51 protein-coding genes and 1 riboswitch (1 of these 52 cut by a window edge) are annotated in these 56,474 nt (G+C 71.5%); of the genes, 24 read left to right on the plus strand and 27 right to left on the minus strand.

The window, feature by feature from the left end; all coding sequences use genetic code 11:
• The 3 genes from O9K63_RS14330 to O9K63_RS14340 form a co-directional block, all read right to left on the minus strand.
• A protein-coding gene (locus tag O9K63_RS14330) for a TOBE domain-containing protein (protein WP_277238908.1) crosses the window boundary here: on the minus strand, positions 1–101 show its 5' portion. It extends 301 nt beyond the left edge of the window; 101 of the gene's 402 nt are visible here — the first part of the coding sequence; its start codon is at positions 99–101; its stop codon lies beyond the left edge, outside the window.
• 96 nt (positions 102–197) lie between these two features.
• Entirely contained in the window at positions 198–1,010 is an 813-nt protein-coding gene (locus O9K63_RS14335) for an SGNH/GDSL hydrolase family protein (RefSeq protein ID WP_277238910.1), read from the minus strand.
• Positions 1,007–1,684 carry a uracil-DNA glycosylase gene (locus tag O9K63_RS14340; RefSeq protein ID WP_277238911.1) on the minus strand — a complete coding sequence of 226 codons (678 nt, stop codon included), beginning with the start codon at positions 1,682–1,684 and terminating at the stop codon, positions 1,007–1,009. The genes O9K63_RS14335 and O9K63_RS14340 overlap by 4 nt, the downstream gene beginning before the upstream one ends.
• Before the next feature lie 40 nt (positions 1,685–1,724).
• Here O9K63_RS14340 and O9K63_RS14345 point away from each other — a divergent pair, with 40 nt between their 5' ends.
• Positions 1,725–3,083 (plus strand): pyridoxal phosphate-dependent decarboxylase family protein, encoded by a 1,359-nt coding sequence (locus tag O9K63_RS14345; RefSeq protein WP_277238913.1) that lies wholly within the window; start codon positions 1,725–1,727, stop codon positions 3,081–3,083.
• A 122-nt stretch (positions 3,084–3,205) separates the two neighbouring features.
• Here O9K63_RS14345 and O9K63_RS14350 read toward each other — a convergent pair whose 3' ends face one another.
• Entirely contained in the window at positions 3,206–3,517 is a 312-nt protein-coding gene (locus tag O9K63_RS14350; protein WP_277238915.1) for a hypothetical protein, read from the minus strand.
• A 237-nt stretch (positions 3,518–3,754) separates the two neighbouring features.
• Here O9K63_RS14350 and O9K63_RS14355 point away from each other — a divergent pair, with 237 nt between their 5' ends.
• The 6 genes from O9K63_RS14355 to O9K63_RS14380 all read left to right on the plus strand — a co-directional run bounded on the left by O9K63_RS14355 (position 3,755) and on the right by O9K63_RS14380 (position 11,572).
• Positions 3,755–4,054, plus strand: coding sequence for a DUF3263 domain-containing protein (locus O9K63_RS14355; protein ID WP_277238916.1), 300 nt, complete (start codon positions 3,755–3,757; stop codon positions 4,052–4,054).
• Between the two features lie 27 nt (positions 4,055–4,081).
• Complete coding sequence (locus tag O9K63_RS14360) at positions 4,082–4,549, plus strand: GNAT family N-acetyltransferase (RefSeq protein ID WP_277238918.1); 468 nt, start codon at positions 4,082–4,084, stop codon at positions 4,547–4,549.
• A gap of 213 nt (positions 4,550–4,762) precedes the next feature.
• Positions 4,763–6,394, plus strand: a complete 1,632-nt coding sequence (groL, locus tag O9K63_RS14365) for a chaperonin GroEL (RefSeq protein ID WP_277238920.1) — start codon at positions 4,763–4,765, stop codon at positions 6,392–6,394.
• A 105-nt stretch (positions 6,395–6,499) separates the two neighbouring features.
• Positions 6,500–8,227, plus strand: a complete 1,728-nt coding sequence (locus O9K63_RS14370) for an alkaline phosphatase D family protein (RefSeq protein ID WP_277238922.1) — start codon at positions 6,500–6,502, stop codon at positions 8,225–8,227.
• Between the two features lie 73 nt (positions 8,228–8,300).
• Entirely contained in the window at positions 8,301–9,041 is a 741-nt protein-coding gene (locus O9K63_RS14375) for an ABC transporter ATP-binding protein (RefSeq protein ID WP_277238924.1), read from the plus strand.
• A 14-nt stretch (positions 9,042–9,055) separates the two neighbouring features.
• Entirely contained in the window at positions 9,056–11,572 is a 2,517-nt protein-coding gene (locus O9K63_RS14380) for an ABC transporter permease (protein WP_277238925.1), read from the plus strand.
• 157 nt (positions 11,573–11,729) lie between these two features.
• Here O9K63_RS14380 and O9K63_RS14385 read toward each other — a convergent pair whose 3' ends face one another.
• The 5 genes from O9K63_RS14385 to O9K63_RS14405 all read right to left on the minus strand — a co-directional run bounded on the left by O9K63_RS14385 (position 11,730) and on the right by O9K63_RS14405 (position 17,708).
• The gene (locus O9K63_RS14385) at positions 11,730–12,020 is read right to left on the minus strand and encodes a WXG100 family type VII secretion target (RefSeq protein WP_159298290.1); all 291 of its coding nucleotides are present in this window, start codon (positions 12,018–12,020) and stop codon (positions 11,730–11,732) included.
• Positions 12,021–12,063: 43 nt separating this feature from the next.
• Positions 12,064–13,974 (minus strand): DUF2339 domain-containing protein, encoded by a 1,911-nt coding sequence (locus O9K63_RS14390; protein WP_277238928.1) that lies wholly within the window; start codon positions 13,972–13,974, stop codon positions 12,064–12,066.
• A 243-nt stretch (positions 13,975–14,217) separates the two neighbouring features.
• Entirely contained in the window at positions 14,218–15,429 is a 1,212-nt protein-coding gene (locus O9K63_RS14395; protein ID WP_277238929.1) for a S1C family serine protease, read from the minus strand.
• A 97-nt stretch (positions 15,430–15,526) separates the two neighbouring features.
• Positions 15,527–16,984, minus strand: coding sequence for a sensor histidine kinase (locus O9K63_RS14400; RefSeq protein ID WP_277238931.1), 1,458 nt, complete (start codon positions 16,982–16,984; stop codon positions 15,527–15,529).
• A gap of 7 nt (positions 16,985–16,991) precedes the next feature.
• Positions 16,992–17,708: a response regulator transcription factor gene (locus O9K63_RS14405; RefSeq protein ID WP_277238933.1), complete on the minus strand. Its 717-nt coding sequence runs from the start codon at positions 17,706–17,708 to the stop codon at positions 16,992–16,994.
• Between the two features lie 296 nt (positions 17,709–18,004).
• Here O9K63_RS14405 and ehuB point away from each other — a divergent pair, with 296 nt between their 5' ends.
• The 4 genes from ehuB to ehuA are packed head-to-tail and all read left to right on the plus strand — an operon-like array spanning position 18,005 to position 21,368.
• Positions 18,005–18,940, plus strand: coding sequence for an ectoine/hydroxyectoine ABC transporter substrate-binding protein EhuB (gene ehuB / locus O9K63_RS14410; protein ID WP_277238935.1), 936 nt, complete (start codon positions 18,005–18,007; stop codon positions 18,938–18,940).
• A gap of 4 nt (positions 18,941–18,944) precedes the next feature.
• Entirely contained in the window at positions 18,945–19,649 is a 705-nt protein-coding gene (gene ehuC / locus O9K63_RS14415) for an ectoine/hydroxyectoine ABC transporter permease subunit EhuC (RefSeq protein ID WP_277238937.1), read from the plus strand.
• Positions 19,646–20,566 carry an amino acid ABC transporter permease gene (locus tag O9K63_RS14420; RefSeq protein WP_346771030.1) on the plus strand — a complete coding sequence of 307 codons (921 nt, stop codon included), beginning with the start codon at positions 19,646–19,648 and terminating at the stop codon, positions 20,564–20,566. Before ehuC ends, O9K63_RS14420 begins: the two co-directional genes overlap by 4 nt.
• Positions 20,556–21,368 carry an ectoine/hydroxyectoine ABC transporter ATP-binding protein EhuA gene (ehuA, locus tag O9K63_RS14425; protein WP_431190329.1) on the plus strand — a complete coding sequence of 271 codons (813 nt, stop codon included), beginning with the start codon at positions 20,556–20,558 and terminating at the stop codon, positions 21,366–21,368. The genes O9K63_RS14420 and ehuA overlap by 11 nt, the downstream gene beginning before the upstream one ends.
• A 127-nt stretch (positions 21,369–21,495) precedes the next feature.
• On the opposite strand, the gene O9K63_RS14430 is transcribed toward ehuA, so the two are convergent.
• Both O9K63_RS14430 and O9K63_RS14435 read right to left on the minus strand, forming a co-directional pair.
• Positions 21,496–23,136, minus strand: a complete 1,641-nt coding sequence (locus O9K63_RS14430; RefSeq protein WP_277238939.1) for a DNA repair helicase XPB — start codon at positions 23,134–23,136, stop codon at positions 21,496–21,498.
• A complete protein-coding gene (locus O9K63_RS14435; protein WP_277238941.1) occupies positions 23,136–23,492 on the minus strand; it encodes a hypothetical protein in 357 nt (118 codons plus the stop codon). The genes O9K63_RS14430 and O9K63_RS14435 overlap by 1 nt, the downstream gene beginning before the upstream one ends.
• Positions 23,493–23,527: 35 nt before the next feature.
• On the opposite strand from O9K63_RS14435, the gene O9K63_RS14440 reads away from it, so the two are divergent.
• On the plus strand, positions 23,528–24,469 hold the full coding sequence (locus O9K63_RS14440; protein ID WP_277238943.1) for a hydroxymethylglutaryl-CoA lyase: 942 nt from the start codon (positions 23,528–23,530) through the stop codon (positions 24,467–24,469).
• Positions 24,470–24,484: 15 nt separating this feature from the next.
• Here the strand turns inward: O9K63_RS14440 and O9K63_RS14445 are convergent, their stop codons facing one another.
• Both O9K63_RS14445 and O9K63_RS14450 read right to left on the minus strand, forming a co-directional pair.
• Positions 24,485–26,701, minus strand: a complete 2,217-nt coding sequence (locus tag O9K63_RS14445) for a helicase-associated domain-containing protein (RefSeq protein ID WP_277238945.1) — start codon at positions 26,699–26,701, stop codon at positions 24,485–24,487.
• A 31-nt stretch (positions 26,702–26,732) separates the two neighbouring features.
• Positions 26,733–28,061, minus strand: coding sequence for an MFS transporter (locus O9K63_RS14450; protein ID WP_277238947.1), 1,329 nt, complete (start codon positions 28,059–28,061; stop codon positions 26,733–26,735).
• 85 nt (positions 28,062–28,146) lie between these two features.
• On the opposite strand from O9K63_RS14450, the gene O9K63_RS14455 reads away from it, so the two are divergent.
• The 4 genes from O9K63_RS14455 (at position 28,147) to O9K63_RS14470 (ending at position 31,837) form a co-directional block, all read left to right on the plus strand.
• Positions 28,147–29,061 (plus strand): aldose 1-epimerase family protein, encoded by a 915-nt coding sequence (locus tag O9K63_RS14455; RefSeq protein WP_277238948.1) that lies wholly within the window; start codon positions 28,147–28,149, stop codon positions 29,059–29,061.
• A gap of 120 nt (positions 29,062–29,181) precedes the next feature.
• Entirely contained in the window at positions 29,182–29,577 is a 396-nt protein-coding gene (locus O9K63_RS14460) for a cold-shock protein (protein WP_277238949.1), read from the plus strand.
• Between the two features lies 1 nt (position 29,578).
• The gene (locus O9K63_RS14465; RefSeq protein WP_277238951.1) at positions 29,579–30,319 is read left to right on the plus strand and encodes a DUF3027 domain-containing protein; all 741 of its coding nucleotides are present in this window, start codon (positions 29,579–29,581) and stop codon (positions 30,317–30,319) included.
• A gap of 36 nt (positions 30,320–30,355) precedes the next feature.
• A complete protein-coding gene (locus O9K63_RS14470; RefSeq protein ID WP_277238953.1) occupies positions 30,356–31,837 on the plus strand; it encodes an NCS2 family permease in 1,482 nt (493 codons plus the stop codon).
• Between the two features lie 213 nt (positions 31,838–32,050).
• On the opposite strand, the gene O9K63_RS14475 is transcribed toward O9K63_RS14470, so the two are convergent.
• On the minus strand, positions 32,051–32,965 hold the full coding sequence (locus O9K63_RS14475; RefSeq protein ID WP_277238955.1) for a type IV toxin-antitoxin system AbiEi family antitoxin domain-containing protein: 915 nt from the start codon (positions 32,963–32,965) through the stop codon (positions 32,051–32,053).
• Positions 32,966–33,271: 306 nt separating this feature from the next.
• On the opposite strand from O9K63_RS14475, the gene O9K63_RS14480 reads away from it, so the two are divergent.
• Together O9K63_RS14480 and O9K63_RS14485 are read left to right on the plus strand one after the other, a co-directional pair.
• Positions 33,272–33,715, plus strand: a complete 444-nt coding sequence (locus tag O9K63_RS14480; protein ID WP_277238957.1) for a MarR family winged helix-turn-helix transcriptional regulator — start codon at positions 33,272–33,274, stop codon at positions 33,713–33,715.
• A complete protein-coding gene (locus O9K63_RS14485) occupies positions 33,712–34,998 on the plus strand; it encodes an MFS transporter (protein ID WP_277238959.1) in 1,287 nt (428 codons plus the stop codon). The genes O9K63_RS14480 and O9K63_RS14485 overlap by 4 nt, the downstream gene beginning before the upstream one ends.
• Before the next feature lie 186 nt (positions 34,999–35,184).
• Here the strand turns inward: O9K63_RS14485 and serC are convergent, their stop codons facing one another.
• The 3 genes from serC to O9K63_RS14500 are packed head-to-tail and all read right to left on the minus strand — an operon-like array spanning position 35,185 to position 38,305.
• Positions 35,185–36,306 (minus strand): phosphoserine transaminase, encoded by a 1,122-nt coding sequence (gene serC, locus O9K63_RS14490; protein WP_277238960.1) that lies wholly within the window; start codon positions 36,304–36,306, stop codon positions 35,185–35,187.
• Positions 36,307–36,355: 49 nt separating this feature from the next.
• A complete protein-coding gene (locus O9K63_RS14495) occupies positions 36,356–37,180 on the minus strand; it encodes an LppX_LprAFG lipoprotein (RefSeq protein WP_277238962.1) in 825 nt (274 codons plus the stop codon).
• A gap of 15 nt (positions 37,181–37,195) precedes the next feature.
• Positions 37,196–38,305 (minus strand): citrate synthase 2, encoded by a 1,110-nt coding sequence (locus tag O9K63_RS14500; protein ID WP_277238964.1) that lies wholly within the window; start codon positions 38,303–38,305, stop codon positions 37,196–37,198.
• Positions 38,306–38,476: 171 nt separating this feature from the next.
• Here O9K63_RS14500 and O9K63_RS14505 point away from each other — a divergent pair, with 171 nt between their 5' ends.
• The 3 genes from O9K63_RS14505 (at position 38,477) to pdxH (ending at position 43,330) form a co-directional block, all read left to right on the plus strand.
• Positions 38,477–40,459 (plus strand): acyltransferase family protein, encoded by a 1,983-nt coding sequence (locus O9K63_RS14505; RefSeq protein ID WP_277238965.1) that lies wholly within the window; start codon positions 38,477–38,479, stop codon positions 40,457–40,459.
• Positions 40,456–42,489 carry an acyltransferase family protein gene (locus tag O9K63_RS14510; protein ID WP_277238967.1) on the plus strand — a complete coding sequence of 678 codons (2,034 nt, stop codon included), beginning with the start codon at positions 40,456–40,458 and terminating at the stop codon, positions 42,487–42,489. Before O9K63_RS14505 ends, O9K63_RS14510 begins: the two co-directional genes overlap by 4 nt.
• Before the next feature lie 136 nt (positions 42,490–42,625).
• A complete protein-coding gene (gene pdxH, locus O9K63_RS14515; protein ID WP_277238969.1) occupies positions 42,626–43,330 on the plus strand; it encodes a pyridoxamine 5'-phosphate oxidase in 705 nt (234 codons plus the stop codon).
• A gap of 285 nt (positions 43,331–43,615) precedes the next feature.
• Here pdxH and O9K63_RS14520 read toward each other — a convergent pair whose 3' ends face one another.
• Genes O9K63_RS14520 through O9K63_RS14530 form a run of 3 tightly spaced genes read right to left on the minus strand, consistent with a single transcriptional unit; the run spans position 43,616 to position 46,438 of the window.
• Entirely contained in the window at positions 43,616–44,917 is a 1,302-nt protein-coding gene (locus tag O9K63_RS14520) for a hydroxyacid-oxoacid transhydrogenase (RefSeq protein ID WP_277238971.1), read from the minus strand.
• Positions 44,917–45,657: an SDR family NAD(P)-dependent oxidoreductase gene (locus O9K63_RS14525; protein WP_277238973.1), complete on the minus strand. Its 741-nt coding sequence runs from the start codon at positions 45,655–45,657 to the stop codon at positions 44,917–44,919. The genes O9K63_RS14520 and O9K63_RS14525 overlap by 1 nt, the downstream gene beginning before the upstream one ends.
• 25 nt (positions 45,658–45,682) lie before the next feature.
• Positions 45,683–46,438, minus strand: coding sequence for a hypothetical protein (locus O9K63_RS14530; protein ID WP_277238975.1), 756 nt, complete (start codon positions 46,436–46,438; stop codon positions 45,683–45,685).
• Between the two features lie 43 nt (positions 46,439–46,481).
• Here O9K63_RS14530 and O9K63_RS14535 point away from each other — a divergent pair, with 43 nt between their 5' ends.
• The 3 genes from O9K63_RS14535 (at position 46,482) to O9K63_RS14545 (ending at position 49,616) form a co-directional block, all read left to right on the plus strand.
• Positions 46,482–47,708 carry an MFS transporter gene (locus tag O9K63_RS14535; RefSeq protein WP_277238977.1) on the plus strand — a complete coding sequence of 409 codons (1,227 nt, stop codon included), beginning with the start codon at positions 46,482–46,484 and terminating at the stop codon, positions 47,706–47,708.
• Positions 47,705–48,430, plus strand: coding sequence for a metal-dependent transcriptional regulator (locus tag O9K63_RS14540; protein WP_431190330.1), 726 nt, complete (start codon positions 47,705–47,707; stop codon positions 48,428–48,430). The genes O9K63_RS14535 and O9K63_RS14540 overlap by 4 nt, the downstream gene beginning before the upstream one ends.
• A gap of 132 nt (positions 48,431–48,562) precedes the next feature.
• Positions 48,563–48,736: riboswitch (cyclic di-AMP (ydaO/yuaA leader) on the plus strand.
• 1 nt (position 48,737) lies between these two features.
• Positions 48,738–49,616 (plus strand): C40 family peptidase, encoded by an 879-nt coding sequence (locus O9K63_RS14545; RefSeq protein WP_277238979.1) that lies wholly within the window; start codon positions 48,738–48,740, stop codon positions 49,614–49,616.
• Positions 49,617–49,896: 280 nt separating this feature from the next.
• Here O9K63_RS14545 and mnhG read toward each other — a convergent pair whose 3' ends face one another.
• The 7 genes from mnhG to O9K63_RS14580 form a co-directional block, all read right to left on the minus strand.
• A complete protein-coding gene (gene mnhG / locus O9K63_RS14550) occupies positions 49,897–50,250 on the minus strand; it encodes a monovalent cation/H(+) antiporter subunit G (RefSeq protein WP_277238981.1) in 354 nt (117 codons plus the stop codon).
• The gene (locus tag O9K63_RS14555) at positions 50,247–50,513 is read right to left on the minus strand and encodes a monovalent cation/H+ antiporter complex subunit F (protein ID WP_277238983.1); all 267 of its coding nucleotides are present in this window, start codon (positions 50,511–50,513) and stop codon (positions 50,247–50,249) included. The genes mnhG and O9K63_RS14555 overlap by 4 nt, the downstream gene beginning before the upstream one ends.
• Positions 50,510–51,091 carry a Na+/H+ antiporter subunit E gene (locus O9K63_RS14560; protein ID WP_277238985.1) on the minus strand — a complete coding sequence of 194 codons (582 nt, stop codon included), beginning with the start codon at positions 51,089–51,091 and terminating at the stop codon, positions 50,510–50,512. Before O9K63_RS14560 ends, O9K63_RS14555 begins: the two co-directional genes overlap by 4 nt.
• The gene (locus tag O9K63_RS14565; protein WP_277238987.1) at positions 51,088–52,722 is read right to left on the minus strand and encodes a Na+/H+ antiporter subunit D; all 1,635 of its coding nucleotides are present in this window, start codon (positions 52,720–52,722) and stop codon (positions 51,088–51,090) included. Before O9K63_RS14565 ends, O9K63_RS14560 begins: the two co-directional genes overlap by 4 nt.
• Positions 52,719–53,162, minus strand: coding sequence for a Na(+)/H(+) antiporter subunit C (locus O9K63_RS14570; RefSeq protein ID WP_277238989.1), 444 nt, complete (start codon positions 53,160–53,162; stop codon positions 52,719–52,721). Before O9K63_RS14570 ends, O9K63_RS14565 begins: the two co-directional genes overlap by 4 nt.
• Positions 53,159–55,981: a Na+/H+ antiporter subunit A gene (locus O9K63_RS14575; protein ID WP_277238991.1), complete on the minus strand. Its 2,823-nt coding sequence runs from the start codon at positions 55,979–55,981 to the stop codon at positions 53,159–53,161. The genes O9K63_RS14570 and O9K63_RS14575 overlap by 4 nt, the downstream gene beginning before the upstream one ends.
• Positions 55,982–56,078: 97 nt before the next feature.
• Positions 56,079–56,417, minus strand: a complete 339-nt coding sequence (locus O9K63_RS14580; RefSeq protein ID WP_277242334.1) for a DUF1801 domain-containing protein — start codon at positions 56,415–56,417, stop codon at positions 56,079–56,081.
• Positions 56,418–56,474: the final 57 nt, after the last annotated feature.

Here is a 56,474-nt window from a genome sequence, read left to right on the forward strand (position 1 = left end):
CCCTTCGTCGCGGTGAGGCGACCGCCCTCGATCCACCGCCGGACCGTGTCCGGGGAGACCGCGAGGAGCTCAGCCGCCTCGGATACCCGCATCTGCGTCATGATCGGACGATATCAGCGGCATCTGCGTGACTACATTCGCAACTGCCTAAGCAGTTGCGAATGGGGGGGCGCAGGAGCCTAAGCAGTTGTGAGCGTTCAGGCGTCGGGCAGGTCCGTCGGGCCGAAGGGGGTCAGCTGCCCGATCTTCGCCGGTCGCCCGTCCCCGGAGGAGCGGCCGGTGAGGCGACGGCGCACCCAGGGGGCGGCGTGCGTGCGGGTCCACTGCGCGGTGCCCGCGAGCTGCTCCCGGCGCGGGACCGCGGGCGCCGGGGGGAGCGGCTGGTTCCAGTGCGCGTCGCTGACCGGCTGGCGCAGGGCGACCAGCGCCGCTTGCGCGACCCGGCGGTGCCCCTCGGTGCTCAGGTGGATGCGGTCGGTGGCCCACATCCGCCAGTCGCGCAGCGAGCGGATGCCCCACAGGTTGATCACGTGCGCACCCTGGCGCTGGGCGATGGTGAAGATGTTGGCGGTGTGCACCCCGTGGCGGGCCCGCAGTGTCGACAGCAGCCCGGCGTCGGCCGGGTCGGCGGGCGTGGCCATGAGGACGTCGGCGCCGGTCGCGCGGATGCGGGCCACCGCCTGCTCGAGGCGGTCGGCGACCTCGTCGAGGTCGACGCGCGGACGCAGGATGTCGTTGCCGCCGCCGACCATCGAGACCAGGTCCGGCCCCATCGCCAGCGCCTCCTCCAGCTGCGGGCCGACGACATCGTCGAGCTTGCGGCCCCGCACGGCCAGGTTGGCGTAGCGGAAGTCGCCGTCCCCGGTACGGGTGGACAGCTCCGCGGCGAGGCGGTCCGCCCAGCCGACGAACCTCCCCTCGTCGCGGGGGTCGAGGTCCGACATCCCCTCGCTGAAGGAGTCGCCGATCGCGACGTAACGGCGCCAGGGGTGTGCGGGGTGCTCGGTCACGGGAGTCTCCAATCGATCGGTGCGGCGCCCTGCCGGACGAGCAGGTCGTTGGTACGGCTGAAGGGGCGCGAGCCGAAGAACCCCTTGTACGCCGACAGGGGAGAGGGGTGCACGCTCTCGATGCACCGCTCCCGGCCCAGTGCGGGGGCCAGCCTGCGGGCATCGGCACCCCAGAGGATCGCCACGAGCGGACCGTCGCGGCCGGCGAGCACCTCGATGGCGCGGTCGGTCACGGCCTCCCAGCCCTTGCCGCGGTGGCTGCTCGGGCTGCCGGGGGTGACGGTGAGGGAGCGGTTGAGCAGCATGACGCCCTGCTCGGCCCACGGGGTGAGGTCGCCGTTGCTCGGCGGCGGGACGCCGAGGTCGTCGACGAGCTCCCGGTGGATGTTGACCAGCGACTTCGGCAGCGGGTGCACGTGCGGGGCCACGGCGAAGGACAGTCCGATCGCGTGGCCCGGCGTGGGGTAGGGGTCCTGCCCGACGACGAGGACGCGCACCTCGTCGACCGGGATGGTGAAGGCGCGCAGGATGTTCTCCCCGTCCGGCAGGTAGCCGCGGCCCTCACGGACCTCGGCGCGCAGGAAGTCGCCCATCGCGGTGATCATCCCCGCGACCGGCTCGAGGGCACTGGCCCACGACGGGTGGATCAGGTCGGACAGGTCGCGCGTGCTCACCGGGTCAACCTACCCACGCCCTGCCCATAGAGTGCTGCGCGTGCATGGATTCTCCGACGACGACACCTCACTGGACGAGCTCGAGCGCCTCATCCTCGACTACTCGGCGGAGCGGCTGCGCTACGACCCGCCACCGCTCGATCGCACGCTGACGCCGGAGCAGCTCCGGGAGGCCGCCGGCTCCACGATCACGAAGGAGGGGCTCGGCGGCCGGGCCGCGATGGGCCTCTTCGCCGACGTCCTCGCACCCGCCTGCCTGTCCGTGGACCACCCGCGCTACCTGTCCTTCATCCCGTGCGCGCCCACCGAGGCCGCGGCGATGTTCGACCTCGTCGTCGGCGCGAGCTCGATCTACGGCGGCTCCTGGCTCGAGGGGTCCGGCGCCGTCTACGCCGAGAACCAGGCCCTGCGGTGGATCTGCGACCTCGTCGGCCTGCCCGAGGGTGCCGGCGGCGCCTTCGTCCCCGGCGGTACGATCGGCAACCTCTCCGCGCTCGTCGCCGCGCGCGGCCGGGCCCGTCACGAGGCGGCGACGGGGGAGCGTCCCTTCCGCGTCGCGACGACCAGCGGGGCGCACAGCTCGATCGCGTCCGCGTGCGAGGTCATGGACGCCGAGCTGACGCCCGTCGAGCCGGACGAGCGCGGGCGCCTGACCGGGCCCCGGCTGCGCGAGGTGCTGCTCGAGCACGGCCCGGAGAGCTACTTCGCCGTCGTCGCCACGGCGGGCACGACGAACTTCGGCATCGTCGACGACCTCGCCTCGGTGGCCGAGGTCTGCCGCGAGTTCGGCATCTGGTTCCACGTCGACGGCGCCTACGGCGGTGCCGGCCTGGCCGTTCCCTCGGTGCGCCACCTCTACGAGGGGATCGAGCACTGCGACTCCTTCATCGTCGACCCGCACAAGTGGCTGTTCGCCCCCTTCGACTGCTGTGCGCTGGTCTACCGCGAGCCCGGCTACGCCCGCGCCGCCCACACGCAGAAGGCCGGCTACCTCGACGTGCTCACCGGCACCTCGGACTGGAACCCGACCGACTACTCCGTCGGCCTGACCCGGCGCGCGCGGGGGCTGCCCTTCTGGTTCTCCCTGGCGACGCACGGCACGCAGGCCTACACGAGTGCGGTGGAGCGGACCCTGGACGTCGCGGCCTTCGCCGAGGAGGAGATCGCCCGGCGGGAGGACCTCGAGCTCGTCGGCGAGCGCAGCCTGTCCGTCGTCGTCTTCCGCCGGCTGGGCTGGTCGGCCGCCGACTACCAGGCCTGGTCGGACCGGATCCTCGACGAGGAGTTCGCCTTCGTCGTCCCGACGACGCACGCCGGTGAGACGCTGGCGCGCTTCGCGATCGTCAACCCGCAGACGACCCCCGAGGACATCACCGCCATCCTCGACTCGATGGCCTGAGCGACGCGAGGTGTCCGGGCGCAGGCCGTGCCCCGGGCCGAGGGGGGTGGTGGGCCCGGGGCACGGCGGTATCGGAGTGGGTCGGCGCAGTCAGCGCCTCACCGCATCGAGGCGTTGCCGCCTCACCGCATCGACGCGTAGCCGCGGCAGGAGTTGCCGGGACGCTCCTCGCCGAGCTCGTCCTTGAACCCGCGCGAGACGTACTGGCCGTAGCTCTGCACGCCGCGGCCGAGCCAGTCGTCGTCGAGCTCCGGTGCCGGGTTGTTCTCGATCTCGTCCGGGATGTCCTGGCCCGAGAACGCGCAGATCGACCCCGCGCGCTCGGGGGCGGGCGTGGACCCGCCGTTGCCGGTGTACTCACCGGCCGATGCTGCGCCGGAGCCGCCGAATACCAGAGCGACGGTCGCCACGCCGCCGAGGATCAACCTCTTCATGACATTGCCTTCCCCTGAAAAGCGCCCTCCCCCTCGAGCCCCCGGGACGCACAGCGCCCATGCGCCGTTGACCGGGAATTTACTCTTTACTTACTGTTTCGTGGTGACTTTGCGCCGAACGGTCACGCGGTGTGGCGGATGGGGCCCCTGGGAGGCGAGTGGCCTCGTGGGGTGCGGCGTCCAGCCGACACGCCGAGGTAATGACAGGCCTGTGATTCGGTCGGTACGCTGCACTGCGTGAACCCCGCCAACCAGGCCAATCAGTCCAGCCAGCCGACCCCCTCGGTCCCGCTCACGGACCGTGACCGCGAGATCCTGGCCTTCGAGCGTCAGTGGTGGAAGTACGCCGGCTCCAAGGAGCAGGCGATCAAGGAGCTGTTCGACATGAGCTCCACGCGGTACTACCAGGTGCTCAACGGCCTGATCAACAACCCGGCCGCCCTCTCCGAGGACCCGATGCTCATCAAGCGGCTGCGTCGCCTGCGCGACCAGCGCCAGCGCACCCGCAGCGCGCGGCGCCTGGGGTTCGAGGTCTGAGCCCTCGGGGTCTGCCACGATGAGGGCGTGAGCCTGCGAATCGTCCGGGCCGGGCCCGAGGACGCCTTCATCGTCGCCGCACTGTCGCTGCAGTTCGCGATCGCGGTCGACGGGTCGCGCGAGGACGGCTACCTCGACCGGGCAGCAGAGCACTGGCTGCGCCACCGCGAGCAGCTGCCGACGTGGATCGCCGAGCTCGCGGGCAGCCACGCCGGCTACCTGCAGGCGACCCTCCCGCCCGAGTCCACCTGGCCGGGCCAGCCGATCGGGACCCGCGGTCGGCTGTGGATCCACGCCTTGTACGTCGCGGCCGACCAGCGCCGCCGTGGGGTCGGCGCCGCACTGCTCGGCGCCTGCGAGAGCTGGACGAAGGGGGCCGGGGTCGGCGTCATCCGGCTGCGGTGCGACCTCGGCGCCGAGGAGTTCTACGACGCAGTCGGCTACGCCCCTGCTGCCGAGGTCCGCCAGAAGCGGCTGCGCCCCCCTTCGCCCTGACCGGTGGCGGGCCGGTGCGCGGGGTGCCGGGCGTTTGCACTCTCGGGTGGAGAGTGCCAATAATGGCCCTTAGCACTCTCCCCGTGAGAGTGACAGTCCTGACCGGTCAGGTGAGGGACGGGACCACACGGTGACGTGAGCCGCGTGGGAGCGTCCCGTCCGTCGCGGGCACCCCCGGTCGCACCCTTCGATTCGCGTGGAGGAACCACCCGAATGGCAAAGCTCATTGCTTTCGACGAGGAGGCCCGTCGCGGCCTCGAGCGGGGAATGAACACCCTCGCCGATGCCGTCAAGGTCACCCTCGGTCCCAAGGGCCGCAATGTCGTCCTGGAGAAGAAGTGGGGAGCCCCCACGATCACCAACGACGGCGTGTCCATCGCCAAGGAAATCGAGCTCGACGACCCGTACGAGAAGATCGGCGCCGAGCTCGTCAAGGAAGTTGCCAAGAAGACCGACGACGTCGCCGGTGACGGCACGACGACGGCCACCGTCCTCGCCCAGGCCCTCGTCAAGGAGGGTCTGCGCAACGTGGCGGCGGGCGCCAACCCGATGGCCCTCAAGCGCGGCATCGAGAAGGCCACCTCGGCCGTCTCGGAGGAGCTGCTCGTGATGGCCAAGGAGATCGAGACCAAGGAGCAGATCGCTGCCACGGCCTCCATCTCCGCCGCTGACCAGGAGATCGGCGCCAAGATCGCCGAGGCCATGGACAAGGTCGGCAAGGAAGGCGTCATCACCGTCGAGGAGAGCAACACCTTCGGGCTCGAGCTCGAGCTCACCGAGGGCATGCGCTTCGACAAGGGCTACATCTCCGGCTACTTCGTCACCGACACCGAGCGCATGGAGACGGTGCTCGAGGACCCCTACGTCCTCATCGCCAACTCCAAGATCGGCAACGTCAAGGAGCTCCTCCCGATCCTGGAGAAGGTCATGCAGTCGGGCAAGCCGCTGATGATCATCGCCGAGGACCTCGAGGGTGAGGCGCTGTCCACCCTCGTGGTCAACAAGCTCAAGGGCACCTTCAAGTCCGTCGCCGTCAAGGCCCCGGGCTTCGGCGACCGCCGCAAGGCCATGCTCGCCGACATCGCCATCCTCACCGGTGGCCAGGTCATCTCCGAGGAGGTCGGCCTCTCCCTCGAGACCGCCGAGCTCGACCTGCTCGGTCGCGCCCGCAAGGTCGTCGTCACCAAGGACGAGACGACCATCGTCGAGGGCGCCGGTGACCAGGAGCAGATCAACGGCCGCGTCAACCAGATCAAGGCCGAGATCGAGAACTCCGACTCGGACTACGACCGCGAGAAGCTCCAGGAGCGCCTCGCCAAGCTCGCCGGTGGCGTCGCCGTCATCCGTGCGGGTGCGGCCACCGAGGTCGAGCTCAAGGAGCGCAAGCACCGCATCGAGGACGCGGTGCGCAACGCCAAGGCCGCCGTCGAGGAGGGCATCGTCGCCGGTGGTGGCGTCGCGCTCCTGCAGGCGACCAAGGTGGCCTTCGAGAAGCTGCAGCTCGAGGGTGACGAGGCCACCGGCGCGAACATCCTGCGCGTCGCGGCCGAGGCCCCGCTGAAGCAGATCGCGGTCAACGCCGGCCTCAATGGTGGCGTCGTCGCGGAGAAGGTCGGCAACCTGCCGGCCGGCGAGGGCCTCAACGCGGCCACCGGCGAGTACGTCGACATGATCGCCCTGGGCATCATCGACCCCGCCAAGGTGACCCGCAGCGCGCTGCAGAACGCCTCGTCCATCGCGGCGCTCTTCCTCACCACCGAGGCGGTCATCGCCGACAAGCCCGAGAAGTCGGCACCGGCCATGCCCGGTGGCGACGACATGGGCATGGGCGGCATGGGCTTCTGATCCCAGGTCTCCACGCGTGACGGCGAAGGGCGGTTCTCCCACGGGGGAACCGCCCTTCGCCGTCCCCGGTGCCATCTCACAGGAATCTGGACCATGATGGGCGCGATGTCTGCTCACAACTCCCCCCTTCTCCTGGGCCCCCTGCTGCGCTTCGTCGGGGAGCACAAGGCGACGATCTGGGTCGAGACCACCCACGCCGCCCGCGTCGAGGTGCACATCGGCGAGCGCTCCTGGTCGGCGGCGACCTTCGTCGTCGAGGACCACCACTACGCGCTCGTCATGGTCACCGACCTCGAGCCCGGGCAGGAGTACGAGTACCGGGTCACCGTCGACGCCGAGCCGGTGTGGCCGCTGGCCGACTCCCCCTTCCCGCCCTCGACCATCGCGACGCTGCAGCACCACCGCCCCACCCGGCTGGCCTTCGGCTCCTGCCGCACGAGCGTGCCGCACGACGAGGAGTACCACCGCAGCCACGGCGTCGACGCGCTGCGGACCGTCGCGCTGGCCCTGGCGAAGGGGGAGGCGACCCGCCCGGACGCCCTCGCCCTGCTCGGTGACCAGGTCTACGCCGACGAGACCAGTCCCGCGATGCTCGACTTCATCTCCTCCCGGCGCGACATCAGCCAGGCGCCCTACGAGGAGATCAAGGACTACGCCGAGTACGCGCACCTCTACCGCCTGGCGTGGAGCGAGCCGGCGATCCGGTGGGTGCTCTCGATCCTGCCCAGCGCGATGATCTTCGACGACCACGACATCCGCGACGACTGGAACACCTCGTGGTCGTGGCACCAGCAGATGAACCGCACGTCGTGGTGGCACGAGCGTCTCGTGGCCGGCCTGGCCTCGTACTGGGTCTACCAGCACATCGGCAACCTCGCGCCGGAGGAGCTGGCGAAGGACGAGGTCTGGCGGCTCGTCGGGGACAGGACGGACGCGGTCCCGGGCGATGTCGACATCACCGAGGAGCTGCGCCTGCTCGCCGCCCGGGTCGACGACGACCCGATGACCTACCGGTGGAGCTACACCCGCGCCCTGGGTGACTCGCGCCTGATCGTCCTCGACTCGCGTGCCGCCCGGGTGCTCGAGCCCGACCGGCGCTCCATGCTCGACGACGACGAGCTGGCCTGGTTCGACCAGCAGCTGACCGGCGGTGTGGAGCACCTCTTCATCGGGACGTCCGTGCCCTACCTGCTGCCGCCGGGCCTGCACGACACCGAGGCGATCAGCGAGTCCCTCGCGCGGCCGGACCGCAGCGTGCTGGTGCGCCGGACGACCGAGGCGGTGCGCCAGGTCGTCGACCTGGAGCACTGGGCCGCCTTCCAGTCCGGCTTCCAGGAGGTCTTCGACCTCGTGCTGTCGGTGGCGAAGGGGGAGCGCGGCCCCGCCCCGAGGACGATCACCTTCCTCTCCGGGGACGTGCACCACTCCTACATCGCCGAGGTCGTCGACCCCGGCGCCGAGGGGGAGGGCGTACGCAGCCGGATCATCCAGGCGGTGTGCAGCCCGATCCGCAACCCCATGCCGCGCGGCGTGCGGATGCTCATGTCGCAGATGGCCAAGAGCCTGGTGCGACCGATGCGGTGGTTGGCTCGTCGCACGTCGGGGGTCGAGGCCCCGCCCCACCGGTGGGAGCTGACTGCCGGGCCGTGGTTCGACAACAACCTCGCCCTGGCGGAGGTCGACGACGACGGGCAGGGGCTGCAGCTGAGCTGGTTCACCGGTGACCTCGTCGAGGGTCGCGACCCGGTCCTGCGCATGGTCTCCTGCGTCCGGGTGGACGGGGCGGCCCGACCCGTCGGCTCCCGTCACCCGCAGGAGACGGCCGGGGGGTGACCCCAGTGACCGCGTGCGCGCCCGACCCATAGATTTGGGCGCGACACACGGACATCACCAGGGGAGTACCGCCATGAGCACGCAGGTCGCGGCGAGCACGCACGCACTACGCAAGGTCTTCGGCAGGGGCGAGGCCGCGGTCGTCGCGGTCGACGGGATCGACCTCGACATCGGCGCCGGGCAGTTCACGGCCATCATGGGCCCGTCGGGCTCGGGCAAGTCGACGTTGATGCACTGCCTCGCCGGGCTGGACGAGGTCACCGACGGGCAGGTGCGCATCGGCGGCACCGACCTGACGCGGCTGAAGGAGCGGGCCCTCACCCGGCTGCGCCGCGACCGCGTCGGCTTCGTCTTCCAGGCCTTCAACCTCATCCCGACGCTCACGGCGAAGGAGAACATCCTCCTGCCGCTCGCGATCGCCGGTCGACGGCCCGACGAGGAGTGGTTCGATCTGGTCATCCGCACCGTCGGCCTGGAGGACCGCCTCTCCCACCGGCCGAGCGAGCTCTCCGGTGGCCAGCAGCAGCGCGTCGCCTGTGCCCGCGCCCTGGTGTCGAAGCCCGCGATCATCTTCGCCGACGAGCCGACCGGCAATCTCGATTCCACGTCCGGTGCCGAGGTGCTGGGCTTCCTGCGGCGCTGCGTGGACGAGTTCGACCAGACGATCGTCATGGTCACCCACGACGCCGTTGCGGCGGCGCACACCGACCGGGTGCTCTTCCTCGCGGACGGCCGGATCGTCGACGAGCTGTGGGAGCCGGACCGTGAGCTCGTCCTCGAGCGCATGCTCGCGCTGAGCGACGGATCCCACTGATGCTGAAGGCGAGCATGAAGAGTCTGCTGGCGCGCAAGGCGCGCCTGCTCATGTCGGCGATGGCGATCATCCTCGGCGCGGCCTTCGTCGCCGGGTCGCTCGTCTTCACCGACACCCTCGAGCGGACCTTCGACGGGATCTTCGCCGGCACGGTCGGTGACGTCGTCGTCCAGCCCCGGCAGGTGGACGAGTTCGGTGGCTCCACCGGTGCCACGCTGACGGCCGAGGAGGTCGCCGCCCTGGCCGACCTGCCCGGAGCCGCGCGCGCCGACGGCAACGTCGAGGCGATGGGCGTCTTCTTCGTCGGCGAGAACGGCAACGTCGTCGGTGGCCAGGGCGCCCCCGCGATGGCCTTCAACTACAACGAGGCGCCCAACCAGTTCGGCGAGCCGCCGATCACGCTCACCTCGGGCCGGGCCCCGACGAGCGAGGGCGAGGTCGCGGTCGACGAGCTCACCCTCGAGCAGTCCGGGTACGAGGTCGGCGACGAGATCACGCTCGTCACGGCCGGTGACCGTCCGAAGATCTCGGCCACGGTTGTCGGCGCGCTGACCTTCGGCGAAGGGGGGATGGCCGGCGCCTCCATCAGCGTCTTCGACACGGAGACGATGCAGTCGTACTTCATGGACGGCAAGGACGAGTACTCCAGCGCCTGGGTCACCGCGGAGGACGGGGTCGACAACTCGGAGCTGGTGGAGCAGGCCGAGCCGCTCACCCCCGAGGCGTACGAGACCCTCACCGGCGCCGAGCTGTCGGACCGCAACGAGAACGCTCTTGAGGAGGCGCTGGGGTTCATCACGACCTTCCTGCTCGTCTTCGCCGGCGTCGCCCTGTTCGTCGGGTCCTTCCTCATCGTCAACACCTTCGGGATCCTCGTCGCCCAGCGCGGGCGCGAGCTCGCCCTCCTGCGGGCCATCGGGGCCAGCCGACGACAGGTCACCCGCTCGGTCCTCGTCGAGGCCTTCATCATCGGGCTCATCGGGGCGACGCTGGGCCTGGCCCTGGGCGTGCTGCTCGCGATGGGGATCCGGACTCTCTTCGCCACCTTCGGCCTCGACATCAGCGGGACCGCGCTGGTCTTCAAGCCGCGCACGATCATCGCGACCTACGTCGTGGGCATCGTCGTGACCATGCTCGCGGCGTGGCTGCCGGCCCACCGGGCCGGGACCGTCCCGCCGGTCGCCGCCATGCGCGACACCGTCGAGACGGCCAGGAGCCACCCCATCCGCAGCGCGGTGGAGGTCATGGTGCTGGTGGCCGGTCTGCTCGCCTTCCTCTACGGGCTCTTCGTCGCCGGGTCGAGGGAGCTGTGGTGGATCGGTGGCGGCATCGCCGGCCTCGTCCTCGGCACGGCCTTCCTCGCCCCCTTCGTCGGGCGGCCGGTGATCTCGGGGCTCGGGTGGGTCTACCGCCGTCTCTTCGGCAGCGTCGGCCGGATGGCCGAGCAGAACACCGTGCGCAGCCCCGGCCGCACGGCCGCCACCGCGTCGGCGCTGATGATCGGCATGACCCTCGTCGCACTCATGGGCGTGATCGCCTCCAGCGCGAACGCGAGCATCGACAAGCAGATCGACGAGACCTTCCGGGCGGACTACGTGCTGAGCAATGCGATCGGCCAGCCGTACTCGTCGCAGATCACCGCCGAGGCCACGCAGGTCGACGGGGTCCGCGCGGTCTCCCCGATCCGCTACGTCCAGTCCACCGTCGACGGGGGTGAGCTGTACTCCGTCGCGATCGACCCGCGGACCTTCGACGAGGTCGAGGAGCTCGATATGGCTGCCGGCTCCGCCGACATCGGCGAGGACTCGGTCCTGCTCTCGACGAGGCACCAGACCGGCCGGGAGGTCGGCGACACGACGACGGTGACCATCGGCGAGCAGACCCGCGAGCTGGAGGTCGCCGGGTTCTTCGAGGACCCGGAGACCTTCGGCACGCCCGACGTGATCCTGAGCGTCGACACCGTGGACGCGATGGGCGGGCAGGGGGCCGACAACATGGCCTTCGTCTTCGTCGAGGACGGTGCCGACAGGGAGGCGGTCTCGCAGGACATCGAGGAGCTGATCTCGGCCCAGCCCCTGGTGACCCTGAAGGACCAGGACGCCTTCGCCGACGAGCAGCGAGGCTTCATCAACCAGCTGCTCTACCTCATCTACGCCCTGCTCGGGCTGGCGATCGTCATCGCCGTCCTGGGCATCGTGAACACCCTGGGGCTGTCCGTCCTCGAGCGCACCCGTGAGGTCGGGCTGCTGCGCGCCGTCGGGCTCTCCCGGCGACAGCTGCAGGGGATGATCTGGCTGGAGTCGATCGCCATCGCGCTCCTGGGTGCGTTGCTGGGCATCGCCCTCGGCGTCGTCTCCGGCATCGCGATCCAGCGGGCGCTCGCCGAGGACGGCATCACCGAGCTGGCGATCCCGTGGGCGCAGTTGGTGCTCTTCGTCGGCCTGGCCGGGATCGTCGGCATCCTGGCCGCCGTGGTCCCCGCCTGGCGGGCGTCACGGATGGACGTGCTCGAGGCCATCGCCACGGAGTAACCAACAGGTCAGCGGCACCCCCGAGCTGACGCAGGGCGTGGGTGGCCCGACTCAGGGCGAAGTCCGGACTTCGAGCTCACGGTGCGCGGTGCACCCGCGGTGTCCGGACTTCGTCCCAAGGGCCGCCCGCCCCTGCGTCCGCTCGGTACGTAAGGGGTCAGCGACCCATCGACGCCTTGACCCCGTCCTCGGTGGTCGCGTAGGTCTGGCCGGCCTCGGCGAGCACGCGCGAGATGTCGTCGAGGCTCTCCTTGACCGTGCGCTGCGTGGCACGCCAGTCGCTGACCAGCTCCTGGAAGGAGCCCGAGGCCGCGCCGGTCCAGTCGCTCTGCAGCTGGGTCAGGCGGGTCATCATCGCCGCGACGGAGCTCTCGACCTCCTCGGAGATCTGCGAGATGTCGGAGGCGCTGCCGGCGATGCGCTCGGTGTTGACGGTGAAGCTGCTCATGGTGTCCCCTTCGGTCGTGACGGCCGGTCGATCCGGCCGTCCCTCAGACCGTATGGGGAGAGCGCGGCCCGTCCCCGGACTTGTCCACAGGCCCCGGCTCCCGGCGCGACCGCTCGAGCGCTTGTGCATAACCGGTGCCCATCCCGAGCACGATGAGACCTCCGACGATGAAGCTGAGCACCCGGGGGATCCCGTCGAGGAAGGCCAGGTCGAAGAACAGCAGCTTGCCGACGCTCAGCGCCGTGATGGCCAGCCCCGCCGGGACGGCGAAGGCCGAGCCACGCAGTCCCCGCAGCAGGAGCACCGCGGCGGTGGCCAGCCACAGCACTGTCGCACCGGTCTGGCCGGCGGTGAAGCCACCCCGAGCGTCGTCGGCGAGGTCCCCCAGGAGGGCCCCGGCGATGATGACGGTGCCGCCCGCGGCGAGGAGGGCCCCCGCGAGCAGCGCCCGGACCGCGATCGTGGTGCGGGGGTGGGACTCGCTGACCGTCTGGGCGAGGGCGAGCAGGAGGACGACCGTGAGCGATGCCGCCACGAGGTGCGCGGGCCCGACCTGCATCGCCGTGCCGCGGTCGATCGCGTACGGCATGAGGGCCACGGTGAGGACCAGCGGCAGGGCCGACGTCAGCAGGGTCGCGCCCAGGACGGTGCGGTCGCGCAGCGCGAGCGAGGCCCCGGCCCACAGCACGCCGACCGTGAGCAGCGCCGGAAGCGACCAGTCGGTGCCGTCGGCGACGAGCGCCGCGGCCACCAGCGAGGTGACCCCCGCCGTGTACAGGCAGCTCCCGGTGACCAACAGCGTGTCCCCGCGGCTGCCCGTCGGCAGGCGCCCCGCGGTGAGGGCGGCGACGAGGACGAGCGCGAGGGTCAGCCCGATCATCAGGGTGGTGCCGGTCGACCGCTCCGCCGCCAGCGCGGCGGAGAGGACCGGCACGGCGACGACGGGGACGGCGATCCCGGCCTGTGCCGGGGCCCGGTCGACCCGGACGCCGGCGAGGCTGGTCGCGAGCACGAACCCGGCGAGCAGGCAGGCGAGCAGGACGATGGCGCCGATCGGCTCGGCGAAGGCCGGCAGGAGGGCGATGACGATCGCGGTGGGGACGATCCGGACCAGCTCGAGCACGTGCCACCGGCGCGAGACCTGGGCCGGCCACGAGACAACCGTCAGGACGAGGAGGAACTGCGCGACGAGGAGCATGTGGTCGTACGCGATGGTCGGTGCGAGCGCGGCCACGCCGAGGACGGCGATACCGCCGAGCAGCTGGCTGTCCCACGCACGGGCGAGCAGGAGGCCACCGAGCGCGACCAGACCGGCGATGCCGAGACCGGCCGCCACGGGAACCCACTCGTAGATCCGGGTGACGGCGATGACGTCGAGGTAGGCCGTGGCGAACCCGGTCGCGGCCAGACCGAGCGCACCGGCGGTACCGGCCCGCCGACGGCGCACGACGATCGCGGCGGTGACGAGCCCGGCGGCGAGGAGGCCCGCGCTGATGACCCGCGCCAACGGCCCGAAGAAGCCCAGCTGGATCGCCAGCGCCAGCAGGAAGGCCACACCGATGAGCGTGATCCCGGCGCCCACGACGGCCAGCAGGCGGGAGACCAGCCCGTCGCGCTGCCACCACGGGGTGGACGGCCGGGACGGTCCGGCCGGCGGCGGCACGTGGGACGGTCGTTCTCCGGCGAAGGGGGCGTGGGCCACCGGCGGTGCCGTCACCGTCCCCGTCGTGCCCGGCACCGGCGCGGCGTGTGGTGCCATCGTCGCCGGTGGTGTCACCGCTGGTGGACCCTCGTCGGGGACCGGGGTCCACTGCTGCGGCGAGGTCTCGCGGACGAGACGGGCGCGCAGCCGGGCCAGGTCGTTGCCGACGGCGTACATGCGCGACATGGCCTCGGCGAACTCGTCCTCGAGCTGGCGCACGGCCTGAAGTGTGGGATCCCCTGACATGCTCATGCCCCCAGTGTGCGGATCCCGCACACCGGGGGCATGAGTTCGGCTACTCAGCGCCGCCTCCAGACGCCACACCCGGAGGCGGGGGTAGCACCCCTGTAGGAGCGAGAGGAAGTCGGCCCCCGCATCGGGGGGAGGGAAACGAGCAGGTCGGCCGCTCTTCCTCTCTTCTGTGCTCCTGAATCCCACTGTGCACCCTCGTCCTTGGGGGGCGCTGGTATCGGGCTGGGATTCCGCTGTGATTGCTCAGGCGTCGCGCTCGGGGGCGGTCCCGAGCGTGACATCGATCGTCATCTTCTCCCCGTCGCGGATGACGGTCAGCGGGACCTGCGAGTCGATCTGGCGCGCGTGGACGAGACCGACGAGGGACTCGGCTCCGGTCACGCGGGAGTCGCCGATGGCGACCACGAGGTCACCCTCGGCCAGTCCGGCCTCGTCGGCCGGGCTCCCGTCGCTCACGCTGCGGATCTCGGCGCCGCTGTGGGTCGCGGCACCCTCCTTCGCGGTCCCGTCGGCCGGGACCACTCCGAGGAAGGCGTGCTCGGCCTCACCGTCCTCGATGAGCTGCTCGGCGATCCACGTGGCCTCGTCGACGGGGATGGCGAAGCCGATCCCGATGTTCCCGCTCTGGCCGGAGCCGCCCACGGTGGCGATCGAGGAGTTGATCCCGACCAGCCGTCCGGAGGCGTCGACCAGGGCACCGCCGGAGTTACCCGGGTTGATCGCGGCGGAGGTCTGGATGGCGGCCGTGACCACGGGTCGTCCCTGCTGCGCGAAGGGGGACTGCCCCCCTTCGCTGCGGGCGGTGGAGACCGGCCGGTCCAGGGCACTGACGATGCCGGTGGTGACCGTCCCGGCCAGACCGAGCGGGTTGCCGGCGGCCATGACCGGGTCACCGACCTGGAGGTCCGTGGAGGACCCGACGGTGATCGGCTCGATGTCCTTCGGCGGATCGGCGATCGTCAGGACGGCGAGGTCGGTCGACGGGTCGGTGCCCGCGATGGTCGCGTCGTAGGTGGCGCCGTCGGACAGGGTGACGGTGATCTGCGGGTCCGGCCCGGCGCCGGAGACGACGTGGTTGTTCGTCAGGACGTGGCCCTGCTCGTCGAGGATGACGCCCGAGCCCTCGCCGCCGCCCGCCTGGCCGCGCACCCCGACGGCGACGACGCTCGGGGTGACCGCGTCGGTCACGGCAGTCCAGTCCGGTGACTCCTCCGCGCCGGTGCTGACCGGGACGGTCTCGGAGGAGGACGCGGACGAGGTCGCGCTCGCCTCGGTGGCGCCGGTCGCGTCCGGGCCTTCGTCGGTCACTGCGATCACTCCCCACGTCCCGCCGGCCGCCAGGGCAGCGGAGAGGAGCGAGACGGTCGCCAGCTCGCCGATCCGGCGCCCGCGGCGGCGCGGGGGCGGGGGCTGTGGCTGGTACGACGTCGGTGGTGGGGTGGGTGGCTGGTCCATCGGGAAGGCTCCTTGGGTGACGGGTACCCCTCCACCGTGCCTTGCGCAGTTCGGATGTCCCTTGGCGTTGGCTGACAGGTGGCTGGACGCCGTTCCCTCAGGTGGTTTGCCGGCCTGCCGCGGTGGGGAACTCGACCCGGAAGGTGGCGCCCCCTCCGGGGGTGGTGTGTGCACTCACGGTGCCGTCGTGCTGGTCGACGATCGCCGCGACGATCGCCAGGCCGAGACCACTGCCGCCCCGGGCCCGGGAGCGGGCCTTGTCGACGCGGTAGAAGCGCTCGAAGACCCTGTCGGCCACCTCCGGGTCGATGCCGACGCCGTGGTCGCGGACCTCGAGGACGGCCTTGCCGTCGTCGACGCCGGTGGCGACCTCGACCGGCACCCCCTCGTCGGTGTGCATGAGGGCATTGGCCAGGAGGTTGCCGAGGACCTGCCGCAGGCGGGCGTCGTCACCGCGGAGCGTGACCGGCTCCAGCTCGCCGTCGAGGCCGACGAGGGAGATCGAGCGCTCGGGCATCCGCACCCGCGCGTCGTGGACGGTCTCCGCGCACAGCACGACCAGGTCGATATCGGTCCACTCGAGCGGGCGCTGGTCGTCCAGCCGGGCGAGGAGCAGGAGGTCGTCGACGAGGCCGCCCATCCGGCGGGCCTCGCCCTCGATGCGGTCCATCGCCTGCCCGATGTGCTCGGGGTCCTGGACCGCACCCTGCCGGTAGAGCTCGGCATAGCCGCGCACCGTCGCGAGCGGGGTGCGCAGCTCGTGGCTCGCGTCCGCGACGAACTGGCGCATCTTCAGCTCCGATGCCTCCTGGACGCCGAAGCTGCGCTCGATCTGCACGAGCATCGAGTTCAGCGAGTCGCTGAGGCTGGCCACCTCGTCATGGCTGGATCGCACGGGCACGCGGCGGGTGAGGTCGCCGGCGGCGATGGCGGCGGCGGTGTCCTCGATCCGGCGAAGGGGGCGGAAGGCGCGTCGGGTCGCGTACCACCCGAGGACCCCACCGGCCACGACGGCCGAGAGGCTGACCACGGTCGAGACGATCGTGAACCGCTTCATCGTCTGGTTGACACCGGCGAGGGACATCCCCACGGCGAAGGTCGAGTTGTCGGTGTAGCGACCGGCGATGACCCGCCACCGCATGTGACCGTCGACCGAGCCGACGGTGAAGGGGGTGCCGGTCTGCACGTGCTGGCCGGTCGGGTCCAGCGGCGGGACGTCGGGGCGGACGTCCACCCCGGTGGGGCCCTGGTACTCCCAGGAGGAGCCGTCCGCGGGTTGGTGCAGCAGGAAGAAGTTTGTCGGTCCGCCCCGGGCCCTGCGCTCGTAGAAGGCGGTGTCGGGGGTGGAGGAGATGCTGTCCTCGGCGATGGGGATCGCCACCGCCCGCAGCTGGTCGTCGACGTTCTGCTCGAGGTCGCGCTGGAGCAGGAAGGCCGTCGCCACCGCCGTCGTCGTGAGCGCCGCCAGCAGGATCGCGAGCAGGATCGCGATCAGCCGCCAGGTGAGGGGCATCCTCTCCAGGCGGCTGACGACCAGCTCGTTGACCCGCTGCACGGCGTCCTTACTCCGGGGGGAGGCGAAGGACGTATCCGAATCCGCGCTTGGTGTGGATCAGTGGTGGCAGGTCGCCGGTGTCGATCTTGCGGCGCAGGTAGGAGATGTAGGACTCCACGATGCCGAGCTCGCCGCGGAAGTCGTAGTCCCACACGTGGTCGAGGATCTGGGTCTTCGACAGCACCCGGTTGGGGTTGAGCATGAGGTAGCGCAGCAGCTTGAACTCGGTCGGCGAGACGTCGATGGAGACGCCGGCGCGACGCACCTCGTGCGCGTCGTCGTCGAGCTCGAGGTCGGCGAAGCGCAGCGCGGACTCCGAGGAGGGCACGTCCGTCGTGCGGCGCAGGATCACGCGGATGCGGGCGATGACCTCCTCGAGGGAGAACGGCTTGGTCACGTAGTCGTCGCCGCCGACGGTCAGTCCCTTGAGCTTGTCGTCGAGGGAGTCGCGGGCGGTGAGGAAGAGGATCGGCTGGTGGCGCTCGCTGGCCCGCAGGCTCGAGGCGATCTCGAAGCCGTCGGTGTCCGGGAGCATGACGTCGAGGACGATCAGGTCCGGCTCGACGCGGTGGACGATGTCCAGCGCGGTGGCCCCGTCGCCGGCGACGTCGACCTCGAATCCCGCGAAGCGCAGGGACGTCGCGAGGAGCTCGCGGATGTTCGGCTCGTCCTCCACGACCAGCAGTCGTGGGCTGGGCCCGGTGGCGGTCTCGTGGGTACTCACACCATCGAGTGTGCGCCCGAAGCCTGAACGTCTGCTGACAGGAGCCTGTGGCGGCGCCGCGCAGTGGGGGTCATCAACGGGTACGCAAAGAGGTTGCGGTGTCGTAACGAACGCGGTGATGCGGGCCGCGGTACTTGTCGGGATGAGGTCGGACCTGTTGAAGTCAGGAGAATGCCGAATCGGGGGCGGTTCTCGATCAAGGCGTCCTGCCTTGTGCAAGGGATCGCGCTGACGTGGTGGGAGCTGCGTCGGGGTGGGGTTACGACTCCGCGCCCACCTAGGAGGAGGAGAGACACATGCGCAGCACGCGAATGCTGGCCGGGAGCGCCGCGGCGGCCCTGGCCCTGACGATGGCAGCCTGTGGTGACGGAGGATCCGGGGGATCCTCCGGTGACGGGGGCAGCGGCGACGGCGGGGGTGGCGACACCCTCAGCAAGATCAAGGACGAGGGCGTCATCACCGTCGGCATCGCCGGCGAGGAGCCCTACTCCTTCAAGAAGGACGGCGAGCTGACCGGCGCGACGATCGCCATCCACAAGAAGGTCTTCGCCGAGCTCGGCGTCGACGAGGTCAAGGGCGTGCAGACCGAGTGGGGCTCGCTCATCCCGGGCCTGAACGCCGGCCGCTTCGACATCATCTCCGCGGGCATGTCGATCCTGCCCGAGCGCTGCGAGCAGGCCGACTTCGGCCACCCGGAGATCATGTACACGACCGCCCTGATGACGCCCAAGGGCAACCCGGAGGGCGTCAACGACATGCACGACGTCGCGGACGCCGACCTGAAGCTCGCGGTCATGAGCGGTGCGATCGAGTCCGGCTACGCCGACACCCTCGGGATCGAGAAGATGGAGGTGGGCAGCCCGCAGGACGGCATGGACGCGGTCGTGCAGGAGCGCGCCGACGCCTTCGCGCTGACCGGTATCTCCCTGCGCGCCATGGCGGAGAACAACCCGGACGCTGCCGTCGAGGTGACCGAGCCGTTCACCGCCATCGTCGACGGCAAGAAGCAGGTCGGTGCGGGTGCGACCGTCTTCCGCAAGGACGACGACAAGCTGCGCGAGGCCTACAACAAGGAGATCGACAAGATCGTCGGCGACGAGCAGGCCTTCACCGACGTCGTCGGTGAGTTCGGCTTCACCGACGCCGAGCGCCCCAAGGGCGAGATCACCACAGAGCAGCTCTGCGCCGGCGAGCTGCCCGACGCCGAGCAGTCCGAGGCCGTCCCGGACTGATCCGGTGACTGACGATCTGGACGTTCTCAGGAGTGCCCTGCCCACTCTGACCGACGGCGTCATCACGACGCTGCAGCTCAGCTTGGGCGGGGCCCTCCTGGCCTTCATCATCTCCGTCACGCTCGGCCTGCTGAGCATCGCTCCCGTCGGGTTCGTCCGATGGGTCTCGACGGTCGTCGTCGAGTTCTTCCGGGGCACCTCGCTGGTCGTCCAGCTGTTCTGGCTCTACTACGTGCTCCCGATCCTCTTCGACGTCAGCATGGACGCCGTACTCACCGGCATCATCGCCCTCGGCCTGAACTACGGCGCGTACGGCGCGGAGATCGTGCGCGGCTCGATCAACTCCGTGGACAAGGGCCAGTGGGAGGGCGCCACCGCCCTGAACATGCCGCCCGCGACCCGGATGCGCCGGGTGATCTGGCCGCAGGCCTGGGCGCTCATGCTCTCCGGGTACAACAACCTGCTCGTGATGCTCATCAAGGGGACCGCGGTCGCGCTCTTCATCTCCCTGCAGGACCTGGCCTTCCAGGTCGACGAGCTGCGCAAGGACACCGGATCGACCTTGTTCGCCTACGGCGTCGGATTCCTCATCTACTACCTGATCGCCCTGCTGGGCTCCCAGGGCGTGCGCGTGCTCGAGAAGCGGGCACGTCGCAAGCTCGGGATGCCCGTGGGCAGTGCGCACACCGGAGCGGGGGCGAGCCTGTGAGTACCGCGACCACCACCGACGGCACCACCCGGGAGTCGGTGCCGCTGACCCGATCGCACATCACGCTGCTCGTCTGCTCCGCCCTGCTGACGCTCGCGGCCGGGCTCGGCCTGCCGGCGCTCGTCGTGGCGCTCCTCGCCTGGCGCAAGAACGCCGAGGACCACCCGGCAGCCAAGCGGCTGACCCGCATCGGCTGGTACGTCTTCAGCGCCTTCGCCGTCATCGGCGTGCTCATCGCCCTCCAGCTGTGGTCGATGACGCCGTCGTTCGCCCAGTTCTGGAGCTGGGACGCGGCCGCCGAGGTCTTCCCGATCCTGCTCGAGACCTTTGCCAAGACGACCCTGCTCATCACCGTGGTGGGCACGGCGATCGCCGCCACCCTCGGCCTGGTGCTGGCGGTGACCACGGAGAGTCTCCCGCGGATCCTCTCCGTCCCGTTGCGGTGGCTCATGGACCTCATTCGGATGACGCCGTTGATCGTCCAGCTGATCTTCGTCTACTACCTCGTGCCGGTCGAGTGGCCGCTGCTGTGGGTGGGCACCGCCGTCATCGGCGTGCACTACGCCATGTACATGGCCGAGTCCTACATCGCGGGTATCGCGTCGGTGGACCCGGGTCAGTGGGAGGCGGCGAAGGCCTTGAGTTTCTCCACGAGGCGGACCTGGGGAGCGGTCGTGCTCCCGCAGGCGCTGCGGGCGACGCTCCCGTCGCTCGGCAACTGGGCGATCTCGATGTTCAAGGACACGCCCTACCTCTTCGCCATCGGTGTGGTGGAGCTGGTCACCCGCGCGCAGCAGTACGGAGCGAACACCTTCCGATACAACGAAGCCTTCACCCTGGCTGGCCTGATCTTCCTCGTCGCCAGCCTCATCACGGCCGTGGCCGTCCGAAAGCTGGAGAAGTCACTTGTCTACTGAGTCCGAGACCACTGACCGCCCCACCCCGCCGGCGGGTGGCACCCCCGTCATCCGATTCGAGGACGTGGAGAAGAAGTTCGGCGACACGACCGTGCTGTCGGACCTCAACTTCGACGTCGCGCCGGGGGAGCGGGTCACGCTCATCGGTCCGAGCGGCTCGGGCAAGACGACGATCCTCCGGCTGGTCATGACGCTCGAGCACCTGACCGGTGGCTACATCTGGATCAACGGCGCGCCGCTCACCCACGACCGGCGCAACGGCCAGCGGGTGGAGCTGCGTCCCAAGGAGGTCGCGCGCACCCGCAAGAAGATCGGCATGGTCTTCCAGCACTTCAACCTCTTCCCGAACATGACGGTGCTGGAGAACATCACCGAGGCGCCGATCCACGTGCTCGGCAGGGACAAGAAGCAGGCCAGCGACCGGGCGCACGAGCTGCTCCACCAGGTCGGTCTGGGCGACCGGTCCGGGGCCCGACCGAGCCAGCTGTCCGGTGGTCAGAAGCAGCGGGTGGCGATCGCCCGTGCGCTCGCGATGGACCCCGAGATCCTGCTGCTCGACGAGGTCACCTCGGCGCTCGACCCGGAGTTGGTCGGCGAGGTCCTCGGCGTCCTGCGCAAGGTCGCCGACGAGACCGACATCTCGATGCTCATCGTCACCCACGAGATGCAGTTCGCCCGCGACGTCTCGCACAAGGTGATGATGTTCGACGGTGGCCAGATCGTCGAGCAGGGCGCCCCCGACGACCTGCTGGCCAACCCGCAGCACAAGCGCACCCAGCGCTTCCTCGAGTCGATCCTCTGACCCCCGCGTTCCTCGCGCCCGAGCGACGAATGGCTACGGCACTTGGTCGCTCGTTCCTCGCTCCCTGAGTCGTGCCGCACCCATCTGTCGCCCGTTCGCGCACGGGACCGGCCCCCTTCGCAACTGCTTAGGCTCCTGCGAGGTCGTCGGCGTCGACGATCCGGTAGGCGTACCCCTGCTCGGCGAGGAAGCGCTGGCGGTGGGCTGCGAACTCCGCGTCGACGGTGTCGCGGGCGACGACGGTGTAGAAGTGCGCGGTGCGCCCGTCCTCCTTGGGGCGCAGCAGCCGGCCGAGGCGCTGCGCCTCCTCCTGGCGGGAGCCGAAGGTCCCGCTGACCTGGATGGCCACGGTCGCCTCGGGCAGGTCGACCGAGAAGTTGGCGACCTTGGAGACGACGAGCAGGCTGGTGTGCCCCTCGCGGAAGTCCGCGAAGAGCTCCTGGCGCACCTTGACCGGGGTCTCGCCGGTGATCAGGTCCGCGTCGAGCTGCTCGGACAGCTCGTGCAGCTGGTCGAGGTACTGCCCGATGACCAGCGTCGGTTCGCCCTCGTGCTGGTCGACGATCTGCCGGACCACCCGCGGCTTGGCCGGTGAGCACGAGGCCAGCCGGTACCGGTCCTCGGCGTCGGCGGTCGCGTAGGCCATCCGCTCGGCGTCGCTGAGCGTCACCCGGACCTCGACGCAGTCCGCGGGAGCGATGTAACCCTGCGACTCGATGTCCTTCCACGGAGCGTCGAAGCGCTTGGGACCGATGAGCGAGAAGACGTCCGCCTCGCGGCCGTCCTCCCGCACGAGCGTCGCGGTCAGCCCGAGACGCCGCCGCGCCTGCAGGTCGGCGGTCATCCGGAAGATCGGCGCCGGCAGCAGGTGCACCTCGTCGTAGACGATGAGGCCCCAGTCGCGGGCATCGAGCAGGTCGATGTGGGGGTAGGCGCCCTTCCGCCGGAGGGTGAGCACCTGGTACGTCGCGATCGTCACCGGACGGACCTCCTTGCGCGCCCCGGAGTACTCGCCGATCTCGTCCTCGGTCAGCGTCGTGCGGGCGAGCAGCTCCTCGCGCCACTGCCGCGCGCTGACGGTGTTGGTCACGAGGATCAGCGTGGTGGCCTTGGCCGCGGACATCGCGCCCGCGCCCACGAGGGTCTTGCCGGCGCCGCAGGGGAGGACGACGACACCGGACCCGCCGTCCCAGAAGCCATCGACCGCGTGCTGCTGGTAGGGCCGCAGGCTCCAGCCGTCCTCGGTGAGGGCGATCGGGTGCGCCTCGCCGTTCACGTAGCCGGCACGGTCCTCGGCGGGCCAGCCGACCTTGAGCAGCTCCTGCTTGAGGGTGCCGCGCTCGGAGGGGTGGACGACGACCTCGTCGGGGGAGAGCTGATCACCGATGAGCGGCTTGATCTTCTTGTGCCGCAGCACCTCGGTGAGCACCGCGCGGTCCGTGGTGCGCAGGACCAGCTGGTCGCCGTCCTTCTCCAGCACGAGGCGCCCGTAGCGGTCCATCGTGTCGGCGATGTCGACGAGCAGCGCCTGCGGGACCGGGTAGCGCGAGTGGGTGATCAGGGCGTCGACGACCTGCTCGGCGTCGTGGCCGGCGGCGCGGGCGTTCCACAGGCCGAGCGGGGTGACCCGGTAGGTGTGGATGTGCTCCGGGGCACGCTCCAGCTCGGCGAAGGGGGCGATCGCCCGCCGCGCATCGGCGGCCTTGTCGTGGTCCACCTCGAGCAGGAGGGTCTTGTCGCTCTGGACGATGAGCGCGCCGTCGGTCATCACAGCGAGACCCCGGCCGAGGCGCCGTACATCACCCCGACGACGGCGCCGACGACGGCCAGGACGAAGAGCGCGCTGAGCAGGACGAGGACGATCCAGCCGATCCGCGTCAGCTTGGCGGCCTGGGCGGGGTCGCTGGAGTTCTGCGTCAGGGCGATGACGCCGAGGACGAGCGGCACGATGCCGACGATGCAGCAGATCCCCGAGATCGTCAGCACCCCGGAGACGATCGTCAGCGCGACGGTCGAGGTGCTCGCCGGCGTCGGGTTGGCGTACTGACCGGTCCCCGGAATCTGACCCGATCCACCGGCCGCGGCGGGCCGGTAGTCCGGCAGCTGGTTGGGATCCTGAGTCATGCGTCCCACGGTACGGGATGCGCCACAATGGACCCATGTCGTCCAGTGCACTGCCGCAGTCGGAGCCGATGACGGGACTGCCGTCGAAGGTCACCGTGTACGAGGTCGGACCCCGCGACGGTCTGCAGAACGAGAAGGAGAGCGTCCCGACGGCGGTCAAGGCGGAGTTCATCCGCCGGCTCGTCGACGCCGGGCTGGAGACGGTGGAGACGACCTCCTTCGTCCACCCGAAGTGGGTGCCGCAGCTCGCCGACGCGAGCGAGCTGTTGGCCGACCTCGACGACCTGGGCCGCAGCCCCCTTCGCCCCGTGCTCGTGCCGAACGAGCGCGGGCTGGACCGCGCCCTCGAGGCCGAGGTCGAGGCCGTGGCGATCTTCGGCAGCGCGACCGAGACCTTCGCGCAGAAGAACCTGGGCCGCTCCCGTGAGGAGTCGGTTGCGATGTTCGCGCCCGTCGTCAAGCGGGCGCAGGACGCCGGGATGTGGGTCCGTGCCTACGTGTCCATGTGCTTCGGTGACCCCTGGGAGGGCCCGGTCCCCGTCGACCAGGTCGCCGACGCGTGCGCCGAGCTGATGGACCTCGGCTGCGACCAGCTCTCCGTCGGCGACACCATCGGCACGGGCACCCCCGGTCACGTCGAGGCGCTGCTCACCGCGCTGGAGCAGCGCGACATCGGGGTGGACCGGATCGGCGTGCACTTCCACGACACCTACGGGCAGGCGCTGTCCAACACGCTCACCGCCCTGCGCGCCGGGGTCAGTGTCGTCGACGCCTCCACGGGCGGGCTGGGCGGCTGTCCGTACGCGAAGTCCGCGACCGGCAACCTCGCGACCGAGGACCTCGTCTGGATGCTCGACGGCGCAGGCGTGGAGACCGGCGTCGACCTCGACACGCTCGTCACCACGAGCGTGTGGATGGCCGAGCAGCTCGGCAAGCCGTCGCCGTCACGCGTGGTCAAGGCACTCTCGGGGGCCTGAGGCCGCGCGACGGCCTCAGCCGTCGACGACCACCCCGGTGATCCGGTGCAGGGAGTAGACCTGCGGCCGGGCGTCGACCTCGCCGACGACGCGGCCGCCGTCGACGGCGACCGGGTGGAAGAGGACCCGCTTGGTCGCGCCGACGGAGTCGGTGATGCCGATCCACGCGGGCAGGCCGTCCGCGGCGGCCTCGCGCAGCAGGGCGGAGGTGCTCGCGGGATCGAGCGCCGGGATGACCGGTGACCCGTCGGCCGGCTGGGCCCGCCGGCGCTCGGCCGCGTCCTCCCCCTCGCGCAGCCGCGCCAGGACGATGGGTGCGGGCTCGGGCTGGACCTCCGTGACCGGGCGGTCCCGGCGCGGTGGGACCCGCGAGGCCGTGGGGACGGTGGAGACCACGCCGCCCGAGCTCTCCAGGGCGGGGGACTGGCCGGCCTCGCGCAGGGCCTCGACGAGCACGGCCGGCCCGACGGGGGAGATGAGCACGGTGGGGGCGATCTGGCGCAGCTGCAGGTGGCCCAGGTCCCGGTGCGCCAGCAGCGCCTCGAGGTGCGTCGGGTCGTCGCCGCGCAGGTAGCTGCCCGCGGACCCGGACCGCAGCTGGCCGTGCCGTCGGGCGACGTCGCGCACGAGGTAGTCGAGGGGCTGCGGGATCTCGGTCGCGCTGAACCGGGCCAGTGACTCCAGCAGGTCGTCGGCCGTCCAGCCCGAGTCCAACGCCCCGCGCAGGCTCTGCTCGGTGAAGCGGTGCACCCCGGCGCCACCCCGCGACTCGAGGGTGGCGCTGCGCCGCAGCAGGGCCGCCAGCTCGGGGACCGGCGCGCCGGGCACGATCGCGGTGAGGTCCGCCTGGAGCAGCAGCCGGTCGACGGGCTCGGGCACGAGGTCGGCGAGGGTGCCGGCGGCCCGGTCCGATCCCTCGAGCAGGGCCCGCCCCACGGTGCCCAGGGCGTGCCGCCCGGTGACGCCGAGGACCTCGCCCTCGCGCAGCAGGCCGGCGACGACCGCCTCGACGTCGCGGGGCATCCGGCGCGGGCGGCGTCGGCGCAGCAGGTCGACGACCTGGTCGCGCTCGGGCGCGGACCCCACGGGCAGCTTCGCGAGGATCGCCAGCACCTCCCGGCGCAGCGGGCGCACCGGCGGCCACACGAAGCCCTCGGACAGGGCGTTGACCCGGCTCCCGTCCCTGGGCGCGGGGGCGGCGGAGGAGCGAAGGGAGGCCAGCCACGGCTGCGCGAGCCCCACCCAGCGGTGGGCCGGGTCGAGCGCCCGCCAGGCCTCCACCTCGGTGGTCAGCCGCCACGTCGGCTCCAGGGCCCGGTCGTCGACGAGGAGTCCGGCGCCGAGCACGAGCTCGAGCAGGAGCGTCGCGCTCGCCTCGTCGAGGTCGATCCGGGAGGCGAGGGTGCGCAGGTCGCGCACGGCGAGGCCGCCGCTGCGCAGCACCCGGGGACGCATCTCCTCGATCCGGTCGAGGAGCTCGTCGACGAGGGCGACCAGCTCGGTCGCGGCGGCGGTGGCCGCCCGGTCGACGTCCTCGATCGCCCGGGTCGGGGGCGGGGGCCCCTCGTCGTCCACGGGGGAGGCCAGGAGCCGTCCACGACGCACGACCAGGCCGACCTCCCGCGGGAGGGTGACGTGCTCCTCGTCCACGGCGACGACGAGTCCCGCGTCGACGAGGCCCTCGACCGCCTGCCCGGTGCGGCCGGTGGTGTCGGACGGGCGGGCCGCCGTGGGGCCGTGCCAGGCGATCCGGTGCAGGACGCGCTCGGCCTCTGCGCCGACGGACTCGATGGCAGCGGGGACGTCGTCCGGCAGGGTGTGCGCGAGCGAGGCGGCGGTGGCCCCGAGGCCGGCGGGGTGCGGGCCGAGGACCTCGACCACGGTGCCGGCGACCTGCCGCCCGGTGGCCGACTCCCACAGCAGGGCCGCCCGGGAGAGGTCGTCGACGAGGGCGGCCGCGCGGGCCTCGTCCGTGCCGAGGAGATCGGCGACCGCAGCGGTGTCGACGCCGGCGATGACACACGCCTGCAGGGCCGTCAGGTGCGGCAGGTCGAGGTGGTCGAGGGCCCGGGCGGTGCTCGCGCGGGTGCTGGCGCGGGCGGCGAGTGCGGTCAGGTCGGACGGCTGCGGCCGGGCCAGGTCCGGGCGCAGCTCCAGCAGGGCCACCAGCTCCTCGTCGGTGCGGTGGCGGATGTCCTCGGCGAGGGAGCGCACCGATCCACGGTAGATCACCGGGCCTCCCGTCGCGGCGCGGTCTCGCAGGTCAGGAGGTGGCCGCGTCGAGCGAGGGGCGCGGCGCGTCGGTGGGAGCCACGCCGTTGACTGCCGGGGAGATGATCCGTTCCAGGCGCAGCAGCAGCCACGCGACGAGGGCCAGCCCACCCAGGACCACGCCGATGAAGGCGACGTCGAGCCCGCGCCCGAGCAGGACACCGGCGACGAGTGGCCCGACCACGCCACCGGACATGAAGGCCGCCGACTGGATGGCGTTGACCCGACCGCGCAGGTGGTCGGGGGCGAGGTCGTTGGTGATCGCGGGCAGCGTCGGCTGCAGCAGGGTCTCGCCGAGCCCGAAGAGGGCGAGGAAGGCGACGACGAGCACGGCCGCGGCGAGCGTCCCCGGCAGCAGGCCGCTCGCCCCGAGGGCGAGCCACGCGACGACCCAGATGCCGAGCATGATCAGGCCGACCCGCGTGCGCCGGTGGCCCTCGATCCGCTGGAGCACCCAGAACTGGAGCAGCACGATGACCGCCGTGTTGGCCGCGAAGGCCACCCCGACCGCCTCGGTGCTCACCTCGGAGACGCTGCGCGCGAAGGCCGGTATCCCGGCCTCGAGCTGCCCGTACCCGACGAAGCTGGTGACGAGGCCGATGAGCAGCACCCAGCCCATGCCGGGCAGACGCAGCACGGTCCCGTAGCTGGCGGGGGAGCTGTCCTCCGCCGGTCGCTCGGACCGGGCGGTGACGTGCCGGAGCGGCCCGAGCAGCCAGACGGCCGGGATGAGGATGAGGACGGCGTCGACGAGGAAGATCACCTCGAAGGTCACCGGACGGCTCACCTCGACGAACATGCCGGCGACGAGACCGCCGGCGCCGATGCCGAGGTTGAGCAGGGCGAAGTTCACCCCGAAGTAGCGCTGCCGCAGCGGTCCACGCACGAGCGCGGAGATGAAGGTGTTGCCCGCGGCCCAGCCGATGCCGGCCGACAGACCCATGAGGGCCGCGGCGACGAAGGCGGGGACGGCGCTGGTGGCGAAGGCCATGACGACGGCGCCGATGCTCTGGCTCACGCCGGCGAGGATGAGCATCCACCGGGCACCGACGAGGTCGGTCAGGCTGCCCATGGGGCCGGCGAGGACCGCCGCCGCCAGTGCGAGCACGGCCATGACCGTGCCGGCGGTCTCGAGCGAGAGCTGGCGGACCTCGTTGAGGTAGATGACCGTGAAGGGCAGCGTCATCCCCCGGCCGAGGTGCTGCACCGCGACGGTGGAGAGGAGGAAGCGCCCCTCCCGCGGCAGGGCCCGCCAGAAGCCGCGGACGCCCGGACCGATGTCGCGGGCCGGCACGTCACGGGGAAGGGAGGTGGTCACCACTGCCCCATGGTCTCCCACGCCACCGACGGCCGGCGACCCGATTTCCGTGGGGACCGGGAGCGGGTCGGCGGCCTATGTTGGGGACATGGCACTCCCACCCAGTGGCACCCAGTGGCAGCTGACCAGCGGCGGGACCGAGGCCGTCGTCGTCGAGGCCGGCGGTGGGCTGCGCAGCCTCACCGTCGGCGGCGTCGACGTCGTGGCCGGGTACCCGCGGGAGGCGATGGCGTCGGCCGGCCGCGGGCAGCTGCTCGTGCCGTGGCCCAACCGGATCCGCGACGGCCGCTACCGCTTCGCCGGCCGCGACCACGAGCTGCCGATCACCGAGCGCTCCACCGGGAACGCCACCCACGGACTCGTGCGGTGGGAGTCCTTCCGCCCGAGCGAGCGCGATGACGACCGGATCGTCCTGGGGCACACGGTGCACCCGCGTCCGGGCTACCCCTTCGCCCTCGAGGTGCGCGTCGCCTGGCAGGTCGACCCGCGGGGGCTGACCTGCTCCACCACCATCACCAACGTCGGCCCGGACAGCGCCCCCGTCGGCTACGGCGCCCACCCCTACCTCGCCCTCGGCGCCACGCCGGCGCAGCAGGCGCGCCTGACCGTGCCCGCCGACCGGGTCGTCCTCGTCGACCCCGACCGCAAGCTGCCGGTCGGCACGCACGAGGTGGGGGACACCCCCTTCGACCTGCGCGGTGGGGAGGCGCTCGGCGACCGCGAGATCGACAACGCGTACACCGGTCTCGAGCGGGGCGCGGACGGCTGCTGGACGGTCACCCTCGAGGCCGACCGGACGACGCGCCTGTGGGGCGGGCCCGGGCTGGACTGGGTGCAGGTCTTCACCGGGCGCTCCACGCCGGAGGGCCCCGAGGGGCACGCCCCGGGCATCGCCGTCGAGCCGCTGTCCTGCCCTCCGGACGCCTTCAGCTCGGGGGAGGGGCTCGTCACGCTCGCGCCCGGTGCCACGTGGACCGGCCAGTGGGGCATCGAGGTCGACTGACGCCCCTCGCCGTTGGGGCCGGGGCCGCCCCACGGGTTAACCTTGTGACGGGTGCGCCGACGACGCGCACCCATTCCTGAGCATTAGTACGAAACACACTGTCGAGCAACGAGGTGCACGGTGCCCACTGGCAAGGTCAAGTGGTACGACGCGGAGAAGGGCTTCGGCTTCATCTCCGGGGACGACGGCGAGGATGTCTTCCTCCACGCCAACGCCCTGCCCGAGGGCGCGTCGACCATCAAGGGCGGTACGCGCGTCGACTACGGGATCGTCGAGGGACGCCGCGGCGCCCAGGCGCTGTCCGTGACCGTCCTCGACGCCCCGCCGAGCGTGGCCAAGAACCTGCGTGAGCGTGACCGCAAGCCGGCCGACGAGATGGTCGGCATCGTCGAGGACGTCATCAAGCTGCTGGACAACGTCTCCAACGGACTGCGTCGCGGTCGCTACCCGGACAAGGCCCAGGGTGCCAAGCTCGCCCAGGTGCTGCGCCGCGTCGCCGACGACCTGGAGGGCTGACATGCCACCCCGCACCAAGACCGACAGCGTCCTCGAGGCGGCCGTCGAGCCCGCCCGGCGCGAGCTCCTCGAGGCGACGAAGGGGGAGGGTGTCGGCGAGCACGTCGGCTTCACCCTCGACGCCGACCGCCTCGGCACCCACTGGTTCGAGGCCACCCTGCCGGGGTACGGCGGCTGGCGCTGGGCCGTCACCGTCACCCGGGTCCCGCGCGCCAAGGCCGCGACCGTGTGCGAGTCCCAGTTGCTGCCGGGCGAGGGCGCGATCCTCGCCCCCGAGTGGCTGCCGTGGTCGGAGCGACTCGCCCCCGGCGACGTCGGCCCCGGCGACGTCACCCCCAAGGTCGACGACGACCCCTACCTCGAGGCTGGCTTCGAGGCCACCGGCGAGGAGGACGTCGACTCCGTCGCGCTGTGGGAGCTCGGTCTCGGCCGCACCCGCGTGCTCTCCGCCGAGGGCCGCGACGCCGCCGCCCAGCGCTGGTACGACGGCAGCCACGGCCCGAAGGCCGAGGTCGCGCTCAAGGCCCCCGCCCCCTGTGGCGAGTGCGGCTACTTCCTGCCGATGCCGGGCGAGCTGCGCCGGGTCTTCGGCGTCTGCGCCAACGAGTGGAGCCCGAGCGACGGCGGCGTCGTGAGCAAGGACCACGGCTGCGGCGCGCACTCCGAGGTCGACATGCCGGCCCCGCAGCCGGAGAAGGTCGGGACCCCGATCCTCGACGACGGGTCCATCGAGGCCCTCTGACGGGTCGGACCCCGACCGCGCTTACGATTGGCGCCCATGAGCACCCCTGCGCGCCCCTCGACCGAGGGCTCCGTCCTCGAGCGCCACTTCAAGATCACCGAGCGTGGCTCCACCGTCGGTCGAGAGATCCGCGGTGGCGTCGCGACCTTCTTCACGATGGCCTACATCGTGGTCCTCAACCCGCTGATCATCGGCACCCAGGCCGACTCGACGGGCGGGTTCCTCGGCGGCGGTGACGAGCCGAACCTCGCGATGGTCGCCGCGGCCACCGCGCTCGTGGCCGGCGTGATGACCCTGCTCATGGGCGTCGTCGCGAACTACCCGCTGGCGCTGGCCGCAGGGCTGGGGCTCAACGCCTTCGTCGCCTTCGGCGTCGCCAAGCTGCCGGAGATGACCTGGGCCGACGCCATGGGTCTGGTCGTCCTCGAGGGCCTGATCATCCTGGCGCTCGTGCTCACCGGCTTTCGCAAGGCGGTGCTGCACGCGGTGCCCGCCCCGCTGAAGGTGGCCATCAGCGTCGGCATCGGCCTCTTCATCACCATCGTCGGCCTCGTCGACGCCGGCTTCGTGCGCAAGGCCGAAGGGGGTCCCCTCGGCGAGCTGGGTGTCGGCGGCTTCCTCGCCGGCTGGCCGCTCCTCGTCTTCGTCGTCGGCCTCTTCATCATCGTCACCCTGCACGTGCGCGGGGTGCGCGGCGCGATCCTCTACGGCATCCTCGGCACGACCATCCTCGCGATCATCGTCGAGGCCGCCTTCTCCATCGGCAGCCAGACCAACGCCGAGGGCGAGATGGTCAACCCGACCGGCTGGGGGCTGAACGTCCCGAGCATCCCGACGAACATCGTCGACCCGCCGAACTTCGGTCTCCTCGGTGACTTCAGCCTGCTCGGGTCCTTCGACAAGATCGGCATCGTCTCCGCGTCGCTGCTCGTCTTCACCATCCTGCTCGCCGACTTCTTCGACACGATGGGCACGATGGTCGCCGTCGGCGCCGAGGGCGACCTGCTCGACGAGGAGGGCAACCCGCCCAACTCGCAGCGGATCCTCGTCGTCGACTCGCTCGCCGCGGCCGCCGGTGGTGCCGCCTCGGTCTCCTCCAACACCAGCTACATCGAGTCCGCATCCGGTGTGGGCGAGGGAGCCCGCACGGGTCTGGCCTCGGTCGTCACCGGCGTCCTCTTCCTGCTCGCGACCTTCCTCTCGCCCCTCGTCGCCGTCGTCCCCTACGAGGCCGCGACGCCGGCGCTCGTGCTCGTGGGCTTCCTGATGATGCAGCAGGTGCGCGACATCGACTGGGACGACCTGGAGATCGCGATCCCGGCCTTCCTGACGATCATCCTCATGCCCTTCACCTACTCGATCACGGCAGGCATCGGGGCCGGCTTCGTCACCTACGTCTTCATCAAGATCGTGCGCGGCAAGTTCAGCGCGATCCACCCGCTCATGTGGCTGGTCGCCGTGCTCTTCGTGCTGTACTTCGCCATCGACCCGATCAAGGGGCTGCTCGGCGTCGGCTGAGCCGCGCGACGACCGGGTGACCCGAGGGGTCCGGCTTCGCATCAGACAGCAGATCTGAATGTGGCCGGGAAATCTGGCGGTGGCCGAGACATCCGAGATCGGCCGCGCTGTGTCCCGGTCATGTATAGGTGTGCCGGTCAGGCTGCGTTGACCCGGGCCCAGACGGATCCCGGACCGCCTTCGACACCTGCTCAGGTGTCGGTGGGGAAGCGGTCAGGCTGCTTGGCGCAGTGCCCGCCGGACGAGGTCGAACACCCGCTCGGGACGATCCAGATCCGCCCAGACGAGGCGCACCACGACGTAGCCTGCAGCGCGCAACCGGTCCTCTCGCGCCTTCTCCTGCTGGAGCGCACGTCGTCCGTCGACCCCGTCGTACTTGACCATCCCGTCGAACTCCACGACCACGCGATCGCCCACGAGGAAGTCCACCCGTCCGACGAACCCGGCCTCGTCCCGGATGGCAACCTGGCTGCGGACTTGCAGACCGAAGTCGGTCAGGAGGACCCGCGTGCGGGTCTCGCCGACGGACTCGCACGCGGCGTCGGAGCCCTCCATGACCAGCTCGAGCCGGCGCCAAGCCCGCGGGCCGAGTGCCAGGTCGTCACCCGCCTGCGCCACGGCGTCGATGGTGACGCTCCCCTCGTGCAGCGCGCGATCAAGGCAGACCAGCCCCGGGACCACCCCGTGCTCCACGCACACCTGGGCGACCGCGACGGGCACGGGCACGGCGGGCTGGCCATCGACCACGACAGGCGTGATACCGGCGGGCCAGGGATGGAGCCCGATGCCCGAGCGGAGCCGGCGGCGTGGGGTCGAGCACACGATGTCGACCCTGGCGACAGAACCTCCCCAGATCGGCAGTCCGTGCAGGACCGCAGCGCTCATGTGGGAGGCGGCCGCCTCGGGCCTGTCCATGAGCACGGCCCGGGTGCGCAGGACCAGTCGCTGCTCAGGGGTGGCCTCGCGCCAGGCCGAGCCGGCAGCGAAGAGTCCACGGCGTATACGGACCAGGGCACCCCTGCGTACCAGCCGAGCCAGCGTGAGCTCGTCCACGTCGGCCTCGTCCAGCTGACCCGTGGTACAGATCTGGCCGTTGGCGGTCAGCAGGGCCCGGATGCGTGTGTCCACTCCCACATCGTGGCGCGACTCCCCCTCCCCTCGCTGGCGTCATCCACAGGCGCGCGGCAGCGATCAGCAGGGTAGAAGGAGCATCCGTGACCGGCGACGCCTGGCGTGACCGGGACATCCGCGGATGCCCTGCCCATGACCCGGCCGGCGCTGGAGTGCGCGGTCGTCATCGAACAAGGCGGTCCTGCGAGGGGTGCTCGGCCCTGACGTGGCCCGTGGCACGACCCCGGCGGCGCCCACCCCTTCGCGGAATAGTTAGCATACGTAATGAGTTCTGCTAACGTGATGACGGTCGGAAGGAGCCCGTTGACCCAGACCACCCGAACCCTGACCCCCAAGCGGCTCAGTGCCCTGAGCGAGGACCTGCGCCTGGCGTGCATGCGCATCAGCCGGCGCATCCGCTTCGAGAGCGCCGACGAGATCGCGCCGCACCAGCTGAGCGTGCTCGCCCGCCTCGAGGACGGACCGTTGACCCCGCGCGAGCTCGCCGACGTCGAGAAGGTCTCCGCCCCGAGCATGACCCGCACCGTCGGCTGCCTGGCGGACGACGGCCTCGTGGAGCGCCACGACGACCCGAGTGACGGCCGCCGTGTCCTCGTCGAGCTCACCGCCGCCGGTCGTACCGCCCTCCAGCAGATCCGCCGGCAGCGCGGTCGCTGGATGTCCGAGCGGGTGCAGGAGCTGACCGCGGACGAGCAGGCCACCCTCGTGGAGGCGACGGAGATCCTGCGGAGGATCGCCGCCCGATGAGCCCCACCTTCGCCTCCCTCTCCGTGCGCAACTACCGCGTCTATGCCGCCGGCGGGGTCGTCTCCAACACCGGTACCTGGATGGGGCGCGTCGCCCAGGACTGGGTCGTGCTCACCCAGCTGACCGACCACTCCGCGACTGCGCTGGGCATCGTCACCGGCCTGCAGTTCCTGCCGATGATGGTCCTCGCGCCGTGGGCCGGGTCCGTCATCGACCGCGTCCCCAAGCGAGCGCTGCTCATGGTCAGCCAGGCGATGCTCGGCCTCGCCGCACTCGTCGGTGGTGTCCTCGTCGTCACCGGGAGCGCCCAGCTGTGGCACTTCTACCTCATCGCCCTCGCGACCGGTCTGGCCACCGCCTTCGACAACCCGGCACGCCAGTCCTTCGTCTCCGAGATGGTCCCGATGGACCGGCTGGCCAACGCCGTGGCGCTCAACAGCGCCTCGTTCAACCTCGGCCGCCTCGCCGGCCCCGGTGTCGCCGGTGTGGTCATCGCCGCCTTCGGCTCGGGTCCGGCGCTGCTGCTCAACGCGGCGTCCTTCGGTGCGGTGATGGTCGCGTTGAGCCTGATGCGGCCCTCCGAGCTGAGTCCGGCGCCGCGGGCCACCGGTCGCGGTGGCGTCCGTGACGGACTGCGCTACGTCCGCGGCCGCCCCGACATCCTGCTCGTGCTGCTCCTGGTCTTCGTGCTGGGCACCTTCGGGCTGAACTTCCAGATCACGATCGCGCTCATGGCCACCGAGGTCTTCGGCCGTGGCGCCCAGGGCTTCGGTCTGCTCGGCACGATCCTGGCCGTCGGCTCGCTCAGCGCCGCGCTCATCGCCGCCCGGCGCAACCAGCCCCGGCTGCGGGTCCTGCTCGTCTCGCTCACCGGGTTCACCGTGGCCTCCGCCGCGGCGGCGCTCGCCCCGACCTACTGGACCTTCGCCATCGCGCTCGCCGCGTGCGGGATGACCGCGCTCAGCGCGACGACCACCGCCAACGCGATGGTGCAGATGCGCAGCGACCCGTCGATGCGCGGGCGCGTCATGGCGCTGTACATGGCGCTCTTCGTCGGCGGGAAGCCGATCGGTGCCCCGATCATCGGTGTCATCGGTGACGTGCTCGGCCCCCGCTGGACCGTCGGCGTGGGCGCCATCGCGGTGGGGATCACGCTGGCCGCCGTGGCCCGCTGGATGGTCAGGCACGAGAATGTCCGGGTGAGCTACTCCTCCACCCGGCGCCCGCACCTGCGCGTCACCCGCCCGGCGCCCGAGGCCCCCGCCGAGGTCGCGGCCCGATGACTCCGCGCTTCCGGCGCAACATGACGCTCTTCGTGCTCTTCGCGCTCGTCATCGTCGCGGCCCTCGCCGCCCTGATCTAGCCCCTGCCAGCCCACACCCGCAGCTGCTTAGGCTCATGCGAACCCTTGGCTGCAGCTGCTTGGGCTCCTGCGAGCCTTGGCTGCAGCTGCTTGGGCTCCTGCGGCGTCAGAGGCGCTCGGCCACGTGGTCGATGCAGGCCAGCAGCGCCGAGACGTCCTCGGGGTCGACCGCCGGGAAGGTCCCGATCCGCAGCTGGTTGCGGCCGAGCTTGCGGTAGGGGTCGACGTCGACGATCCCGTTGCGGCGCAACGCCGCCGCGACGGCGGCCGCGTCGACCTGCTCGTCGAAGTCGACCGTGGCGACCACCTGCGAGCGGGCCGCCGGGTCGGTGACGAAGGGGGTGGTGTGCGCCCCCTTCGTCGCCCAGTCGTAGACGCGGGCCGAGGAGTCGGCCGTCCGGGCGGTGGCGAAGTCCAGCCCGCCCGCCTCGTTCATCCAGCGCACCTGGTCGTCCATGAGGGCCAGCGTGGCGATCGCCGGGGTGTTGAGCGTCTGGTCCTTGCGGGAGTTGTCGATCGCGCTCGTCAGCGACAGGAAGGCCGGGACCCACCGGTCGGTGGCCGCGAGCTCCTCGGCGCGGGCGATGGCCGCCGGGCTGAGCACGGCGAACCACAGCCCGCCCTCGGAGGCGAAGGACTTCTGCGGGGCGAAGTAGTACGCGTCGGTCTGCGTGATGTCCACGGGCAGCCCGCCGGCGCCGGACGTCCCGTCGACGAGGACGAGCGCCTCAGGATCGGCGCCCGCGGGGCGGACCACCGGCGCCATGACGCCGGTCGAGGTCTCGTTGTGCGGCCAGGCGTAGGCATCGACACCCGCCTCGGCGACCGCGTGGGTCAACGACCCGGGCTCGGCGGAGCGGATGCTCGGGTCGGCGAGGAAGGGGGCCCGGCCGGCGGCAGTGGCGAACTTGCCGGAGAACTCGCCGAAGACGAGGTGCTGCGAGCGCTCCCGGACCAGGCACAGGGTGGCGATGTCCCAGAAGGCGCTGGCCCCGCCGTTGCCGAGCACCACCTCGTAGCCGTCCGGGAGGTCGAAGAGCGCCGACAAGCCCTCGCGCAGGGAGCCGACGATCGAGCGGACCGGCGCCTGACGGTGGGAGGTGCCCATGACGGTGGTCGCGATCTGCTGCAGGTGCTCGACCTGCTCCGGCCGGACCTTCGACGGGCCGGAGCCGAAGCGCCCGTCACGGGGGAGGAGGGCGGTCGGGATGCGGATCGGGTCGCTCACGCCACGGATTCTCCCCCACGAGCGGTCCCGCGGGTCGGGGCGTCCCGGATCACGGCGCCGCGGCGATCTCGGAGGGCTTCGGCTTGCTGATGCCCACTGGCGCGCCCCACTCGCCGGCCGCCACCACCGCGGTGACGCCGTTGGCCGAGAAGGACATCTTGCGGATGAGGTCCTCGTCGTCGAGCCAGATGTCGTAGAGGATGGCGTCGGCCGTCCCCGGGGCCTTCTCCATGCCGAGCTCGGCCAGCGCCTGCTGCGAGTCGACCCTGGCGGTGTAGTGGGTCGTCGCGACGCCGTCGATCGTCTCCGTGCCCTTGATCCCGGCCTGCTCGAGCCCGGCCACGAAGGCGTCGAGCTGGTTGCGCATGCTGAGGATCTGGACCTGCTGCAGGGTCTGCTGGACCGTGGGGTTGTCGGAGCCCTCCTCGACCGGGACCCACTTGGGTGGCTGCGCGAGGTAGTACTGGCCGTCGACGAGGAGGTACCCCAGCTGCTGCCCACCCAGGTCCACCTCCATGTCGAGGGCGTTGCGGGCGAGGTTCTGCGCGCCCTTCGCGGTGGCGCTCATGGTCTCGTTCATCTGGATCTGCACGTCGATGCGCACGGTCGGCGCCGCGTCGACGGCTGCCTCGAGCCGGGTGGTGAACTCCTCCGGGTCGAAGGGCTTGCCCGTGTCGGTCGGCGTCGAGGACGGCGCTTCGCCCGCCGGTGCGGCCTCGGCCCGGCCTTCGCTGGACGAGGCGGTGGTCGAGACCGACGGTGCGGCCGGCGTGGATGCGTTCTGCGGCGCGGTCGGCCCCGGGCCTGCGTCGTCGGCGCACCCCGCGACGGTCAGGGCGAGGGCAGCGGCGAGCAGTGGTGGGGTCAGGCGCACGGAAGGATCCTTCGCTCAGGCGGTGGGCAGCCGGTCGTGACCGGCGACGTCGGTGATCGCACGCGGGCCGTGACCGACGTAGTTGCTGCTCGGGCGGATGAGGCGACCGGTGCGCTTCTGCTCCAGCACGTGCGCGGACCAGCCGGCGGTGCGGGCGGCGACGAAGAGCGGGGTCATCATGTCCCCGGGGACCTCGGCGAAGTCGAGCAGGACCGCGGCCCAGTAGTCGACGTTCGTCTCCATCGTGCGGTTCGGGTAGCGCTCGGCCAGCTCGGCGATGGCGGCCTTCTCCAGCTCGAGGGCGACCTCGTAGCGCGGTGCCCCCAAGCGCTTGCAGGTGTCGCGCAGGACGGCGGCGCGGGGGTCGTAGGCGCGGTAGACGCGGTGCCCGAAGCCCATGAGGCGCTCCTTGTTGTCCAACGCGTTCTTCACGTACGTCGTCGCGTCGCCGGTGCGCTCGACCCCCTCGATCATGTGCTGCGCACGCGAGGGGGCGCCGCCGTGCAGCGGGCCGGACATCGCCCCGACCGCGCCGGAGAGGCAGGCGGCGGCGTCGGCGCCGGTGGAGGCGATGACGCGGGCGGTGAAGGTGGAGGCGTTCATCCCGTGCTCGGCAGCGGAGGTGAAGTAGGCGTCGATGGCCTCGACGTGCCTGGGATCGGGCTCGCCGCGCCAGCGGATCATGAATCGCTCGACGATGTTCTTGCCCTCGTCGACGCGGGCCTGCGGGACCATCGGCGTGTCCTGGCCGTGCGCGGACTGGGCGATGAAGGACAGCGCCATGACGGAGGCGCGGGCGAGGTCCTCTCGCACCTGGGCGTCGTCGACGTCCAGGAGCGGGCGGAAGCCCCACAGCGGTGCGAGCTGGGCGAGCGCCGACTGGACGTCGACGCGGATGTCGCCGCTGTGCACCGGGAGCGGGAAGGGCTCTGCGGGCGGGAGGCCCGGGTCGAAGGAGTCGTCGACGAGCAGGCCCCAGACCCGCCCGAAGGAGACCTTGCCCACGAGGTCGTTGATGTCGACCCCGCGGTAGCGCAGGGCTCCACCGGCCTTGTCGGGCTCGGCGATCCGGGACTCGAAGGCGACGACGCCCTCGAGTCCGTGCTTGACATCGGTGTCGGACATGCTTGTGCCTCCCGGTTGCGCGACTGCAGCGCCCATTGTGCACTCTCCGCGAACTGTGACGTAGGCCCGTGTCCCCGTCGCAACCAGCCGGTAGCATTCCCGGAGCCGCTCGGAGGTGGCGCGCCGCGATGACCGGCGGGGACGAGAAGAGAGACCACGACAGGAGCGCGGGTGGCACGCTCACGCCTCGCACACAGCCCGGCGCTGGACGGCGTCCGTGGCCTGTTCATGCTGTGCTTCATGGCCTTCCATTTCGGGGCCACGTGGCTCAGCGGCGCCTGGGTGGGGATCAACCTCTTCTTCGTCCTGTCTGCCTTCCTCATCACCCGGCTGCTCGTCGAGGAGAAGATGCTCCGTGGGGGCATCGACGCGATCGCCTTCTACCGGCGCCGTGCCCGCCGGCTGCTGCCTGCGCTCTTCCTCGTCCTCGGCTTCGTCGTCGTGTACGCCTTCCTCTGGGCCGACGAGACGGTGCGCAGCAAGATCGGCGGCGACGTGCTGGCCACGCTGGGCTACGTCATGAACTGGCGGCTCATCGGCGAGGGCGACCAGTACTTCGGCACCCAGGGGGGCGCCTCCCCCCTTCGCCATGCCTGGACGTTGGCCATCGAGGAGCAGTTCTACGTCCTCGTCCCCTTCGTGGTCCTCGGACTCCTGGCCCTCGCCCGATCGCGGCGCCTGATCACCCTCGTCCTGCTCGTCGGGGCGGTGACCAGCGCGGTGTGGACCGCGGTGGTCGGCTTTCACGACGCCGGCGACTACCCCCGCGTCTACTACGGGACCGACACCCGCGCCCAGGCACTCTTCGTCGGTGCTGCCCTCGGTGTGTGGCTCGCTCCGGGAGCGAACGGTCGGGTCCCCACCGTCTCCCGCCCCGTCGTCGTGGCCTCCGGTGTCGTCGGCGTCGTCTCCAGCATCGGTGCCTTCTTCGTCGTCGGCCCCTACTCGGCATGGATGTTCAACCTCGGCGGGATGTTCGTCTTCGCGCTGGGCGCGGCGCTGCTCGTGCTCGCCTGTGCGGACGAGCGCCCCAGCTGGGTGCACACCGTCTTCGGGTGGCGGCCCCTCGCCTACGCGGGGCGTCTGTCCTACGGGCTCTACCTGTGGCACTGGCCGATCCGGCTGGCCTTCGGGCCGGAGCGCTTCGGGGGCAACGCGGTCATCGCCTTCGTCGTTGACGCCGCCCTCACCGTGGCCGCGGCGCACCTGTCGTACCAGTACATCGAGCGGCCGGTCCTGAGGAAGGGGGTGCGTGGGCTCTTCCCGTCCGTGCGGTCCGCGTCGGGCGTCGCCGCGGCGGTGGTGGCCCCGGTCATCGCGCTCGCCGGCACCGGCTTCGCGGTCGCGCAGAGCGCGCCCGACACCTCGGGGTCGCCGCCGGTCGCCGCCGCCCCGGCCGGCCCGCCCCCGGAGCTGGTCGAGGGCCAGGCGGGGTACGAGCCGGAGGAGCCGGCCCGCATCGGCGTCTACGGCGACTCCGTCCCCTTCTACCTCGCGGACCGCTTCCCGGCGGACGCGTTCCCCGGGGTGACCGTGCACAACTACGCCAAGGAGGGGTGCGACCTGCTCTCGGCACCGATGAGCTGGGCGCCGGGCTTCCAGATGGGTAACCAGCCCGAGTGCGTCGCGATGAAGGAGGAGTGGCCGCAGCAGTTCGAGCAGGCCGGTGACGAGGTCCTCGTCATCTTCGCCTCCCCGCTGCTGGCCGTCCCGCACGTCGTCGAGGGCGAGCGGCTGTGGCTCGACGACGAGGCCTACCTCGAGCTGATCACCGACCGCCTCGACACCGTGCGCCGGGAGGCGAACGACGCCGGTGCGCAGCAGGTGCAGATCGTCAACGTCCCCTGCCGCAAACCGGTCAAGGAGTCCATCCCCGAGGAGTTCCGCGTCGTCTTCGACTCCAGCCCGCACGTGGTGCAGGAGTACAAGGACCCGAAGCGGATCAACTCCCTCGTCGCGGAGTGGGCCCGGGGGCACGACGACGTCGCGCTGGTCGACCTCCACGGGGCGCTGTGCTCCGACGGCTACCAAGCGAAGATCCAGGGCATCCAGGTCTTCAACGACTTCCTGCACTTCTCGCCCGAGGCGACCCCGATGATCTGGGACCACCTCCTCGGCCGGGTCAGCGAGAGCTACGAGCAGGCGGCTCCATGAGCCTGACCCGCATCACCGGGGGGTTGACCACCTCCGCCGGCACCCAACGGCTCGCGGCCCTGGACGGGTACCGCGGGCTCTTCGTCGTCCTCGTGCTCCTCTACCACTTCGGCGTCACGGCACTCGTCGGCGGCTGGGTCGGGATCAACCACTTCTTCGCCTTCTCCGGGTACCTGATCACCAGACTTCTCATCTCCGAGTTCGCCAAGAACGGCACCATCGACGTACTGCGCTTCTACCGCCGCCGGGCCGAGCGACTGCTGCCCGCGCTGCTCGTCGCCTGCTCCGCGATCCTCGTCTCGGGGTTCTTCGCGGGGTCGGCCGACCGGCACCGCGACGCGGGTGACGTCCTCGCGACGGTGTTCTTCGTGCAGAACTGGCGGCTCGTCAGCCAGGAGGACGCGTACTTCGAGCAGGTCGGCGACCCCTCGCCGCTGCGGCACGCGTGGACCCTCGGCGTGGAGGAGCAGTTCTACCTCCTCGTGCCGGCACTCGTGGCGCTGATCTTCCTGCTCTTCCGGCGCAGCCGCACCGGCCGATTCGTCGTCGTGGCCGGGTTGGCGCTGGCCTCGGCCTGGTGGACCGCCCACCTCGCCGGCTCCGGGGTCGACTTCTCCCGCCTCTACTACGGCACCGACACCCGCGCGCAGGCGCTGCTCGTCGGGGCCGCGATGGCCGTGCTCATCGGACGGGACCACCGGGGACGACTGGGGCGGCGCCCTTCGCTCCCGATGACGCAGGTGATCGGCGTGCTCGGGTTCGCCATCTCCCTGTCGGCCTTCTTCGTCGTCGGTGCACGCAGCGAGTGGCTCTTCACGAGCGGCGGCATGCTCCTCTTCGCGGTCGGCGCCGGGATGATGGGGCTGACCGCGACCGACCCGCGCCCGATGCTCATCAACCGCATCGCCGGATGGGCGCCGGCCGCGCTGCTGGGCCAGATGACCTACGGGCTCTACCTCTACCACTGGCCGATCCACCTCTGGCTCGGCCCGGCGCTCGAGGCGCTGCCGCTCGCGGTCTCGGTCCTCGTCCAGCTCGCCGTGACCGTCGTCGTCGCGTTCGTCTCCTTCAGGTGGCTCGAGGTGCCGGTGCTCCAGCACGGCTTCGGGGTCCTCCTGCCCGACCGCCTGCGTCGGCGCCCGGCCGGCCGTCGTGGTCGACGAGCCCGCCGTGGCGGCGTCCCCGTGTGGTCGGTGCCGGTGGCCGCCACGGCCGTCGTCGCGGTCCTCGCCGCGTTCACCGTCACCCGGCCGGTGAGCACGGCCGACCTCGACGTCCCGCCGCTGGTCGTCTCCGACGGGGAGTTCACCCGCGCCGACCCGCCGGTCGACGTCGCCCTGCTCGGCGACTCGGTCGGGGTCTCCCTGGCCAAGGGCTGGCGCAGCGAGGACTACCCGGGAGTGACGCTGAGCAACCAGGCCCGGATCGGCTGCGACCTCATCGACGCACCGCTCATCGCCGACGGGGAGCCGATGGCCGAGTTCGAGGGCTGCGACGAGTGGCGCAGCGGCTGGCCGGCGAAGGTCCAGCAGGCTGGCTCGCAGAGCCTGCTCGTGCTCCCCGGCGTCCAGTTCATCGGTGACCACGAGGTCGACGGCGAGCTCGTCGAGTCCCGCAGCCCGCAGGCGGCCGAGCTGATCAAGCGCACCCTCACCGACATCGAGCAGCGGGCGAAGGGGGCCGGGGTGACCGACGTGCAGGTCGCCACGATGCCGTGCCGGCAGGTCGACCCGAACAAGCTCGACCCCGCCCTGCGGCAGTTCGCCGGCCCGATCTCCGACCCCGCCAACATGGCCTGGGTCAACGAGACCGTCACCGCGTGGGCGAAGGGGGAGGGAGACGGCGCCGAGCCGACCGCCGGCGTCGACCGCGAGGTCCTCGACCTGCACGGCGCGCTGTGCGCCGACGGTTACACCGGCGAGGTCAACGGCATCCAGCTCTACGAGGACACGGTGCACTACTCCCCGGCCGGTGCGGCGAGCGTCTGGACGTGGTTGACCCCGCGCCTGGTCGAGGCGACACACCGCTGAGCCCTGCCACGCCGGCTGAGGAGCTTGCGCAGCAAGCGTCGCCACGTCGGCTAGGAGCGTGCGCAGCAAACGTCGCCACGCCGGCTGAGGAGCTTGCGCAGCAAGCGTCTCGAAGCCACCGCCGTACGCTGGCGCCATGAGCGCTTCTCCCGACGGGATCATCCCGCGCACCCCGCCGAACCCGGACCACGTGGACTACTCCGGCGAGGGGCTGACCGAGGACGAGGTGCCGGCTGCTCCCTTCGCCCTGGTGACGACGTGGATCGACGCCGCCCGCGCGCGGCAGGCGTACCTCGGCGACGTGCCCGAGCCGCTGTCCTTCGCGGTCGCGACGGTCGATGCCGACGGCCGCCCGGACGTGCGCACCGTGCTCATGCGATTCCTCGACGCGGACGGGCCGGGCTTCGTCACCAACCTCGACTCGACGAAGTCCCGCCAGCTGCAGGCCGCACCGGTCATCGCGGCGACCCTCACCTGGCCGTCGATGTTCCGCGCGATCCGCTTCCGCGGACGGGCCGAGCGCGTGGGGGACACCGAGATCGACGCCTACTTCACCGACCGGCCGCGGGGCTCGCAGCTGAGCGCCTGGGTCTCCCACCAGTCCGCCCCGGTCGAGGGCCGCGAGCCGCTCGAGCGCGCGTGGGCCGAGGTCGAGGAGCGCTACGAGGGGCAGGACGTGCCGCGACCGGAGTTCTGGGGCGGTTGGCGGATCGTCTGCGACGAGCTCGAGGCGTGGGCGGGGCGCAGCAACCGGCTCCACGACCGCTTCCGCTGGACCCGCGTCGCCGAGGGCGGCCTCGATGACCCCGCCGCGTGGACGCTCGAGCGCCTGCAGCCCTGACTGTGGTCCGCGGCTGGAGGATCACGCTCGTCCTTGGCGCACCGCCCGGACTCGTTGGTCTGCACCGAGCCTTGTCGTGACGGTCCGGGCGGCGGCCTGAGCCGGACGAACCCGACCCTCCACCCGCTGCGGCAGGAGCGGGCGAGGGGGCATGGGGTCTGCCCGGCTCAGGCCGAAGTCCGCACTGTGCAACCGGGTGAGCGTCGCAACCAAGTCGTGCGGACTTCGCGCCAAGGGCAGACGCCATCCCCTTCGTCCGCGGTCCCCACGCCGCGGAGACTTGTCCTACCAGTGGTGCATCGACGCCCGGACCACGCCGGCGATGTCCTCCTCGGTGATCTCGCGCGGGGCGGTGGCGAGCAGGCGCTGCTGCTGCATGGTCCCGGAGACGATGCCGTCGACGTCCGCGTCGGTGTAGCCGATCTCCGCCAGGCCCGAGGGCTGGTCGATGTCGCGCATGAGCCGTCGGAGCACGGCCGGCAGCCGCTGCGGAGGGGCGACGTCCGCGTCGAGGCCCTGCGGGTCGAGCCAGGCCGCCGCCGTCAGGTGCCGCTCCGGGTTGGCGCTGAAGGTCATCTCGAATGCCGCCGGTGCCGTCGAGGCGACCGCCATCCCGTGCGGGACCATCGCCTCGCCCGCGTCGTAGCCCGCGGGCCGGAAGTCCGAGCCGATGTCGTGGATGCGCCCGGCGACGGGGTAGGCGTTGGCGTGCGGCACGTGCACGCCCGCGTTGCCGAAGCCCATCCCCGCGAAGGTCGCCGCCAGGGCCATGTCGGTCCGCGCCGACTCCTCGCCCGCGACGGCCGACCGGAAGGCGCCCGCGAGCAGCTGCATCGCCCGCTCTGCGTACATGTCCGCGATCGGGTTCGCGCCGCAGTACGGCACCCGCTGCTCGGCGCTCTTGTGCTCGTAGCTGGTGTAGGGGCGGGCCGTCCACGACTCGAGGGCGTGGCACAGGATGTCCATCCCGGCCGAGGCGGTGACGCCGGGCGGCTGGGTCGCGGTCAGCTCCGGGTCGACGACCGCGAGCACCGGCCGCAGCCGCTCGTGGCTGATGCCCGTCTTGACCTTGGCCGCGAGCACGTCGAGGACGCAGATCGTCGTCGACTCGCTGCCCGTGCCGGTGGTCGTCGGGACCGCGACGACCGGCAGCACCGGGTGCTCCGGTGCCCGACCACCCCCGACCGGTGCGTTGACGTAGTCCATCAGCTCGCCGGGGTTGCTCAGCAGCAACGAGACCGCCTTGGCCGTGTCGATGGCCGACCCGCCGCCCACGGCGACGACGACGTCGGGGCGGGGCGCCCCCTTCGCCCGCTCGACGGCCGTGGCCAGCGACGCGTCGCTCGGCTCGACCGCGGCCGAGTCGTGGACCTCCGCGACGAGCCCGGCCGATCGCAGTGCCTGCGCCACCCGCTCCGGGTGGCCGGTCGCGACCAGCTGTGGGTCGGTGACCACGAGGACGGTGCGTGCGCCGAGGGCGGCGACGTCGTGGCCGATCTCGGCGACGGAGCCGGGGCCGAACTTCAGCTTCGGCGCGGCATAGGTGAAGACGGACTCGGGGGTGGAGGAGCTCGGTCGTGTGGTCATCAGGACTCCCGGTGGACCTTGTGCTGGGCTGCCTGCGCGCGGGGCTTGATCACGAGCAGGTCGACGTTGACGTGCGGGGGGCGGGTGGCCATCCAGGTGATGGCATCGGCGACGTCCTCCGCGACGAGGGGCTCGGCGACGCCTTCGTAGACCTTCTCGGCGCGCTCGGAGTCACCCTTGAAGCGGGTGAGCGAGAAGCCTTCCGTGTGGACCATGCCCGGTGCGATCTCGGTGATGCGCACCGGCTGGTCGACCAGCTCCAGGCGCATCGTCTCGGTCATCGTGGCCAGGCCGTGCTTGGCGGCGGTGTACCCCGCGCCGCCCTCGTAGGAGATCCGTCCGGCGGTCGAGCCGACGTTGACGATGATCCCCTCGCCGGCGACGAGCGCGGGCAGCAGCGCCTGGACCACGCGCAGGGTGCCGATCACGTTGACCTCGTACATCGTGCGCCAGTCCTCGATGTCGGCCGAGGCGACCGGGTCGAGGCCGTACGCGCCACCGGCGTTGTTGACGAGGACGTCGAGGCGCTCCCCGATCTCCTCGACGAGCGCGGCGACGTCGTCGGCATCGGTGACATCGCAGGTGACGGCGCGCCCGTCGATCTCGGCTGCCAGGTCGTTGATCCGGTCGGTGCGACGGGCCGCGCAGACGACCTCGTGGCCGGCTGCGGCGAGGGCGCGTGCGGTGGCGGCGCCGATGCCGGAGCTGGCGCCGGTGACGAGGGCGAGCGGGCGGGACATGGGGACTCCTCGGTGACGAAGGGGTTCAGGCTGCGGGTGCGGTTCCGGGGATGAGGTCGCGCGGGATGGCGATCCACGTCGCGGCGGCGCTCGCGAGGAGGCGGTCACCGTCGTGGAGGGCCGTGCCCGACCACCGTTTGCGGCCCTCACGACCGGTGGACCACGCGGTGACCACGAGCTCCCGGTCGCGGGGGACGTTGGCGTGGAGGGACGCGACGAAGGTGCCGAGCAGCAGCGGGTCCTCGTCGATGCCGGCCGCGAACGCGCCCGGGCAGTCCAGGGCGGCGAGGACCGGCGGCAGGCCCTCCTCGGTGAGGGTGACCGGGGAGGCGAGCAGGCCCGGTCGCGACGCCACCGGACTGGCGTAGACGTGCAGGCCCTCCGGCGCCTCCGGCCCGCACACGTAGCAGCCGGGGAAGGGGTGTCCGGCCGGGTCGAAGGCCGCGGCGGCGGTCCGGGCCGCCTCGAGGGTGACCGGGGCGGTGATCTGCGCCGTCGGGGTCCCGGCGCGGCGGGCCGTGCCCAGGAGGGTCTCCTCGTGGAGGAGGTGGACGGCCAGCTCCTCGGGCTCGTCGACCGTGCCGTCGACCTCCCACCGCAGCGGTCGGCCGAGCGGGGTGGGGGCGGTGAGGCGTACCGTCACCGAGGTCGGGCCCCCATCGGCCGGGGCGAGGTCCTCGAGACGCTCGGTGAGCATCCCGCTGACCCAGCCGCCGTTGCCGCACCCGGGCGGGCCGGCTCGGCGGTCGGGGACGATCGTCGGCGTGGCTGTGGTGTGCACCACGCCAACCTATCGACCACACGACGAAGGGGGACACGGGCCCGTGACCGACGAGTTCGCCTGGCGGCGGATCGCCATCCCGGCCTTCGGCCCCACCCTGCTGTCCGCCGGTGCCCTGGGCGCGGTCGTGCCGGTCGCCGCGCTGCGCGCCGACGAGCTCGGCGCCGACCTGGGGACGGCCGCCTTCGTCGTCGCGCTCACCGGGGTCGGCCAGCTGCTCGGGGTGCTGCCGGCGGGCTCGCTCGTCGCGCGGATCGGGGAGCGGGCGACGCTGGTGCGGGCCGGGGCCATCGACGTCGTCGCCCTGGTGGTCGCCGGCTGGGCGCCGAGCCTGTGGCTGATGGCGCTCGCCCTGCTCGCGAGCGGGTTCGCGTCGAGTGCCTTCCTCCTCGCCCGGCAGGGCTTCATGATCGACGTGCTGCCGGGCGAGCGGCTCGCGCGGGGGATGTCGCTGCTCGGCGGGTCCATGCGCACGGGCCTCCTCCTCGGTCCCGCCCTCGGGGCGCTGGCGATCGGGCCGATGGGGCTGCAGGGTGCGTACGCGGTCGCGGCGGTGCTCGCCACGGCCTCGCTCGTCACGGTCGTGGCCAGCCCCGACCTCACGGGGGAGCACGAGCGCGCCCGCGCCGCGGAGCCGCACTCAGCGGTGCTGAGCGTCGTCCGGCTGCACACGCGACTGCTGCTCACCCAGGGGATCGCCGTCCTCGTCATCTCCGCCCTGCGCGCCGCCCGGCTCGTGGTCCTCCCGCTGTGGGCGATCCACATCGGGCTCGACGGCGTGGACTCCTCGCAGATCTTCGTCGTGGCCGGCGTCGCGGAGCTCTTCCTCGTCTACCCGGGCGGGTGGGCGATGGATCGTCTGGGCCGGGTCTGGGTCGTGACCGGGCTGCTGGTCATCGTCTCCGGCTCCTTCCTCGTGCTGCCCGTGGCGGAGACGAAGGGGGCGCTCCTCGCCGTCGCTCTCGTCATGGCCATCGGCAACGGCCTCGGTGCGGGGATCGTCATGACCCTCGGGGCGGACGCCGCTCCGCGGCAGGACCGGGCCCAGTTCCTCGGGGCGTGGCGGCTCATGGGGGAGGCCGGGAACGCGAGCGGGTCGCTCGGGCTGAGCGCCGTCACCGCGCTGGTCTCCCTGCCCGCAGCGGCCGTCTCGCTCGGGGTCGTCGGTCTCGCCGGTCTGGGGTGGGCGAGAGTGTTCATCTCCCGGGCCGATCGGGAGCGGGTGGGCGGCCCCGCGGACGGGCCCGGACGCTGGACGGACAAGGCATGATGGAGCCTGTGAAGGATCTCATCGACACCACGGAGATGTACCTCCGCACCATCTTCGAGCTCGAGGAGGAGGGCATCCCCCCGATGCGCGCCCGCATCGCGGAGCGCCTCGGCCACTCGGGACCGACCGTCTCGCAGACGATCGCCCGGATGGAGCGGGACGGACTCGTCAGCCTGGGGGCCAACCGTCAGCTCGTGCTCTCCGAGGAGGGCCAGCAGCTGGCGACGCGCGTGATGCGCAAGCACCGCCTCGCCGAGCGCCTGCTCGTCGACATCATCGGCCTGGAGTGGGAGCACGTCCATGACGAGGCCTGCCGGTGGGAGCACGTGATGAGCGAGCGGGTGGAGCGCAAGATCCTCGGGATCCTGCCCGACCACCGCGAGTCCCCCTACGGGACCCCGATCCCGGGGCTGGACGAGCTGCTCAGCGGCGAGGACGAGGTCGACGACTACCTGGAGGGCATGACGAGCCTGAGCGAGGCGGTGGAGTCGGACCCGGTCGGGGACTTCCGGGTGCGCCGGATCGGTGAGCCGGCCCAGGTGGACACCGACGCCCTGACCCTGCTCACCGAGGCCCAGCTGCGGCCCGGGGTGGTCGTCCAGGTCTCGCTCGACGACGAGGACCGGATCCTCGTCCAGCGCGACGGCGCGGACGTCGCCGACGCCGTGGCGCTGCCCCGCGAAGTCGCCGACCACGTCTTCGTCGAGGCCGTCGCGCGGTGACTCCTGACCGCGTCCGGTACCTTCCGTGACCTTGGCGTGACATCCCCGTGATCTCCATGTACGGTCGGGGCGTCCGCCTCCCCTGGGCGGATCCGTCGAGCGGCGCCGAGTCCTGCCACCGCGACTGACGGGCTTTGACGAACACCGCTTGGCAGGAGCGGGGGACCCACACCGGGGCATCGCAGATGCTCCTCGGGGTGAAGTCCCGCGGAGACGGGTCACCACGGTGATCCGCCGCCACGGGGCCGGGCCGCACCTCTGGCCCGAACCCGACAGCTGACCTCGTAGGCGGGAGAGGTAGACAACTGTGTCCCACAACGTCGGGCGCCACCGCGCCCCCGGTCGCTACAACCCGGCCACCGAGCTCGGCCAGATCATCACCGACGCCGGCACGCCGCTGGCCAAGGGATCGGCCGTCGTCGCCGCCTCCGGTGGCCTCGTGGCCGCGATCGCCATCCCCGCGCAGGCGAGCCCCGTCGACACGGAGCCCGCGCCGCAGGCCGTCAGCGCCGTGCAGGCCAACGCCTCCGACCGGGCCGCCACGGCGCTCGAGCAGACCGCGGCCGTGACCGCCCCCGCGGCGAAGGCCTCCGAGAAGGCCACCAAGTCCTTCGGCAAGGTCGCCGTCGAGCCCGTCGCCAAGCCGACCGGCCCCACCGAGGCGGAGCTGCGCGAGCGTGCGGAGCGCGCCGCTGAGCGCGAGGCCGCGGAGCGTGAGCAGGAGGCTGCTGCCGAGCAGGCTGCCCAGGAGCAGGCCGAGGAGCGCCAGGAGTCGGCCCCGAGCCGCTCGCAGGAGCGTCAGGCCCCGGCGCAGGCCTCGTCCGAGCCGAGTGCCCCGGCTGCGCCCGCCCCGTCCTCCGGTGGCGTCATCGACATCGCCAAGCAGTACATCGGCACGCCCTACGTCTACGGCGGCAGCACCCCCTCCGGCTTCGACTGCTCCGGCTTCACCCAGTACGTCTTCGGCAAGGCGGGGATCTCCCTCCCGCGCACGACCGAGGCGCAGCGTCAGATGGCCACCCCGGTGTCCGACCCGCAGCCGGGCGACCTCGTCTTCTTCGGCGCGCCCGCGTACCACATGGGCATCTACGTCGGTGACGGGATGATGATCGACTCCCCGCGCAGCGGCAAGTCCGTCAGCATCCGACCGGTCTTCAGCGGCGTCTCCGGCTACGGCCGCGTCTGATCGACCTCAGCGAAGGGGACGAAGGGAGACTCTCCCTTCGCCCCCTTCGTCATGTCCCGGGGTGACCGGACGCCAGCGCGGACGAAGGAAAGCGATCGCCCTTGGCGCGACGTCCGCACGACCGGTTGCGTCCCCGCACCGATGCACGGTGCGGACGTCGGCCTGAGTCGGGCGACCCCTTCCCTTCGTCCGCTCGGATCAGGTGGTCACCTCGTGCGATGCGGAAGTCGCACCAGCTGACGACCTGACGTGGCGGTTGCTCCCTTCGACCACTCCGAGATCACCGCTGCATGCGGCGGTACGCCTCGCCGAGCTCGTCGATGTGCAGGAGGTCGTCCTCGGTGACGCCACTGCGGTAGCCCGAGCGGCCGAGCATGTGGGCGGCGACGGGGGCGGTCAGGCCCTGGGCGCCGATGACGATGAGCAGCGTGGCCACGGCGGCCCAGGTGCGCACCGTCAGGGCCAGTCCCAGCAGGATCAGCAGCAGTCCGAGGGTCTGCGGCTTCGTCGCGGAGTGCATCCGGGCGAAGAGGTCGGGCAGGCGGACCAGGCCGACGGCGCCGATGAAGGCGAGCAGCGCGCCGAGCAGCAGCGAGATCGCCCCGGCGATGTCGAAGAGGGTGGTCCAGGTCATTCCACGTCCTCCTTCCGGCCCATGAAGCGGGCCACGGACACCGAGCCGACGAAGCCGGTGAGACTGAAGACGACGAGGATCGGCAAGGCCGCCGCGTCCCCGCTGCGCACGATCTGGGTGGCGAGGATGCCGGTGACGATGACGATGATGACGTCGAGGCACAGGGCCCGGTCGAGGTTGGTCGGGCCGAGGGCGACGCGGGTCAGGGTCAGGCCGGACGCGGCGAGGAGCAGCCCCATGGCGAGGCCGAGGATGATGTTCATGCGTCCTCCTTGGCGGTGGTCTCGCCCATGACGGCCGCCAGCTCCTCCGGGGACCCGAGGGCGCGCACGACGCGGGTCTCGACCGCGAGGACGTCCTCGCGCAGGTCCTCGAGCCCCTCGGGGGTGGTGACGTGGAAGCCGTGGACGTAGAGGACGTTGGCCGTGCGGCGAGCCTCGACGACGATCGACCCGGGGACCAGCGAGACCAGCGCGGAGATGATCGTCATGTACAGCTCGTTGCGCACCCGCAGCTGCACCTCGACGATCGACCCGCCCCTGGGCGGGTGACGGTCGAGCGTGGCGATGCTGACCTCGATCGCCGCGCTGACGAGGTCGATGAAGAAGCGAGTCGTGAGCACGACCAGGGGCCAGGGGTGGATCCGACCGAAGTACTGGATCGACGGCAGCGGGAAGATCTGGGTGATCACCGCACCGATGATCAGACCGTTGACGGCGTTGCCGACGGTGATCCGGTCCCACAGCAGGACCCAGATGACGGCCAGCGCGATGATGGCGCGTGGCTGGAACCCGCCACGGGCGCGGGAGGAGATGCGTTGACGGATCCGACCGGGGGTCATCGTCGCTCCTCCTGCGGCAGCACGACCCCGACGTAGGAGTCGCGGCTGATCATCTGCTCGGCGGCCGCATCCGTGTAGCGGAAGAGGGGCCCGGCGAAGACGGCGAGCCCGATGCTGAAGGCGACCACGGCCGTCGCCCCGCCGAGCATCGCGGGTGGCATGTCGCGACGCACCGCGACCGGTTTGGTCGGGGGTGTGATCGGCGTCTGGGGGCGCTGCGCAGCCACCGTGGCGCCGATGGCGTCGCTGAGTCGCCCCCAGGAGGGGGTGAGCGCCGGCATCTCGAGCGTGTGGTGGTCGGCGCCCTCATTCCGCGGTCGCCAGAAGGCGTAGCTCCACGTCTTGGCGATGGCGTAGAGGGTCAGCAGCGAGGTGACGACCGATCCGGTGACGAGCAGCCACGCCGTCGCCCCGCCGACGTCGACACCGCTCTGGATGAGTGCGACCTTGCCGACGAAGCCGGAGAACGGGGGGATGCCGGCAAGGTTCATCGCGGGGACGAAGAAGAGGAAGGCCACGATCGGGGCCCCGGCGGCCAGCCCGCCGAGCCGGTCGATGATCGTCGATCCGCCGGCGCGCTCGATCAGGCCGGCGATGAGGAAGAGCGCGGTCTGCACGGTGATGTGGTGGGCGATGTAGAAGACCGCGGCCGACAGGCCCGCCTCGGTGGCCAGCCCGATGCCGAAGAGCATGTACCCGATGTGGCTGACGAGGGTGAAGGAGAGCATTCGCTTGATGCCCGGCTGGGCCACTGCCCCCAGGACGCCGACGAGCATGGTCACCAGACCGGCGCCCATGATCAGCGTGGTGAGCGGGGAGTCGGGGAAGAGGAGGAACTGGGTGCGGATGATCGCGTAGACGCCGACCTTGGTCAGCAGCCCGGCGAAGACCGCGCTCACCGGCGCGGACGCGGAGGGGTAGCTGTCCGGCAACCACGCCGACATCGGGAAGATCGCGGCCTTGATCCCGAAGACGGTGAGGAGCATCAGCTGCAGGGCCAGCGCCACGGTCGAGTCGATCTCGGGGAGCCGGAGGGACAGCTGGGCGAGGTTGACCGTGCCGGCGGCCGCGTAGACGCCGGCGATGGCGACGAGGAAGAGGAAGGAGGAGACCATCGAGACGATGACGTAGGTGGTCCCCGCGCGGATCCGCGTGCCGCTGCCCCCGAGGGTGAGCAGCACGAAGGAGGCGAAGAGCAGCATCTCGAAGCTGACGAAGAGGTTGAACAGGTCCCCGGCGAGGAAGGCGTTGGACACGCCGGCCGAGAGGACGAGATAGGTGGGGAAGTAGATCGCCAGCGGCGAGTCCTCGTCACCATCGGCGACTCCCTGCCCGATGGCGAAGACCAGCACGGTCAGGATGACGAAGCTGCTGACGAGCAGCATCAGCGCCGAGAGCCGGTCGGCGACCAGGGCGATGCCCAGCGGCTCCTGCCAGGCACCGAGCCACAGGGCCATCGCCCCCTCGGTGTGCGTGTGCCACATCAGCAGGATCGCGACGCCGAGGCAGGCGGTGAGGACGATCAGGCTGATGGCGACCTGGGCCCGTTGGGAGCGGCGGGCCACGAGGGTCAGGGCGGCGCCGAGCAGCGGGAGCAGCACCGGCAGGGGGAGGACGTTGACCATGCTCATGCGGTGGCGTCCTCCTCTTCTGCCTCGGTCGTGGACTGGGTGTCCGGGTCGTAGGTGCTCGACGTCTGGTCACGCTCGGCGAGCCGCTTGATCAGCTCGTCCTCGGCGTCGTCGGGCACGTCGTCGCTGCCGGTGATGCGCCACTGCCGGTAGGCCAGCGACAGCACGAAGGCAACCGATGCCAGGGCGATGACGATCGCGGTGAGGACCATCGCCTGCGGGAGGGGGTCGCTCATCTCGTCCGGAGGGCGCGCGCCGACGAAGGGCGCCCCCTTCGCCGGGCCGGAGGCCACGAGGTACAAGGTGGCGACGCCGTTGCTGGCGAGCACGATGCCGAGCAGGACCTGGGTCAGGGCACGCTCGAGGAGCAGGTACGCACCGGCGGCGACGAGGAATCCGCCGACGACGACGAGGGTGAGGCTGGGCTCGATGGCATTCATGCGGCGATCTGGTCCTCCTCGGTGTGGCGGTCCACGCCGGCTCCGAGGGAGCGCACGACGTCGAGCGCGAGGCCGGTGACGATCAGGTAGACGCCGATGTCGAAGACCAGCGCGGTGACGAACTTGACGTCGCCCCAGACGGGCAGGGTGACGTCGATGACGTACGACTGGAGGACGGTCCCGCCGAAGGCGAGGGGGAGCAGCGCGGCGACGGCCGACACCGCCAGGCCGGCTCCGAGCACGGCGCCGGCGCCCACGGGTGCGGCGTGGTCGAGCTCGTAGCGTCCTCCGGCGAGGTACCGGGCGAGCAGTGCGAGCCCGAGCGTGAGGCCTCCGGCGAAGCCGCCACCGGACTGGTTGTGGCCAGCGAAGAGCAGGTACAGCGACAGCGCGATCATCACGTGGAAGACCAGTCGCGTCGCGGTCTCGAGGATGACCGAGCGACGCTCGCGGGACACGGTCGAGGCGACCGTCTTCTCGTAGTCGCCGCGGCGCGTCCAGGTGCGCTCGATCTCGTGGGAGCGGAGGAAGACGAGGCTGGCGATGCCGGTGGCCGCCGCGACGAGGACGGTGATCTCGCCGAGGGTGTCCCATGCGCGGATGTCGACGAGGGTCACGTTGACGACGTTGCGGCCGTGGCCGAAGTCGTAGGCCTCCCCGGGGAAGGCCCTGGAGATCGGCGCCTCGAGACGAGCGTTGGCGGCGACGACGGTCAGGATGCTCACCGACGCGCCGAGACCACCCGCGAGCAGCATGCGCCAGTACCGGCGCCAGGGGTGGCGGGTGCTGCGGGGGCGGCGTCGGAAGTCCGAGGGCAGCTTGCGCAGGACGAGGACGAAGAGCACGAGCGAGAAGGTCTCGACGAGGATCTGCGTCAGGGCCAGATCGGGTGCGCCGTGCACCTGGAAGAGCAGTGCCAGCCCGTACCCGGTGAGCCCGACGAACATCATCGCCTGCAGGCGGTTGCGCGAGCGGACGGCGAGGATGGTGGCGGCGATGATGAGGAACGCGACGATGGCCTGGGTGACGCTGTCCCAGATCCGCACCGACGAGCCGGACAGGGTGGTGGCGGCGACGACGCCGGGCAGGAGGATGACGACGCCGAAGATCGTGCCGAGGTAGGTCGGCAGCGACCCGCCCTGGGAGAGGGCGGTGATCTCGACGGCGAAGCGGTCGAGGGCACGCATGACCCGCTGGTAGACGCGCTCGGCGTCGACGACGTGCGGGAGGGCGTCCTGGAAGCGGGCGAAGGGGGCCCGCCAGACGAAGAGGAGCGCACCGCCGCCGACGGCCAGGGTGGACAAGCCGAGGGCGGGGGTGAAGCCGTGCCACAGCGCGAGCTTCTCCGGTGTGCTCCCGGGCAGCGTCGAGAAGTGTGGGGCCAAGGTCTCGGTGAGCCAGCCGCCCATGAAGCCCTCGACGACGGTGAGGGCCGCGAGGACGACCGGGGCGATGAGCAGTGCGTTCGAGGCGGCGAAGGGGGTGGGGCTGGGGGCGGCGCCCGTCGTCGCCTTCGTGACGAAGGCACCCCAGATGAAGCGAGCCGAGTAGGCGGCGGTCAGGGTGGAACCGAGGCCGAGCCCGATCACCAGGAAGAGCCCACCCCAGGTGCCCAGCGGCGATGCGATGGACTCGACGGCGGCGGCCAGTGAGGACTCCTTGGCGACGAAGCCGATGAACGGCGGCAGGCCGGCCATCGACGCCGCCGAGATGGTCGCGGTCGTGGCCAGGACCGGCAGGCGCCGGCCGAGCCCGTGCAGCTCGGTCAGGTCACGGGTGCCGGTCCCCTTGTCGATGATGCCGACGGTGAAGAAGAGGGTGGACTTGAACAGGGCGTGCGAGAGGACGAGCGCGAGCGCGGCGAGGGACGCGGCCTTGCTGCCGACACCCGCCAGCGCGGTCATCATGCCCAGCTGGCTGACGGTGCCGTAGGCGAGCAGGAGCTTGATGTCGTCCTGCCGCAGCGCGCGCCAGCCACCGATGAGCATCGTGCCGATGCCCAGCCCGATGGTCAGGACGCGCCAGCCCGGCGTGGTGGCGAGGATCGGAGCCAGCAGCAGGATCAGGTAGATGCCCGCCTTGACCATCGATGCCGCGTGCAGGTACGCGCTGACCGGGGTCGGTGCGGCCATCGCACCGGGCAGCCAGAAGTGGAAGGGGATCTGGGCGGACTTCGTCAGGGCGCCGACGAGGACGAGCACGACCGCGATCGTCGTCAGGGTGCCGGCCGGCGGGGGATCGGCGAGCATCTCGCGGATGGAGTAGCTCGAGGTCTCGCCGAGGGTGATCGTGCCGACGAGCATCGCCAGCCCGCCGAAGGTGGTCACGAGCAGTGCCTGCGTGGCCGAGCGTCGGTTCGCGGAGCGCACCGGGTTGTGGCCGATGAGGGTGTAGCTGAAGATCGTCGTCAGTTCCCAGAAGACGTACAGCGCCAGCAGGTTGTCGGCGAGGACGAGGCCGAACATCGCGCCGGCGAAGGCCGTGAAGACGCTCGTGAAGCGCCAGAGGCTGGGGTCGTCCCGGCGGAAGTACCAGGCGCAGTAGACCAGGGCGAGGGCTCCGACGCCGCTGACCAGCAGGCCCATCAGCCACTGCAGCGTCCCGAGCTGCAGGGCGAACTCCATGTCGAGGGAGGGCACCCACGCGACGTCCTCCGTGATGACACCGCCGTCGGCGACGCGCGGGGTCTGGGCCAGGAGCCACGCGAAGGCCGCGCCCGGGACGAGCGCCAGGACCAGGAAGGAGCGCCGGTCCATGACCTTGGCCAGTCCGGGCGCCACCGCTGCCGCGACGAAGTGCGCGAGCAGCAGCAGGGTCACGAGGGCCTCTCGAGGTGGTCCGGGGACGGGATCATAGTTTACCGGCCGGCGCCTCGTGCTCCGGCTCCGCCCCCGCCGCGGTCAGGCCCAGAGCGACTCAGGAAGCCGCCTTCTCCACGAGCGCGCGGATGCGCGACTCGGTCGCGTCGTCGAGCGAGGTGATGGTCCACGCGACCGGGTGCATGTGCGCCCCCTCCTCGTGCGCGGGGTTGACGACCTCACCGAAGCCGAACGCGAGGTACTCCTTGTCCGGCTTGATGTAGCAGACGTCCTGGCCGTCCTTGACGTAGAACGGCAGCCCCCACCGGACGATCGGCTCCAACGACGGCGCGCTCTCCCGGATGATGGTGTGCAGTCGCTCGCCGAGCTCGGCATAGGGCGCAGGAGCCCCGCGGAGCTTGTCGAGGACCGCGGCGTCGCCCTTCTTCGTGAACATCGTGCTCACTCCTCCTCCATGTCGACCAGGACCATTGTCCCGCCGACGCGGGTCGGA

The sequence above is a fragment of the Janibacter cremeus genome (genome assembly GCF_029395675.1).
GTDB classification, from domain to species: Bacteria; Actinomycetota; Actinomycetes; order Actinomycetales; family Dermatophilaceae; genus Janibacter; species Janibacter cremeus_A.

Excerpts from the sequence above, each read along its gene's own strand:
- O9K63_RS14350 (WP_277238915.1), bottom strand. The coding sequence starts at position 3,517 with ATGAAGAGGTTGATCCTCGGCGGCGTGGCGACCGTCGCTCTGGTATTC.
- groL (WP_277238920.1), top strand. The coding sequence starts at position 4,763 with ATGGCAAAGCTCATTGCTTTCGACGAGGAGGCCCGTCGCGGCCTCGAG.
- O9K63_RS14370 (WP_277238922.1), top strand. The coding sequence starts at position 6,500 with ATGTCTGCTCACAACTCCCCCCTTCTCCTGGGCCCCCTGCTGCGCTTC.
- O9K63_RS14375 (WP_277238924.1), top strand. The coding sequence starts at position 8,301 with ATGAGCACGCAGGTCGCGGCGAGCACGCACGCACTACGCAAGGTCTTC.
- O9K63_RS14380 (WP_277238925.1), top strand. The coding sequence starts at position 9,056 with ATGAAGAGTCTGCTGGCGCGCAAGGCGCGCCTGCTCATGTCGGCGATG.
- O9K63_RS14385 (WP_159298290.1), bottom strand. The coding sequence starts at position 12,020 with ATGAGCAGCTTCACCGTCAACACCGAGCGCATCGCCGGCAGCGCCTCC.
- O9K63_RS14390 (WP_277238928.1), bottom strand. The coding sequence starts at position 13,974 with ATGAGCATGTCAGGGGATCCCACACTTCAGGCCGTGCGCCAGCTCGAG.
- O9K63_RS14395 (WP_277238929.1), bottom strand. The coding sequence starts at position 15,429 with ATGGACCAGCCACCCACCCCACCACCGACGTCGTACCAGCCACAGCCC.
- ehuB (WP_277238935.1), top strand. The coding sequence starts at position 18,005 with ATGCGCAGCACGCGAATGCTGGCCGGGAGCGCCGCGGCGGCCCTGGCC.
- O9K63_RS14430 (WP_277238939.1), bottom strand. The coding sequence starts at position 23,136 with ATGACCGACGGCGCGCTCATCGTCCAGAGCGACAAGACCCTCCTGCTC.
- O9K63_RS14435 (WP_277238941.1), bottom strand. The coding sequence starts at position 23,492 with ATGACTCAGGATCCCAACCAGCTGCCGGACTACCGGCCCGCCGCGGCC.
- O9K63_RS14440 (WP_277238943.1), top strand. The coding sequence starts at position 23,528 with ATGTCGTCCAGTGCACTGCCGCAGTCGGAGCCGATGACGGGACTGCCG.
- O9K63_RS14455 (WP_277238948.1), top strand. The coding sequence starts at position 28,147 with ATGGCACTCCCACCCAGTGGCACCCAGTGGCAGCTGACCAGCGGCGGG.
- O9K63_RS14465 (WP_277238951.1), top strand. The coding sequence starts at position 29,579 with ATGCCACCCCGCACCAAGACCGACAGCGTCCTCGAGGCGGCCGTCGAG.
- O9K63_RS14470 (WP_277238953.1), top strand. The coding sequence starts at position 30,356 with ATGAGCACCCCTGCGCGCCCCTCGACCGAGGGCTCCGTCCTCGAGCGC.
- O9K63_RS14485 (WP_277238959.1), top strand. The coding sequence starts at position 33,712 with ATGAGCCCCACCTTCGCCTCCCTCTCCGTGCGCAACTACCGCGTCTAT.
- O9K63_RS14500 (WP_277238964.1), bottom strand. The coding sequence starts at position 38,305 with ATGTCCGACACCGATGTCAAGCACGGACTCGAGGGCGTCGTCGCCTTC.
- O9K63_RS14510 (WP_277238967.1), top strand. The coding sequence starts at position 40,456 with ATGAGCCTGACCCGCATCACCGGGGGGTTGACCACCTCCGCCGGCACC.
- pdxH (WP_277238969.1), top strand. The coding sequence starts at position 42,626 with ATGAGCGCTTCTCCCGACGGGATCATCCCGCGCACCCCGCCGAACCCG.
- O9K63_RS14520 (WP_277238971.1), bottom strand. The coding sequence starts at position 44,917 with ATGACCACACGACCGAGCTCCTCCACCCCCGAGTCCGTCTTCACCTAT.
- O9K63_RS14525 (WP_277238973.1), bottom strand. The coding sequence starts at position 45,657 with ATGTCCCGCCCGCTCGCCCTCGTCACCGGCGCCAGCTCCGGCATCGGC.
- O9K63_RS14540 (WP_431190330.1), top strand. The coding sequence starts at position 47,705 with ATGATGGAGCCTGTGAAGGATCTCATCGACACCACGGAGATGTACCTC.
- mnhG (WP_277238981.1), bottom strand. The coding sequence starts at position 50,250 with ATGACCTGGACCACCCTCTTCGACATCGCCGGGGCGATCTCGCTGCTG.
- O9K63_RS14555 (WP_277238983.1), bottom strand. The coding sequence starts at position 50,513 with ATGAACATCATCCTCGGCCTCGCCATGGGGCTGCTCCTCGCCGCGTCC.
- O9K63_RS14560 (WP_277238985.1), bottom strand. The coding sequence starts at position 51,091 with ATGACCCCCGGTCGGATCCGTCAACGCATCTCCTCCCGCGCCCGTGGC.
- O9K63_RS14565 (WP_277238987.1), bottom strand. The coding sequence starts at position 52,722 with ATGAGCATGGTCAACGTCCTCCCCCTGCCGGTGCTGCTCCCGCTGCTC.
- O9K63_RS14570 (WP_277238989.1), bottom strand. The coding sequence starts at position 53,162 with ATGAATGCCATCGAGCCCAGCCTCACCCTCGTCGTCGTCGGCGGATTC.
- O9K63_RS14580 (WP_277242334.1), bottom strand. The coding sequence starts at position 56,417 with ATGTTCACGAAGAAGGGCGACGCCGCGGTCCTCGACAAGCTCCGCGGG.